This window comes from Massilia sp. YIM B02763, assembly GCF_030412015.1.
In the GTDB taxonomy this organism is placed as follows: Bacteria; Pseudomonadota; Gammaproteobacteria; order Burkholderiales; family Burkholderiaceae_D; genus Telluria.
The window spans coordinates 424,437-479,675 of record NZ_JASNRD010000002.1 but is presented as its reverse complement, the minus strand read 5'-3'; the positions used below and the strand labels follow the sequence as shown (position 1 = coordinate 479,675).

The following is a 55,239-nucleotide window of genomic DNA, read 5'->3' as shown; positions in this document are numbered from 1 at the left end:
CGCCGGCACCGGTCCCCGCGCCGGTCGTGCTGCCGCCGACGGCGGCCCGGCCAATGGCAGCCGCGCCGGCACCGGCCCCGGCCTCGGTACCGGCAGCGGTGCCGAAGCGCGACGTCAAGCCGCAGTCCAAGCCCGAGAACAAGCCCGAGACCAAGCCGGGAGCGCCCGCCGCCGCGAAGCCGCCGCGCCCCGTCCCCGCATTCAAGCTGCCGGCGGCCAGCCACGCCGAGGCCAGGCCGGCCGCCTGTTCGGCCCAGGCCGACGAAGCGAAGGCGTGCGCGGCGCTGGGCGCCAAGAACGACGAGTTGCGCGCCCAGCTCGGCAAGCTGGAGGAGAAGGTCAGGACGCTGCAGGCCAGGCTGGGCGTCGCGGCCGCGCCCGCGCACGACGCGGCGGAGAACAAGGAGGAGGCGCATCCTGCGCCGAAGGGCGAGAAGCCGGCGCACGCGGACAAGCCTGCCGCGCAAGCCGCGCAGCCGGCCGGAAAGCAGGAACAGCAGCACGAGGACAAGCAAGAGCAGAAGCAGGAGGAGAAGCACGAGCAGAAGCAGGACGCCGAAGCGCCTGCCGCGCCGCAGGAAGAAAGCAAGCCGGCCGTGCCCAAGCCGATCTCCGCGATCAAGCCGCTGGTGCCGCGCAAGCCCAAGGCCAAGGAAGCGCCGCCGGACGAGGGCGGGTTGCCGTGGGGCTGGATCGGCGGCGCGGCCGCCGTGCTGGCGCTGGCCGGCGGCGCCGGCGTGGCGCTGCTGCGGCGCCGGAACAAGGGACGGGATGCCGGCCTGCCGACACAGCCGGGCGCGCTCGACAGGCTGAAGGCGCGTTTTACCGCCCGCACCAAGCCGGCGCAGGCGGCAGCCGAGCCCCCCGCACAGCCGGAACGCGAGGCCGAACCCACCCTCGAATAATCTTATAAAGAAATTATCTATACAAGCGGCTTATTTCCGTTATACTAGTTCGCGTCGATCTACATGATCGCGTAACGGACCAGGATCCGGCGCAGCCACCACCGATAGCGTGGCGCGACCACCGGATGACCGCTGAGGAAGCGCCTGGTTCCGGAAGCGGTCCGCCTGCCAACAGCGTGCAGGTGGACGCCGGATGCAACCGGCACGAGGCGATGCCAGGGGATGCCTGGCACTCGCTCTCCCTATTCAGGCCCGTCGGCCCTGCCGACCGCCACCCGCAAACCCGCGCAGGCCGCACGCCGCGCGGGTTTTTTCTTGGATCGGTGCCTATCCGACGGGACGACCTTACGCCAATGCCCTGGCCACCGATGCCGCCAGCGGCGTGGTCGGCCGACCGATCAGCTTGCTCAACTGGCGTCCATCGTCGAACAGCCCGCCCTGTGCCGCGCCGGCGTCGGAACTGGACACCAGTTCGGCGAGCCCTTCCGGCAGGCCGATCTGCAGCAGCACACCCTTGTACTCCTGCTGCGGCAGGTCGCGGTAGGCGAGGGGCTGGCCGGACTGGCGCGCGATCTCGGCCGCCAGGTCTTCCAGCGTATAGGCGTCGTCACCGGCCAGCTCGTACACCTTGCCGGCCTGGTCGTCGCGCGCTGCCAGCACGGCGGCCGCCGCCGCGGCGTAGTCGGCGCGGGCGGCCGAGGCGATGCGTCCGCTGCCGGCGCTGCCCAGCAGGGCGCCATGCTGCAGCGCCGGCTCGATCGCGCCCAGGTAGTTTTCCGTGTACCAGCCGTTGCGCAGCAGGACGAAGGGAACGCCGGACGCGCGCAGCAGCGCTTCCGTCTCCTTGTGCTCGGCCGCGAGCGGCAGCGGCGACGTGTCCGCATGCAGCAGGCTCGTGTAGGCGATCAGCCGGGCGCCCGCACGCTTGGCGGCATCGATGACGGCGCGGTGCTGGGGTACGCGCTGGCCCACGGCATTGCCCGAGACGAGCAGCACCTTGTCCGCGCCGGCGAAGGCGGCGGCCAGCGTGTCCGGCCGGTCGTAGTCGGCCTGGCGGACCTGCACGCCGCGCGCGGCCAGGTCCTGGACCTTGGCCGGGTCGCGCACGGCGGCGACGATCTCGCCGGCCGGGACGCGGTCCAGCAGCGATGCGATGACGAGACGGCCGAGTTGGCCGGAAGCTCCGGTGACGACGAGCATTGCGCACTCCTTGTTCAAAATGGATGAAAATGCATCATAGGACATGCGCTTACTTTTGGTAAGTACGTACCTTTTGGTAAGTATTGGGAGATAATTCAATCAATCATCGAAGGGGAAGAAATGAGCGAATCGCTGACCGACCGCGTCCGCCGCGGCGACCTGTTTTCCGAATACTGTCCGTCGCGCGAAGTGCTGAAGCACGTCACCAGCCGCTGGGGCGTGCTGCTGCTGGTGGCGCTGATGGACGGTACCCAGCGCTTCAGCGAACTGCGGCGCAAGGTGGGCGGCATCAGCGAGAAGATGCTGGCGCAGACGCTGCAGTGGCTGGAACAGGACGGTTTCGTGCAGCGCATCGCCCACCCCGTGGTGCCGCCCCACGTCGAATACCGCCTGACGCCGCTCGGCCGGGAGATCGGACGCAAGGTCGGCGAGCTGGCCGACTGGATCGAGGGGAATATGGACGGCATCCAGGCCGCCCAGCGCAAGGTTGCTGCGAGCGAAGCGTCGGCCGCTCACTGAAGTGCAGGCAAGAAAAAGCCCCTCGGATCGCGGATCGGGAGGGGCTGTCGCTGCCGGCCGAGCCGGCGTGAGGGTGGCGTCAGTGGGCGGCGCTCATGGCGCGGTCCAGCTGGCCCATCCAGGGTTCGGTGACGTCGCGCACGGCGCGGTCGTTGGCCATGATCTGCTTGAGCAGGTCGATCTTGCGCTTGCGCTGGTCGCCTTCCAGCTTGGGCACGCCGTTGCGGGCGGCGGCGGACTGGATGGCGCACTGGGTTTCCAGGCGCGCCAGCGCTTCCATGTCACCCTCGATGGCGGCAGCCGCCATGCGACCCGTCAGGGCGGCGATATTTTCGTACATTGCGAGGACTTCGTTGGACGTCATGGCTGTTTCCAGTATCTGAAACTCCGGCCGGATTGCCGGTTCTCCGTTTGTTTACGGATGAGCTGCGAAGAACTTTAGGGTTTTTTTAAATATTTTTTGAAATTTTTTTCTGACAAGCGGATTGTGCCTGCCATCGCATTTAGATGGCGCACGCAATGCAATCGAAACTTCGCGGCGGACCGGCGGTCCAAATCCGCAGGCGGCCACATGGTGGGACCTGTCCAGGCATGGTTTGGTGCGTGGCAAGCGTTCTTGCGCCCCGTTACAATGGCGCGATCCCATTCATCACCGAAGGAAACCAATGAAGACCAGCTGGACGCCGATCAAGACCGCCATCGTCCTGGGCCTGTGTTCCGCCACGTTCGCCACGACGCCCGCGTTCGCCGGCGGGCAGGCGACGGCGCAGACCGCGCCGGCGGCGCAAGCCACCACCGCCGCGCCGGCCGCCCAGCCTGCCACGGCCGCGCCGCGCCCGGGCGACGATTTCTTTGCCTGGGCCAACGGCGAATGGCTGGCCAGGACGGAGATCCCGGCCGACCGCAGCAGCTGGGGCGAAATGGCGAGCCTGGCGGAGAATACCAACCAGCGCATCGTCAAGCTGATCGAGGACACGGGCGCCGACAAGCGCGCCAAGGGCGAGGCGCGCAAGGTCGCGGACTACTACGGCGCCTACATGGACGAGGCCGCCATCGAGAAGAAGGGCGCCGCGCCCCTCAAGCCGTTGCTGGACAAGATCGCCGCCATCAAGGACAAGACCGCGCTGGCCGGCGCGCTGGGCGCCTCGCTCCGCGCCGACGTCGACCCGCTCAACAATACCGATTTCGCCACCGAGAACCTGTTCGGCCTGTGGGTGTCGCCCGGCCTCCACGAGCCCGACCGTAATCGCCCCTACCTGCTGCAGGGCGGCCTGGGCATGCCCGACCGCGCCTATTACCTGGATGCCAGCGAACGCATGGCGGGCTTGCGCACCCAGTATCAAAAACACATCGCCGCCATGCTGAAGCTGGCCGGCTACGCCGATGCCGACGCCGAGGCGCGCGCTGCCAAGGTGTTCGCGCTCGAAGTGGACATCGCCAACGTCCACGCCACCCGCGCCGAGTCGGCCGACGTGCTCAAGGCCGACAACACCTGGAGCCGCAAGGACTTCCAGGCCAAGGCCCCGGGCATGGACTGGGATGCCTTCTTCAAGGCCACCCGCCTGTCGGACCAGGACAAGTTCATCGTCTGGCACCCTGGCGCCGTCACCGGCGAAGCGGCCCTCGTCGAGAAGATCGACCTGGCCACCTGGAAGGATTATCTCGCCTTCCATCGCATCAACCAGATGGCCGGCGTGCTGCCCAAGGCCTTCGTCGACCAGCGCTTCGAGTTCTACGGCAAGGCCCTGACGGGCACGCCGCAGCAGTCGCTGCGCTGGAAGCGCGCGCTGGGCGCCACCAACGAGGCGATGGACGAGGCGGTCGGCAAGCTGTACGTCGCCAAGTACTTCCCGGCCGAGAACAAGGCGCGCCTGCAGGCGATGGTGGCCAATATCGTCGCCGCCTTCGGCAAGCGCATCGAGAAACTGGACTGGATGGCGCCGGAAACCCGCGCCCAGGCCCAGCAGAAGCTCAAGACCCTGTACGTGGGCGTGGGCTACCCGGACAAATGGAAATCCTACGAGGGTCTGAAGGTGGTTGCCGGCGACGCCTTCGGCAACGCCGTGCGCTCCGAGGAATTCCACTACGCGGAAGAGATCGCCCAGCTGCACCGCAAGCCGGACCGCAAGGCCTGGTCGATGCCGCCGCAGCTCGTCAACGCCGTCAACTTGCCGCTGCAGAACGCGCTCAACTTCCCGGCCGCCATCCTGCAGCCGCCGTTCTTCGACCCGAAGGCGTCCGATGCGTCGAACTATGGCGCGATCGGCGCCATCATCGGCCACGAGATCAGCCACAGCTTCGACGACCAGGGCGCCCAGTTCGATGCCCAGGGCCGCCTGCGCGACTGGTGGACCAAGGCCGACCTGGAGCACTTCCAGGCCGCCTCGCAAAAGCTGGTCGCCCAGTACAACAGCTATAAACCGTTCCCGGACCTGGCCGTCAACGGCCAGCTGACGCTGTCGGAAAACCTGGCCGACCTGGCCGGCCTGTCGGCCGCCTACGATGCCTACAAGGACAATGGCGGCAAGGCCGGCGGCGAGGAGGGCGACCGCCAGTTCTTCACGGGCTTCGCCAACAGCTGGCGCAACAAGGCGCGCGAAGCGGCCGAACGCCGCGGCATCCTGACCGACGGCCACGCGCCGCCGCAGTACCGCGCCGCCACCGTGCGCAATATCGACGCCTGGTACAAGGCGTTCGACGTGCAGCCGGGCCAGAAGCTGTACCTGGCGCCGGAACAGCGCGTGCGCGTCTGGTAAGGGCGAGCGTCATATCCGCGCGGTAACGTGCGGCAAACGGGTGGGTGACGGGACTAGCATGGTTCCGTCATCCACTTTCATTTTGCGCACATGAACGAGGACTTCCACGACATCGCGCGGCGCACGCTGCACCACTACGACCGCGTCGCGCGCCGCTTCTTCTTCGGCACCATCGACCACGACGTCAGCCAGAACATCGATGCCTTGCTCGATGCGATCGAGGCCCCGGCGCCGTGCACCATCCTCGACTTCGGCTGCGGGCCGGGACGCGACCTGCGCACCTTTGCCGAGCTCGGCCACCACGCCATCGGCCTGGACGGCAGCGCCAGGTTCGTGGCCATGGCGCGGGACTACAGCCATTGCGAGGTCTGGCACCAGAACTTCCTGGAACTGCGGCTGCCCAGGGAAACGTTCGACGGCATCTATGCGAACGCCTCGCTGTTCCACGTGCCGCGCGCCCTGCTGCCGAAGGTGCTGGGCGAACTGCACGCGGCGCTGAAGCCGGGTGGCGTGCTGTTCAGTTCGAACCCGCGCGGCAACAACGAGGAGGGATGGAACGGCCCGCGCTGGGGCAGCTTCCACGACTATCCGGCCTGGGAGAGCCATCTCGTCGCAGCCGGCTTCCGGGCGCTGCACCACTACTACCGCCCCGAGGGATTGCCGCGCGAGCAGCAGCCCTGGCTGGCCAGCGTCTGGCGCAAGACCTAGACAATGTGGCTACCTTGTTACAAGGAAATGTGGCGGGTTTGTTAAGTTGCGTACAGAATGATAGTCGTCATTGTCCTAATATGAACCCATGCCGCTTCAACACGGAAGCAGCACTTCACTGACGAAAGAAAGGAGTTCATCATGAACGACGATCAAATCAAAGGTAAAGCAAAAGACATCGGCGGCAAGATCCAGGAAGAAGCCGGCAAGCTGGTCGGCAGCAGCGAGCAGCAAGCCAAGGGCCTGTCCAAGCAGGTCGAAGGCAAGACCCAGGAAAAGGTCGGCGACCTGAAGGACGCCATCGACAAGGGCAATCGCTGATCCCTGGTCATCACGGACGCTCCGGCGTCGCGTAGATCGAACGGCCGCTTCGTGCGGCCGTTTTCTATTTCCATGATGCGGGACCGGGCCCGGTAGGGTGGTCGGCTGGGCCGACCACGCGTTCAACCAGCGCAGGCATATCGCTATGCCGCTGCCGCGTGAACGCGTGGACGGCGGAGCCGTCCACCCTACGAATCCTCCTTCTGTCTGTCGCCGAGGATGTCTTCCACGTACAGCATGTTCACCAGCACCATCAGCACGGCCGTCAGCGGCGTCGCCAGCGCCACGCCGGCGAAGCCCAGCAGCATGCCGAAGACCAGCTGCATGACGATGGTCAGCGCCGGCGGGATCTCGACGGCCCGCGCCTCCACCAGCGGCTGCAGGATATAGCCTTCGAGCGTCTGCACGGCGAGGAACAGCAGGATCACGTACAGCGCCATGTCCGGCCCCATCGACAGGGCGATCAGCACGGCCGGCACGCCCGCGATGATGGGACCGACATAGGGAATGAAGTCGAGCAGGCCGGCGATGATGCCCAGGATCAGGCCCAGCGGCACGCCCAGCATCGTCAGCCCGGCCGCCGTGGCCACGCCCACGATGACCATCGAGATCGTCTTGCCGACCAGCCAGCGCGCCAGGTTGTCGCCCAGCGTGTCCAGCACCTGCGTCGCGCGCTCGCGTTTGGCGGGCGGCACGAGGCGGACAAAGCCCTTCTTGTAGACGCCGGGCGAGAACGCGAAATAGATGCCGACGAAGACGATGATGACGACGTTGCCGATCGCCCCCAGCACGCCGCCGAAGAACAGGCCCGCGTTCGGCACCATCTGGCTCATCTGCTGCGTCATCTGCTTGGGATCGGGCAGTTCGCTGGCGATTTTTCTCAGCAGCGGGTGGCGCTGCACTTCCTGCTGCAGGCGCTCGATCGAGGCCGGGATCTGCTTGGCCAGTTCCGAGGACTGTTCCGAGATCTGCGGCGCCATCGCCCACCCGCCCAGGCCGATGATGGCGGCAAGGGCCAGCACGACGGCCACCAGCGCCAGCTTGCGGTTCCAGCCGAAGCGGCGCTGCAGTATGGCGCTGAGCTTGTACAGCAGGATGGCGAACAGGATGCAGGCGAACAGGAGCATCAGCGCATCGGCGGCGATGACGACGGCGGCCGCCAGCGCGAGGAACAGCACGGCCATGCCGTCGATCAGGGCGTGGCGGCGCATGAGCCGCCGTTGCGACGGCGTCGGCTTGGCCTTGGGCGGCGAGGGCGGATAAGTGGATTTCTCGTCATGCATGGCGTGGCGCTCTCCTTGTTTTGGTGAAAAAATGTTATCAGCCAGGGCTGTACGCGGTCGCGCGGGTGAACTGTGTGCGTGCGCTAACTGAGCAGTATCGCGGCGCTGGATAAGATGGCATCCAGACATCGCCACACGGCGCATGCATTACACAAAGGAGAACACCATGAACAAGGACCAGATCAACGGCAAACTGCAAGACATCGGCGGCAAGATCCAGGAAGAGGCTGGCAAGCTGGTGGGCAGCGAAGAACAGCAGGCCAAGGGCCTGAAGAACCAGGTCGAAGGCAAGACCCAGGAAAAGCTGGGCGACCTGAAGGAAAAGATCCACGACGCGACCAAGTAACGCGGCAAGCCGCGTTACGGTAGGGTAGGCGGGTTCCCCGCCTACGCGTCCAGCCTCCGTTTGAACGACCTGACTGTTCGCATCGAGTTGAACGCGTGGACGGCGAAGCCGTCCACCCTACGAGAAAGGCCGCCGGTGCGGACACCGGCGGCCTTTTCATTGGCATCACCCGATCACTTCTGTTCCGGCATCAGGTTCTTCTTCATGAAGGCCTCGATCATGCCGTACACGTGGCGCTGGCCGGCACGCGAGGAAATGCCGTGCTTGGCGCCCGGATAGGTCATCAGCTCGAACTGGACGTTGCGGTTCACGAGCGCGTCGATCATGCGCGTGGTGTTGGTGAACAGCACGTTGTCGTCGGCCATGCCGTGTACCAGCAGCAGCTTGGACTTCAGGCCGTCCAGGTGGGCGAACACGCCGCTCTGCTGGTAGGCTTGCGGATTGCTCTTCGGCGTGGAACCCATGAACTGTTCCGTATAGTGGGTGTCGTACAGCGACCAGTCGGTCACCGGCGCCACCGACACGCCCGCCGCGATCTTGTCCGATGCCGCGGCCAGCAGGCGCAGCGTCATGAAGCCGCCGTAGCTCCAGCCGAACACGCCGATGCGCTTGCTGTCCACGAAGCTCTGCTTGGCCAGCCAGTCGATGCCCGTGACCTGGTCTTCGACTTCATGCTTGCCCAGTTCGCCGTAGATGACGTCGGTGAACTTGCGCTCGCGGCGCGAGGAGCCGCGGTTGTCCAGCGTGAACACCACGAAGCCCTGCTGCGCCATGTACTGCTTGAACATATTGCCCCAGCCGCGCGTGACCTGCTGCGAGTGCGGGCCGCCGTAGACGGTCAGGAACACGGGGTAGCGCTTGGCGGGGTTGAAGTCGGCCGGCTTGATCATCGCGTAGACCATGTCCTGGCCGTCCTTGGACTTGATCGTGCCGAACTCGGTCGGCAGCAGGTCCGGCATGTACTTCGCGAACGGGTGGTCGCCCTTGACTTCGTTCCGCTCGAGCCACTCGACCATGCTGCCGTCGGCGCGGCGGATCGATACCTGGGCCGGGGTCTTCGGATCGGAGAAGGTGTCGACGAAGATCTTGCCGTTCTTGGCGAAGGTGTCGTCGTGCCAGCCGTCGGTCCTGGTGATGCGCACCGGCTTGGCGGCATTGCTGCCGTCCAGGTTCAGCGCATAGGTCTGCTTGTCGGTCAGCGCATCCTTGTTCGAGGCGATATAGACCTTGCCCGCGTCCTCGTCGACGGCCAGCACGTTGTCCACGCCCCATTCGCCGCTCGAGATCGGATGCAGCAGCTTGCCGTTCAGGTCATACAGGTACAGGTGGTTGCGGCCGCTGCGCTCGGACGCCCAGATGAATGCCTTCTTCTTCGACAGGAAGCGCAGGTCGTCGTGGATGGCGACCCAGGTGGTCGAGGTTTCCGTCAGCAGCGGGCGCTGGGCCAGCGTGGCGGCGTCGACGGCGACGAGGTCCAGGCGCTTCTGGTCGCGCGACTGGCGCTGGTACACGAGGGTCTTGCTGTCCGCGCTCCAGTCGGCGCGCACCAGGTAGATGTCCTTCTCGCTGCCCAGGTCGACCTTCTTCTGCGCGCCCGTGGCCGGGTTCACGACCATCAGGTCGATGATCACGTTCGGGTCGCCGGCGGCCGGGTAGCGCTGGTCGATGACCTCGGTGCGGTCGGCAAAGATCTCGAAGCGGCGCGCCACCGGCACCGGCGCTTCGTCATAGCGGCGGTAGGCGATGGCGGAATCGTCCGGCGCCCAGTAGTAGCCGGTCTTCTGGTCCATCTCTTCCTGCGCGACGAACTCGGCCTCGCCGTTGTGGATGGTGTCCTTGCCGTCCGTCGTCAGCTGGCGTTCCTGGCCCGTCGACAGGTCGATCACGTAGAGGTTCTGGTCGCGCACGAAGGAGACGTAGCGGCCCTTCGGCGAGATCTTCGGATCGATGACGTTGCCCGAGGCCACCTTGCGCGCCGCCTCCGGATGCGCCGCGTCGACCAGGTACAGGTCGCCCGCGATCGGCACCAGCAGCTGCTTGCCGTCCGGCGACCAGCTGTAGCTCAGGATGCCCGACAGGCTGGCCGTGCGCATGCGCTCGCGGCGCGCCTTCTCTTCCAGCGACAGGTTTTCGTTGGGAACGAGCTTCTTGGAGTCGACCAGGCGGTGCGTGGTCTTGTCCTTCATATTGTATTCCCACAGGTCCAGCTGGAACTGGTTGTCGGGACGGCCGCGCAGGAAGGTCACGCGCTCGCCGTCGGGCGACACGCGCAGGGCACGCACGCCAGGACCGGACAACGCCGGGTCGGCGTGGATGCGGTCCAGCGTCAGGCGCTCCGCGGATGCGGGAGCGGCCGCGAGAAAGGCGGCGAGGAGGCAGAAGAGAAGGCGCATTGGATGGTCTCGGGTGATAAATTAATTATGTGCAACGGGCGAGACGATACCAGACTCATCCGGGAAAAGCTGTAAATACGAGGCGCCGGCGCGGCACGCGCGCGACGTGACAGTACGCGGGCACGAACCGTGAAACTGTGACATCATTCCGGCCCCATCGTCGACTTGCGCACCCATGCCCCCCGATTCCCCGTTCCCGCCCGCCAACCCAGCAAGCAGCGCCGGCCCGGAGAAGCGTTTCAGCGAACTCTTCGAGCAGGCGCCGTTCAGCATCCAGATCCTGGCTCCCGACGGGCGCACGCTGCGCGTCAACAAGGCCTGGGAAAAGCTGTGGCAGATCCATGAAGGCTCGGCGCTGAAGGCCCACGTCTTCAGCGCGCACTACAACGTCCTGCGCGATCCCCAGCTCATCGCGAACGGCATCGCGGCTTACCTGGAGCGCCCCTGCGCCGGGGAGTCCGTCGAGATTCCGGCGATGCGCTACGACGTGGCCGCGCTGGGCGGGCAGGGACCGGCGCGCTGGGTGACGGCGCGCGCCCATGCGCTCAAGGATGGCGCTGGCAACATCCTCGAAGTGATGCTCATGCACGAGGACATCACCGAACGCATGGAAGCCGAAGCCGCCCTGCGCCTGCGCGAAGAGCGCTTCCGCTCGCTCGTGATGGCGACGTCGAAGATGGTGTGGACGACGGCCGCCGACGGCCGCGTGCTCGAGGATTCGCCGTCCTGGCGCGCCTACACGGGGCAGACGTTCGAACAGTACCGGGACCATGGCTGGATCGATGCCCTGCACCCGGAAGACCGCGAACGGACCCACGCCACCTGGCTGGCCCGCGTGGCGGACCGCGCCACGTTCGAGACCAGCTACCGCATCCGCCGTCCGGACGGCAGCTGGCGCTGGGTCGCCGTCAAGGGCGTGCCGATCGTCGATGCCGACGGCGCCGTGCGCGAATGGATCGGCGCCAATACCGATATCCACGAGACCGTGATGGAGCAGGCCGGCCTGGCCCGGCGGCTGGACCGCGAGCGGCGCAATGCGGCGCTGCTGGCCAAGGTCGCGCAGGCGTCGCGCACCCTGCATACGGCCTTGTCGAGCAAGGAGATCGCCGAGGCGCTAGTCGAGGAGGTCCGCGACATCCTCGACGTGCACCAGGCCGTCGTGTCGCTGACGTCGGACGACAATTGGACCCAGGCGATCAATGCCGTGTCGCTGTCGGACAAGTATGCGGCATTCCGCCGCTACGATGCGGGTACCGACGGCAGCGGCATCTATGCAGAGGTATGCCGCACCAACCAGCCGCTGCGCCTGACCCAGGCCGAGCTGGAGGCGCATCCCGCCTGGCGGGGCTTCGGCAAGCATGCGCATGGCCACCCGCCGATGCGCGGCTGGCTCGCCGTGCCGCTGATCGACCGGAAGGGCAGGAATATCGGCCTGATCCAGGCGTCGGACAAGCGCGCCGGCGAGTTCACGGAAGAGGACGAAGCCATCCTCATGCAACTGGCCTCGATCGCGGCCAACGGCTTCGAGAACGCGCGCCTGTACGGCTCGCTGCAGGAGCAGGACCGGCGCAAGGACGAGTTCCTGGCGATGCTGGCGCACGAACTGCGCAACCCGCTGGCGCCGATCGCGGCGGCGGCGGACATGCTCAGGCTCGGCACCGCTGGCGAGGAACGGGTACGCCGTGCGAGCGAAGTCATCGGTCGCCAGGTGCGGCACATGACCTCGCTCGTCGACGACTTGCTGGACGTGTCGCGCGTCACGCGCGGCCTGATCCAGCTCGACAGCACGGTGCTCGACCCGATGACGATCGTCGCCGGCGCCGTCGAGCAGGCCAGGCCGCTGGTCGAGGCCCGCCGGCACCTGTTGTCCGTCGACGGCGATGCCGGCGGCGCCAGGATCGTCGGCGACGCCAACCGCCTGGTGCAGGCGCTCGTCAATCTGTTGAACAATGCCGCCAAATACACGCCGCCCGGCGGCAGCATCGACCTGTCGGTCGCGCGCCAGGGGACGACGCTGTCGATCCGCGTGCGCGACAATGGCCTGGGCATCGATGCGGCCTTGCTGCCCCATGTGTTCGACCTGTTCACCCAGGCGGAGCGCTCGCCGGACCGGGCCCAGGGCGGGCTGGGTATCGGCCTGGCGCTGGTGAAGACCATCGTCACGCTGCATGGCGGACAGGTCGGCGCCCGCAGCGACGGCCCCGGGGCCGGCAGCGCGTTCACCGTCACGCTCGATTGCGTTGCGGACTGAGTTGCGGACCGAGCGGCGTGCGCCGTGCGCGCGACGCAGGGCGGGTTATTCGGCCATCGCTTACTTGGTCATCAGCCAGCAGGCGATGCACAGCATGCACATCCCCGCGGCCTTGGCCGGCGATACGGCCTCGCCAAGGAACTGCATGCCGAACACCGCCACCGTCACGATGGTGAATGCCGTCATGATGGGGTAGGCGAGGGTCATTTCCAGGCGGCTGAGCGCCTGGCCGTAGCAGAAGAAGCCCAGCACGTAGCTGCCGGCGGCGCCGGCCAGCCAGCCGAGCTTGGCGATCTCGGCGAAGCTGGCGTAGCCGGACGATTTCTTGAGCAGGAAGGTCGCGGTGGCGCTGAACAGCGAAGCGACGGCGCACCAGAGGTAGCCGTAGAGGGCGGGGCTGGCTTTCATAATCGAAAGAAACATAATTTTGCGATTATGGCATCTTTACGGCAACGATGTCGATCGCCGCCGCCCCGGGGCGCCCTGACGGTGCGCTCACACGGCCTGTGCCTCGCGTACCCGCAGCTTCGACAGATTGTGCAGCGACCACGACAGCAACAGCGCCGCCACCGTCAGTCCCAGCACGAGACCGATCCAGAATCCCGTCGCCGCCATCGGCTGGGCCAGCGACCACGGGAACCAGCCCGGCGCCAGGCCGAGGATCCAGCCGACCGGCAGCGCCACGCCCCAGAACGCGATCATCTGGATGATCATCGGCGCGCGCGTCACCTGGTAGCCGCGCATGGCGGAGGCGGCCGCCACCTGCGTCGAGTCCGAGAGCTGGAACAGCGCGGCGAACAGCAGCAGCATCGCGCAGGTGGCCTGCACGCCGGGGTCGGACGTGTACATGGCGACGATCTGCCAGCGGAACACGAGGATGAACAGGGCGGACAGCACGCCGAAGGCGATGCACATGCCGGTGCCGGTCCAGGCGACGAAGCGGGCGCGCACCGGATTGCCTTCGCCCATCGCCTGGCCCACGCGGGTCAGGGCGCCGATGCCGAAGCTGAGCGGCACCATGAACACGAGCGAGACGAAGTTCAGCGCGATCTGGTGCGCCGACACTTCCACCACGCCGAACCTCGCCACCAGCAGGCTGACGATGCCGAAGGCGCTGACCTCGGCGAAATGGGTGACGCCGATCGGCAGGCCCAGGCGCAGCATGGCGCCGATCTCGGCCCAGTTCGGGCCTTCCCAGTGCGTGAACGGATAGGTCATGCGGTAGGCGGCCGACACCTTGATCCAGGCGACCATTGCCGCCAGCATCAGCCACACGCCGCTGGCCGTCGAGACGGCGCAGCCGAGCGCGCCCAGTTGCGGGAAGCCGAACTTGCCGAACACGAGCAGCCAGTTCATGAGTACGTTGTACAGCAGGCCGAGGATGGCGATGACCATGATCGGCTTGGTCTGGTTGATGCTGGTCGTGTAGCCGTACAGCGCGCGGTAGCAGGCGAAGGCCGGCATGCCGAGGCTGATGATGTGCAGAAAAGTCTTGGCGCGGTCGGCGACGTCCGGCGCCAGGCCGATGTGGTCGAACAGCAGGGCGCAGGCATTCGCCGCCAGGCAGCCGGCGATGCCGACGATGGCGCCCATCCACAGCGATTCGCGCACGGCGTGCGAGATGCGGTCGAAGCGGCCGGCGCCCATCTCGTGCGCCACCACCGAGTTCACGGCCATCATGACGCCCATCACGGTGACAAGGACGATCGACCACACCGAGGTGCCGAGCGACACGGCGGCCAGCTCGGCGGCGCTGACGTGGCCCGTCATGGCGACGTCCGCCACGCCCATGCCGACGGTGGCGAGCTGGCCGACCAGCATCGGCCACGACAGGCGCCACAGGGTAGCGATCTCGGCGCGGACGGGGTGGACTTGATGCTGGGCGGATACAGTGGACGTCATGGTGCGGGCGGTAGGCGAAACCCGTGATTTTACTGATTGTTGGACAAGTCCGGTAAGCCGATGCGCCTGCCGCCATCCGATCCGGGTAATTGTGTCGTAGCTGATTGAAATGTTAATTACCGGCCATACATGATAGGCAGGCGGCCTGCAGGCGTGCGCATGCACGGCTGGGGCAGGCATTACCATTCACTCAATCGCAACAATCGCAATCCAGGAGCAAGCTCGTGGAATACAAGGATTACTACCAAGTACTCGGTGTCGACAAGACCGCGTCCTCGGCCGACATCAAGAAGGCGTACCGCAAGCTGGTGCGCCAGTACCACCCCGACGTCAGCACGCACAAGGACGCGGACGCGAAGACCAAGGAAATCAACGAGGCCTACGACGTGCTGGGCGACACCGAGAAGCGCGCCGCCTACGACGAGCTGGGCAACATGCCGCGAGGCGGGCCGGGCGGGCAGGGCGGGTTCCAGCCGCCGCCGGACTGGGGCACGCAGTTCGACTTCAACGGCGCCGGCGCCGACGATTTCTTCAACGACCTGTTCGCCCATGTGGGCCGGCGTTCGCGCGCCGGCGGGGGCGGGGGCGGAGCCGGCGGCTTCGGCGGCGGCTCGTTCCGCATGCCGGGCGAGGACATCCACGCATCGATCGCCATCGACCTGCGCGACGCCTATCAGGGCGCGACGCGCACGATCGGCCTGCGCGTGCCCCAGCACGACGAGCAGGGCCACACGACGATGCAGGAAAAGACCCTCAGCGTGAACATCCCGAAAGGCGTCACGCCGGGCCAGCAGCTGCGCCTGTCCGGCCAGGGCCATCCGGGCTTCGGCGGCGGTGCCAACGGCGACCTGTACCTGGAGATCCAGCTCAACCCGGACGCGCGCTACCGCGTCGAGGGCACCCACGTGTACCAGAACGTGCCGGTGACGCCCTGGGAAGCGGCGCTGGGCGCGTCGGTCCCGGTGCCGACGCCGTCGGGCACGGTCGAGGTGACGGTGCCGAAGGGATCGCAGTCGGGCCGCAAGCTGCGCCTGAAGGGGCGCGGCATCCCGGCGGCCACGCCGGGCGACCTGTACCTGATCCTGGACGTCGTGCTGCCGCCCGCGGACAGCGACAAGGCGCGCGCCCTGTACGAGCAGATGGCGCGCGAGATGGCCTTCAATCCCCGTGAACGAGTAGGAGCGTAAACGATGCAAGCGAACATGAGCCTTTCCGGCGTGCTGCTGGACGACGCGGCGCTGACCCTCGACGAGCTGGCGCGGGCCTGCAACGTGGAGCCGGACTGGGTGGTGCGGCACGTGCAGGCCGGCGTGCTGGGCAGCGGCGAAGCCTTCGTCAGCACGGTGCAGGTGACGGGCTGGCGCTTTCGCAGCGGCGACCTGGCCAGGGCCCGGCGCCTGCTGCGCGTGGAGCGCGATTTCGATGCCAACGAAGACCTGGCGGCCCTGGTGGTCGACATGGGGGACGAGATCCGGCGCTTGCGGGCGCGTTTGCACGTGCTGGGCGGTTGAACGCGTGGACGGGGAACCCGTCCACCCTACGGTAGGGTGGACGGCTCGGCCGTCCACGCGTCCGACGGCGTTTCCTGCCGCGTTACCCACCTTTCTGGCGGCAAACGAACCGGGGCTTTGCGATAGAATCGATTCATCTAGCGCAGAGTCTCCATGTTCAAGTTACCCACCACCGCCACCGCCCCGTTCTGTCCATCCGAAGTGTCCGGCACCGTCACCGTCCCCGAGCACTACCCTTTCTGGAAGAAGGTCGTCCGCTATGCGGGTCCCGGCCTGCTCGTGTCGGTCGGCTACATGGACCCGGGCAACTGGGCCACGGCCATCCAGGGCGGCTCCCAGTTCGGCTACAACCTGCTGTTCGTCGTCGTGCTGTCCAGCCTGGCGGCCATCGTCCTGCAATGCCTGTGCGCGCGCCTGGGCATCGTCACTGGCAAGGATCTCGCCGTGCACTGCCGCGAACAGTATTCGCCGGCGGCGGCGAAGGGCTTGTGGGTGTTCGCGGAACTGTCGATCATCGCCTGCGACCTGGCCGAGGTGCTGGGCTGCGCGCTCGCCTTCCACTTGCTGCTGGGCGTGTCGCTGCCCGTCGGGGTGGCGCTGACGGCGCTCGACACGCTGATCGTGCTCGGTTTGAAGGGCAAGGGCTTCCGCCAGCTGGAGGCGATCGTGCTGGGCCTCATCGCCACCATCGGCGTCTGCCTGTTCGCCGAGCTGGTGCTGGTGGAGCCGGACGTGCACGCCGTCATGGCGGGCCTGGTGCCCTCGCTGCAGAAGCTGGCCGACCGCGATGCGCTGTACCTCGCCATCGGCATCCTGGGCGCCACCGTGATGCCGCATAACCTGTACCTGCATTCCTCCGTCGTGCAGACGCGCGTGGTGCGCCTGGGCGCCGTCGGCGGCCAGGCCATGCGCCTGAAGGAAGCGATCGGCATGTCGCGCATCGACACCATCGTCTCGCTGGGCATCGCCCTGTTCATCAACGGCGCGATCCTCGTGCTGGCCGCGGCCGCGTTCTACAAGCCGGGCGGCGGCAACGTGATGGAGATCGACCAGGCCTACGAACTGCTGGCCCCGGTGGCCGGCACGGCGCTGGCCGCCTTCCTGTTCGGCCTGGCGCTGCTGGCTTCCGGCCAGAGCTCGACGTTTACGGGCACCATCGCCGGCCAGGTGATCATGGAAGGTTTTCTCAAGCTCAAGATCCCGTGCTGGCAGCGGCGCCTGATCACGCGCGGCCTGGCGCTGGCCCCGGCCATGGTCGGTGTGCTGACGCTGGGCGACCATGCGATCGGCAAGATGCTGGTCGCCAGCCAGGTCGTGCTGAGCATGCAGCTGCCGTTCGCCATGTACCCGCTGATCCGCCTGACGGGACGGCGCGACCTGATGGGCCAGTTCGTCAACGCCTGGTGGACGTCGGCGCTGGCCTGGTTCTTGTTCGTCGTCATTTCCTCCGCTAACGTCTGGATGGTGTGGCAAGCGTTTTCAGCCTGATCGTGGGCTGATTTACTGCCGAGTTCTCGCGAGGCGTGGAACGTGCATATGCGTTCCGCGCGCCGCGCATGCCGTTCAAAAACTAGAATCTCCTTTCCATCTAGCTCATTCACCAACGCTAAAAGGAGCATTCCATGGCAAACACCAACACCCAGGCCCTGAAGGGCAAGCGCGTCGCCATCCTCATGACCGACGGGGTCGAACAGGTCGAATACACGGGCCCGCGCAGCTTCCTCGAACAGCAGGGCGCGCAAGTCACGCTGGTCTCGCCGAAACCCACCGGCGACGAGATCCAGGGCTTCGACCACCTGACCCCGGACCAGAAATTCAAGGTCGAACTGGACGTGCGCGACGCCCGTCCGGCCGACTTCGACGCCCTCGTGCTGCCGGGCGGCGTGGCCAACCCGGACCAGCTGCGCCTGTCGATGGAGGCCATCACCTTCATCCGCGAATTCGGCCGCGAGGACAAGCCCATCGCCGCCATCTGCCACGGTCCGTGGACGCTGATCGACGCCGACCTGGTCGACGGCAAGCGGGTCACCAGCTGGCCGACGCTGCAGCTCGACCTGCAGAACGCCGGCGCCCAGTGGACCGACGAGCAGGTCGTCGTCGACGGCAAGCTCGTCACCAGCCGCAAGCCGGACGACATTCCCGCCTTCAACCAGGCCATCCTGTCCGAGCTCCAGTCGCAGACCAGGCATTGAGCTCCGGGTTCCCCGCTGCGTCGCGCCGTGCGACGCATCGGCCGCCCCGTGCCTAGAATGAACCCATTCGCGATCAATCGACGGTAGGAGGCGGTATGGAGCAGCAACAAACTGGCAGGCCCCTTCAGGGCAAGCGCATCGCCATGCTGATGGCGGACGGCGTGGAACAGATCGAGTACACGAGCCCGCGCTCCTTCCTGGAAGGGCAGGGCGCGACGGTCGTGCTGGTGGCGCCCAAGGCCGCCGGCGAGGACATCCAGGGCGTCGACCACGACCAGCCGGGCGAACGCTTCCGCGTCGAACTGGATGTGGGCGGCGCCAATCCCGACGACTTCGACGCGCTGGTGCTGCCGGGCGGCGCGGAGAATCCGCGCCACCTGCGCGCCAGCCCCGCGGCCATCGACTTCATCCGCGGCTTCGACATCGACGCCAAGATGGTGGCCGCGATCTGCCACGGCCCGCTGTCCCTGATCGACGCGGGCATCGCATCGGCCAAGCACGTCACCAGCGCACCCGACGCCAAGGAGGAATTGCAGGCCGCCGGGGCCGAGTGGACGGACGACCCGGTCGTCATCGACGCGCGGCTCGTCACCAGCCGCACGCCGGACGACCTGGCGGCGTTCAACGATTCCATGCTGAAGGAACTGATGGTGGCGGAGGGGACGGATCCGGGACCGACCTCTTGAACGCGTTACACCCAAACACAACTGGTTCGCTCAAGCGATTGGTTGATCGGCATCAAGCATTCAAAAAGTAATTGCCGACTTGGCCCGGCTATCATGGATCCCTACATCCATCCGGACCAGGAGGCACCATGGTTGGCGTGCTGCTCGCCGAGCCGAACAGCCTGTTGCGGCTCGGGTTCCGGTCCGTGCTGGCGAACGACGCCGCCGTCACCATCGCCGCCGAGGCCGTCGACGAGCTGCAACTGTTCCGTGCGTTCACGGCCATCCCGCACGAGGTGGTCCTGACCCCGCTCGGGCTGTTGCAGAGCATCGGATTGCGCACCTTGAACCAGTTGCGCCAAACACGGCCGGCGAGCCGGCTGCTGGTCCACAGCTACGATTCGCACGTGGAGTTCGCGGCCGAGGCGCTGCGCTTCGGTGCGTCCGGATTCCTCTCGAACGGGGCGGACGTCGAGGAACTGGGCGTCGCGATCGCCACGGTGGCGCGGGGACAAGCGTATATCGGCGCATCGATGGGCGAGGAACTGGCGATCCACATGTGTCTTCGTGCGCGGGATGTCGAACAGGCCGCCTTGAGCAAGACGGAATCGCACGTCGCGAAGATGCTGGCGGTCGGCCTCGACATGCGCAGCATCGCGGCACAGCTGAACATGTGTCCGGCCGGCGTGGCCGTCCACCGGGCCCGCATCCTGCGCAAGATGCGCCGGCCCGGGATGAACGAACTCCTGCGCTGCGCCATCGCCAAGAGCCTGTGATTGCCGTCCAGGGCGCGGTTCCCGCGTTCCGTCACAAAATCGTGTTCGTCAAGGAATTCATTCTCTACAATGAATCCAACTTAACGAACAGGAAACGCCATGTCCCGGATCGCCCTTGCTCTCGCCATGTCCTTTGCTTGCTTCGCCAGCGCCCATGCCGCCGACCAGCCCCGCAACGTGCCGCCGTTCACGTCGATCAGCGTGCAGGGCCCGTTCAATGTCATCGTGGAAGGCGGCAAGGGCCAGTCGCTGCTGGTGCGCGGCAGCGACAAGTTCGTGAAGGACGTCGTGACCGAGGTCGTCAACGGCCAGCTGGTCGTGCGCATGCGCGACAAGAACTACGGCACGCTGCGCGGCGACCAGCATATCGTCGTCACCGTGCCGCAGCTGCGCGCGTTCAGTTCCGAAGGCGCGGGCGAGATCCGGCTGAATCACATGCAGGGCGAGCGTCTCGAGGTCAACTTCCGCGGGGCGGGCGAGCTGCGTGTCGGTGGAGAAGTGAAGACCTTCAAGATCCAGGCGGAGGGGGCGGGCGAGGTCGATACGAAAGACCTGGTCGCCAACGACGTCGACCTCGTGCTGCGCGGTGTGGGAAATGCGCGCGTGACGGCCCGCAACCGGCTCGACGTGCAGGGGCAGGGAATGGGGAGCGTGACGTATTTCGGCAGGCCGAAGACCGTCAACAAATCGATGGAGGGGTTGGGGGCGGTGAGGCAGGGGGATCGGTGATGGGCGGCATGTGCTGATCCTGGGAGACGCATTGTCGCAGGATCAGCGCGATAGTAAGCAGCCTGGACGCGATGTCACAGATGGTTGTACCAATGCTCTTCGGAGACGATATGGATGCCGCAGCCATCGTTGTTGTATTCGATCGCCTTTTCGATCTTGCGTCCGTGTGTGGAATGCGCCCAATTCTCGTTGCCGATATCACCGATCACCAGGTAGTTAAGCTTCTTCGTGATCGTATTGGCCGCTACGCCGCCGCGTTGTTCGATCTGCTCGGAACACCATGCGCGCGTGCCGGCATGGAAGGCGCCCGTGAAACAGAAGACGCGACCTTCGAATGTGATCGGATGCGCCGGCTGAGTAAGCGGTAGTGCGGTGCTGTTATTGTGCAGGCCGTTTTGCGGGGCGGTATTGCCGCCGACCGTTTTCATGAGCATGTCGAGAAGCTCGCCTTCTTCGGCCAAGCTCATCGAGCCTTTTGCTGCGATCTCGGCTAGGCGTGGATAAAGTGCCTTCGCCGGCCATAGGTTGGCGGCATGGCGGTTGGCGTTCATCCACGACACCAAAAAATTGACCTCGTCTTGCGTCACGATGCCATCGGCCATGACGCCTTTGACGATCCCGATCAGCTCGTCGATCTGGCGGTCGGCTACTGCGCTGCTACGGAACAAATAAACGAGCGGGTCTTCGGTCGATCCCATTTTTGCCTCGGACAAGAGCGGCATCTCGGCGTGCCGTTTCGCCCGAAAATCATATCGTGCGAAATTGGCGGAAGACTCTCCAATTTTCACACGCTCAGAAATAGGTGTGACAGAAAGGCTATGCGCAATTGCGTACTTGCCTCGCTAACTGAGCGGCCAGAACCATACTTCTCGCGAGGACCAGTAACAGCCGCTTTCGGTTCCGTCGAGTTCGTTCCCGCAGCGCAGGTACTGTCCCCACCGATCCCGAGACACGATGGCAATGTGACCCTGCCGTTCGGCACCGCCGTATATGCTGAAGAACGACACGATGCCGCGGCGCTCGCCGATCGCGCGTTCCGCATCCAGGCCGCGCTGGAACTTTTCCGGTTGGCCAATATTGCGCGTCAGCCAGGCGCTGAGGCGGCGCTGCTGCGTTTCGATGCTGCGGCCCTTGTACTTGCCGGCCTTGATCGGCCAGTTGCCCGGGTTCGGATAGCCGGCGCCCAGCAGGGCCAGGCTCATGCGGATCGCGCACGTATTGTAGAAGTTTGGATCGCTAATGTTCTCCGGATACCCGATCCAATGGTAGAGCTCATCGCGGCTCACGTTGACCGTATCCGGAAAGTGCATCCTGATGCTGGCGTAGGGGACTTTCATCCTGTTCTCCGTGCGCCCGTCGGGCAGGGCCAGGTTGCCCGCCAGGTCTCCGTGATGAGCTCTGCGGCGCTGCGCTTGAGCTGTGCGGCCGGCAGCCGCTGCAGTGCACTGCGGGCGTCTGCAGCCATCTCATGTGGCAGCGGCCGGACCTGTGCGCTTGGGCACCACGCTTTCCCCTCAGTCGCGTCGTGCACGCCCTGGATGAAGCCGCGAACGAACTCGCCGTTCGACATGTCGAGGTATTCAGCCGCGATCGCGCGAGTGCGGAAAGGACTGGCCGGCGACCAGGAGACGGTTGCGGGATCCACATTGCCCATGAGCTTGACCAAGGCCTCGCCGGTAATCTGCGGTACCAGTGCGGGCGACTGTGCGGCGCACGGAGCTGCCAGCGCAAGCCCGAGCAGAAGCGGCGCGCGCATCACGCTATCCTGTTCGTTGCCAGGTCCCAACCTCCAGTCGTGTTACCGCTGGCGCCGCCGCCGACCTTCTGCTGGGTGTACTTCCACTTGATTTTGGAAAACTTCAGACCCAGGCCTTCGCCGGCCACGTCCCCGCCCGCGAAAGCGGGGGCGATATGTGCGATCAGCACGTTCTCAAGTTCGACCTCGAAATACTTGATCGGCTCACCATTGCCGTCGGCGCGCATCATTTCCAGCCTGGCCTTCGGGATCGTCTTGCCGCATGCGCAGGTCTGCGCTAGAACGGGCGATGCGAGGTCGACCAGCTTGCTGACGGTGATTTCACTGAGTTCAGCGCGCTCCGCGGTGTGACCGCCGCCGGTTGATGCCGTGGCGCTCTTGGGCTGGGTGATGGACCAGTAACCGACGTGCACTCGATCCAGCCTTGGTGTTTCGCATCGGCTGATTCGCCCTTGATGCCGTCCAGTTGCAGGTAGAAATCTGCTGCCATGGTGCCTCCATTGTTGACGAGTAGGCATCGTGGCAGGGATGGGCTTTATGCAGCTTGGGAGCTATCAATTGTTTGGCGGTGTAGGCGCAAGATGGAACGGGAAGGCGAGGCGAACGGCAAAAAATCGCTACGCGATTTTCCTTGAAGTGGCAAATTGAAGAGCCTTTGCGCTTGCCAGCGCAAAGTCGCTCCGCCGGCCCGGCGCATGCGTCAGAATTCTCGACTCGCCGCTCGTTTGTGCTGTCCGAGGATTCAATTTCCTCCGCCCGAAAAGCAATATTCAAAAATAAAGCCTCAAACTCGTGCCTGGGGCTTTGTTTTTGAATCTTGGTGGAGGCAGATGCACCTAAACGACTGCGATTAACGGGTTTTCCGTCGAAGATAGGTTCACCTTTATTCCTCCAACTCCAATTTCACCGTCCGCCGTCTCCGCCCGAACCCTAAGGATGCCACTTTTTGAAACTACAAATGGCTGAATAGAGAAAATGATGCCAGCGGTAGCGTATTGACTGGTATCGTCGCTCTTTAATGATGCGAGTTGATCTGAGGAAAAGTCTTCTTCTGCCAATATGGTTTCATCCAGAAGGACCTTGATATGGAGCTTTTCGAGTGGGGATGTGGCTGGAGTGCGGGCTTCGACAACAGCACAGATCTTTGGTATCACAACAGGGAACGCAGCTGCCGAAATCTGCAATGAGCCTTGATAAATACCCATTAAACTCAACTTACCACCAATTTCTGTTCTAACATCATCGCAAAAAATAGCGTGAATATAAGGAGAATTGAGTTTAATCATTCAATGCGCTCCTTTGTTTTTAGCATATTTTCCATTGCCCTGAAGACGACATCCGTTGATTCCCCTAGCGCACTAGCCAAGCCCGTTACGGTCGAGATTTTCACATCTTCGCCCCGCTCAATGCGGGCTATATATGGCTGCTTGACGCCCATAGCATTGGCTAGTTGTTGCTGCGACATCCCTTTAGATAGGCGCAGGCTGGCAATAGAGCTACCTTCATTAGCAATCATTCCCGAAATTTTTCTGCGGGCTCGAGCGAGCGCCGCTGCTTTACGAGGGTCTTTTTCACGCTCGGCTATCAAATCTGAAATTGCAATCCCATGAATCGTCTCAACAATTTGAGGTGCCGGCATGTCAACTGTGACAAACGTATATACGCAAGCAGTCATCGTCGAAGAGCTAGCACTAATAGGTATGTAGCCCCAAGGCGTCATATTGACGAATGACTCTAAGAACGGTTGGGTGTTTTGTATCGTATGCATAATTTCTCTCCACTACAGCAAGTACATAGTAGATATCGGTGCGGGGAGCATAGGCATAAAGGACACGATGTGAAACAACACTTCCTTGCCAGTCCCAAAACTTCAACCTCAGTAGGTTTAGACCTCGCTTCCAGAGTTCTTCAAATACATCAACATCGAACTCGGGGGTACCAATAGACTTAAATTTCTTCTCGGTAAGACGCTCTAGTAGTAAGGGGTCATGTGCTATTTCGTCAAGTGCCGTTTCGATCTCTGCCGCAGCGTCTTCGTCAACGTCGTAAAGGCGATCCAAATCGTCCTTCGCTGCGTCTGTAATCACGATCTTCAGCATTGTATTATAACTTTGAAGTTATGATGAGGGTTGAAGTGTAACAAACTTCCCACAGCATGTCGCGCTGTAGATTGCAACTTCCGTGCGGCTTCCACTTCGTAGTACGTTTCCCTGTAGATCCGGCGCATAGCCATGAGATGACGCCGCCATGCTGTGAACACGTTCCTTTGCGATGCTGACTGGCGCTATACCTGCCACCCCGACATTTCCCACTGGCGCCGGCCGGCATTTTGTCCTGCGTTGACTTAGCCGGCGAGTGAACCTCTCGCCCATCCTTCGCTTTGTAGTGTTGATGCGACGTCAGTTCCGCTTCATTTGGCTGGCCGGCGATGCGCTGCATACCCCCGCGTCTGGGAACCTCACGCGCTGTGACAGGTCGACCGGCAATCCGCGCCATGTCCTCCGGTCGTGGTGCCACGGTCGGCGCCGCGACCTCGCGCTGCAGGAGCGGAGCGGAATCTGGTGCGTGGTGGGCCTGAGCCGAGAGGGCGGAAAAACATGCTACGAGGGAAAAGCGAGTTTCATGGCCGGACTCAGCCGCCAAAGCTCATGCTTGCCGCGACCTTGGAGCCCGCGTTCATAACGTCATAGACGCAGAACATCGTGACGAGGATGGTAAGGACACCGAACAATTTGACGGCCGGTTTCTTGTCGACACCGGCCAGCAGGTCAAGCATGCGCGTGATGATGTACGCGCCAATCATAAGGCCAATAGCAGGGATCATTTCACTCTTTCAGGGCAGCATCTGGACGAGCTGTTTCAAAAAGGGATCATACTGTGCCAGATTAGCAAAAGACTCTCCAAAACTCACTACTCGATGTTATTGCTGACTTTGTGGAGTCATCTTTTCTTGGGGGGCAACGCCAGTTCCTAGGCAAATCCACAACGCCCATTTCGTACTGGTTGCCCCCTTGATTGCCTTCGGTGAGCAATCGGACAGAGGTTTTCGTCGGAAGGAGTGACAGGCTTGTGCAGTGCTTAGCGCGCTGGATAAGTTGACGTAGTCATTCGCTTCGCATACCTCTCCCGCGACACCAATTCGAAGCTACTGGCAGCTTGAATCTGCCGTGCCGCATCGTCTTCATGGCTTTCTTGCTATGGTTCAAGTCGATGCCGTCGGTCAGTCGCCTGCGGTGTCCAAGCGAGCGCGCGCATCCTTCAAGCTCACGTCAGGATACCAATTAAAGCAGCTTCTCCTTGCCGTCGTGCCGATATTTTCAGGCACCACAACTTACCCTGGAGCCGGGTAACAAGCAGAAAGAGACCGCGTTTGTTAAACAGTTTGGTCTGCTTGTCGTCGGACTTGGCATTGCGTAGGGCGATGTCGGTGAAGGACATATTGGGGTACGTCCTTTGGGCGATCTGGAGTACTCCGTAGGGTTACGCCAGAGGTTGTGGAGGCGAAAGGCAAAAAATCGCTGCGCGATTTTCCTTGAAGTGGCGAATTGAAGAGCCTTTGCGCTTGCCAGCGCAAAGTCGCTCCGCCGGCCCGTCGCGGTGCGACGGGAAACCCCGGCTCCGCCCCTCGTCCGTACCGGACGAGGCTCCAATTCCCTCCGTCCAAAACGCAATATTCAAAAACAAAGCCCCTTGGCTTTCGCCAAGGGGCTTTGTTTTTGAATATTGGTGGAGGCGGAGGGAATTGAACCCTCGTCCGCAAGCACTCTACAGACAGTTCTACATACTTAGCACTATCATTTAATTTAACCGGTACAACGGGGATGTGCACCCTGTGTACAAGCGAGTTACCTTAAGTTTCGGAATCGACCCGGTAACCCAGTTGGTTCCTAGCCTCTGTAAATGACTCTACTTGCCTTGCGGCCCACCCCAGAGGCGAGGTAGTGTAGAGCTAGCAGCGATTAAGCTGCGAGTGCGTACGAGTTATCGTTTGCAGTTATTGATTTCTGGATGTATTTACGAGGTAACCAGTCCTCGGTATGCCCTGCGCTGCTTTGCAACCCACGTCGAAACCAGGTCGCCCCCAGCTGAGGAAACACCATTGTACTCCATAGCGGGCGCAAGTCCAGTCCTGAGGGCGTTCGAGATGTAACCAATCGTGATGATTGCGAACGCCCGAGGCTGGAAGCGCGCCGCTCAGCGGTTCTGGTTGGCGATCTGGTTGCCCAGCATGCCGCCGCCGATGACGCCGGCGATCGTCGCCAGCTTGCGGCCGTTGCCGCTGCCGACCTGGTTGCCCAGCAGGCCGCCGACCACGGCGCCGGTACCGATGGCCACGTAGTTCGGCTGGGCGGCAGGGCGGGGTGCGGGTTCGGCGTAGACCGGCGCGTCGTTGCGCACGTAGGTCGGCTGGTGGTAGACCGGGCGCGGCTTCGGTGCCGTCTTGACGGGCACTTCCTTGATCACGGTTTCCTTGATGATGACCGGGGCCGGTGCGGGCTGGGCGCTGGCCATCGCAGGCTGGACATAGGCTGCCGGCTGCATCCCTGCGGCCGACTGCATCCCTGCTACCGGCTGCATTGCCTGCGGTGCCACGCCGGCGGCCGCAAGCGGCAGGGCAGGGGCCATCTGCGCGGCGGCGACCGGCGTCTCGTTGGCGCCGCGCGAAGTCGGCAGCAGGCCCGTGATCGCTGCCGTGCCGGCCAGGCTGACGACGATGACGGAGACGGCGGCGGCGGCCATCAGCGGGTGGATACGGGCGGTGGTCTTGATCGCTTCCATGTTCTGCTCCAGTTGCGGTGGTGTTGTCGTGTGCAGCCAGATTAATGGCGGCGAGCGTGAAGAGCTAGACGATGGGCTGTATCAATCGTAAAGATGTGTAAGCTGGTTCGAAGATTGGCATGGGGACGGCTGCGCGGTCGAGGTCACTCCGGCTCAACCAATGCTAAAGTTTGCAACTAACCGACGCGCAAGCGAAGCACAACGAAAAACGCGCCCAGGGTGGGGCGCGCGTCGTCCATCAGCACAGGAGGAGATAGAACGCGTCAGGCCGCCGCTTACGCCGCCCGCACCGCCTGCGCCACTTCGCGCAGCGTCGCGAGCAAATGCTGCGGCGTATCGAGCTGGTAGTCCGCGCCCCAGGTCGCGGGATCGATCGACCCGCAATAGCCCCAGTTGCACGCCACCGTCACCATGCCGGCCGCGCGGCCCGCTTCGATGTCGCGCAGGTCGTCGCCCACGTACCAGCATTGCGCCGGCTCAAGGCCCAGGCGACGTGCGCCTTCCAGCAGCGGGGCCGGGTGGGGCTTCGGATGCGGCGTGGTGTCGCCCGAGACGACGCAGCCGGCGTGCGCCAGGCCGATCTGCGGCACCAGCGGATTGGTGAAGCGTTCCGGCTTGTTGGTGACGATGCCCCATGCCATGCCGGCGGCGGCGATGCCGTCCAGCAGTTCGGCGATGCCGTCGAACAGCGTGCTGTGCACGGCCATCGCCGACTGGTAGCGGTCGAACCACGCCAGGCGCAGTTCTTCATAGCCCTCGTCCCCGGGAGCCAGGCCGAAGGCGGCGCCGATCATGCCGCGTGCGCCGGCCGAGGCGGTCGGGCGCAGGATCTCGTAGGGCGTCGGGTCCAGGCCGCGCTCGGTGCGCAGCCAGTTGACGGCGGCCGCGAGGTCGGGCGCGGTGTCGGCCAACGTGCCGTCCAGGTCGAACAGGACGGCGCGCGGCGCCGGAAAGCGGGAAGGGAAGGTCATGAAGAAACGAAGTCAGAGCGGCTTGGAGCAGGCCACCATGTAGTTCACGTCGGTGTCCTGGTTGAGCGAGTAAATCTTGGTCAGCGGATTGTAGGTCAGGCCCTTCAAGCCGTCCACCAGCAGTCCCGCATCGCGCACGAAGCCGGACAACTCGGCCGGCGTGATGAACTTGGCGTAGTCGTGGGTCCCGCGCGGCAGCATGCGCAGCACGTATTCGGCGCCGATGACGGCGAACAGGTAGGACTTCGGATTGCGGTTCAGCGTCGAGAAGAACACCTTGCCGCCCGGCTTGGCCAGCGTGGCGGCGGCGCGCACGATCGCGGCCGGATCCGGCACGTGTTCCAGCATTTCCATGCAGGTGACGACGTCGTACTGGCCCGCTTCCTCGGCCGCCATCTCCTCGGCGGCGATCAGCTTGTAGCGCACCTCCACGCCCGACTCCAGGCTGTGCAGGTCGGCGACCTTCAGCGCCTTCTTCGACAGGTCGATGCCCGTGACCTTGGCGCCCTTGCGCGCCATCGATTCGGCCAGGATGCCGCCGCCGCAACCGATGTCGATCACGTTCTTGCCCGCCAGCGGCGCGCGCGCGTTGATCCATTCGAGGCGCAGGGGGTTGATGTCGTGCAGCGGACGGAACTCGGACGTCGGGTCCCACCAGCGGTGGGCCAGTTCGCTGAATTTCTGGATCTCTAAAGGATCGGCGTTGGTAGTCGTAGTCATAGGTCAAATAATAGCGGAATTGCTGCGGATGACGGGGCAAATTGCGGAAAAGTCATCCACCGTCGTTCCCGCGCAGGCGGGAACCCATGCTGAGCGACCGTGGTCTGCGGCGTATGGGTTCCTGCCTACGCAGGAACGACGTTGCTTCGGTGTTGGGAATCACCATAAAAAAAACCCCGCCGCAGCGGGGTTTCGTTCGGCGAAGCCGGAATTACTGCTGGGTGCTGCGGGTACCCACGACTTCGATTTCCACGCGGCGGTTCTTGGCGCGGCCTTCGGCGGTCTTGTTGTCGGCGACCGGCTGGCTTTCGCCCTTGCCTTCGGTGTAGATGCGGCTCGATTCCACGCCCTTGCCCTGCAGGTAGGCCTTGACGGCTTCGGCGCGGCGCACCGACAGCTTCTGGTTGTAGGCATCGGTGCCCACCGAGTCGGTGTGGCCGACGGCGATGATGACTTCCAGGTTGATGTCCTTCAGCTTGCTCACCAGGTCGTCCAGCGATGCCTGGCCGGCCGGCTTCAGGACGGCCTTGTCGAAGTCGAAGAAGGCGTCAGCCGAGTAGCTCACTTTTTCCGAGGTCGGGACCGGAGCCGGGGCAGTGACCGGAGCCGGGGCTTGCGGAGCCGGTGCTGCCGGCGGCGGCGGGGCAACGCACTTGCCGTTTTCCAGGCGTTCCGGCTCGACGCACAGCGGCGCGTCGCAGCCCGGGACCGCGTCGGCCGGGGTCCAGTAGCCGGTGCGCACGCACAGACCGAAAGGAGTGCGGACGATCACGCCGCGGGCGTCTTGCACGTAGGCGCTGTACGGCTTGTTGGCCTGGATGTCGGTGGTCAGCGGCGCGTACGGCGGGGCGCTCTGCGCGTGGACGGTGCCGGCCATCGCTGCCGTGGCTGCGAGCACGAGGGTTGCCAATTTATTCATATTTTTTCTTCCTTTCGGTAAAATCTTCGCGATGCGAAACCACACGTCAGTATTTGTCGATCATGTCGACGCCATCACGCGAGCGCATTATGTGAGCAGAATATTAACATCTGCTGCGGCCGGTTTGTTTCGCATTGTGAAACAAGCAATTAACTTCTCGGCCATTTTGCCACACACACACCATCCATACGACCAACGCCTGCTCAATTACGGTGCATGCGTTTGGCCTCGTTGTTTCTGCGCAACAACGTGTTGTGAACAGCGTGCAAGCTTGACGAAGGTTTATGACAAGCATGTGTCAAACCGTTAATTGTGCGCATTCGTTATCGGGCGGGGCTTGCCTGGAAAATGTGCTGCTGGTATAGCGCGCGTGGTAAAATCATGGGCTTGAAATCCACAATCACAGCCTGAAAGCAGTCGACCCGCCAATGGATCAATTCGCAAAAGAAACAGTTCCAATTTCCCTGGAAGAAGAGATGCGCAAGAGCTACCTCGATTACGCGATGAGCGTGATCGTGGGCCGTGCTCTGCCGGACGTGCGCGACGGCCTGAAGCCCGTGCATCGCCGCGTGCTCTACGCCATGCACGAGATGAACAACGTGTGGAATCGTCCCTACCTGAAGTGCGCGCGCGTGGTCGGCGACACGATGGGTAAGTACCACCCGCACGGCGACGCGTCGATCTATGACACCCTGGTGCGCATGGCCCAGGACTTTTCGCTGCGCTACACCCTGGTCGACGGGCAGGGCAACTTCGGTTCGATCGACGGCGACTCCGCCGCGGCGATGCGTTACACCGAGTGCCGCCTCGACAAGATCTCCAATGAACTGCTGGCCGACATCGACAAGGACACCGTCGACTTCCAGCCGAACTACGACGGCAAGGAAAAGGAACCGACGGTCCTGCCGACCAAGATCCCGAACCTCCTGATCAACGGCTCGTCCGGCATCGCGGTGGGCATGGCCACCAATATCCCGCCGCACAACCTGTCCGAAGTGATCGCCGGCGCGCTGCACGTGCTCGCGAACCCGGATTGCACCATCGACGAGCTGATCGAACTGATCCCGGCGCCGGACTTCCCGACGGCCGGCATCATCTATGGCGTCTCGGGCGTGCGCGACGGTTATCGCACCGGCCGCGGCCGCGTGGTGATGCGCGCCAAGACCCACTTCGAGGAGTACGGCAAGGATGGCGGCCGCATCGCGATCATCGTCGACGAGCTGCCGTACCAGGTCAACAAGAAATCGCTGCTCGAGCGCATCGCCGAGAACGTACGCGACAAGAAGCTCGAAGGCATTTCCGACATCCGCGACGAGTCGGATAAATCGGGCATGCGCGTCGTCATCGAACTGAAGCGCGGCGAAGTGCCGGAAGTGGTGCTGAACAACCTGTACAAGCAGACCCAGCTGCAGGACACCTTCGGCATGAACATGGTCGCGCTCGTGAACGGCCAGCCCAAGCTGCTGAACCTGAAGCAGATGCTGGAAGCGTTCCTGTCGCACCGCCGCGAAGTGGTCACGCGCCGCACCGTGTTCGAACTGCGCAAGGCGCGCGAACGCGGCCACATGCTGGAAGGCCTGGCCGTCGCGCTGGCGAACATCGACGACTTCATCGCCATCATCAAGGCCGCGCCGACCCCGCCGGTCGCCAAGACGGAACTGATGCAGCGCGCCTGGGATTCGTCCCTGGTGCGCGAGATGCTGACCCGTACCGAGATGGGCGCTTCCGGCGGCATCGAGGCTTTCCGTCCGGAGCACCTGCCGAAGCACTACGGCATGCAGGCCGACGGCCTGTACAAGCTGTCGGACGAGCAGGCCCAGGAAATCCTGCAGATGCGCCTGCAGCGCCTGACCGGCCTGGAGCAGGACAAGATCGTCAACGAGTACAAGGAAGTGATGGCCCACATCGCCGACCTGCTCGACATCCTGGCCCGCCCGGAACGCGTCACCAGCATCATCAGCGACGAAATGGCCCAGATCAAGGCCGACTACACCGAGAACGGCAAGGACGGGCGCCGCTCGGCCATCGAGCACAATGCGTCCGACCTCGATACGGAAGACCTGATCACGCCGCAGGACATGGTGGTCACGCTGTCGCACACGGGCTACATGAAGTCGCAGCCGATTTCCGAATACCGTGCCCAGAAGCGCGGCGGCCGCGGCAAGCAGGCCATGGCGACCAAGGACGAGGACTGGATCGACCAGCTGTTCATCGCCAACACGCACGACTACATGCTGTGCTTCTCCAACCGTGGCCGCATGTACTGGCTGAAGGTGTGGGAAGTGCCGCAGGGTTCGCGCAACTCGCGCGGCAAGCCGATCGTGAACATGTTCCCGCTGCAGGACGGCGAGAAGATCACCGTGATCCTGCCGCTGTCGGGCGAGAACTCGAGCTTCCCGGAAGATCACTACGTGTTCATGTCGACGAGCCTGGGCACCGTCAAGAAGACCCCGCTGAAGGACTTCAGCAACCCGCGCAAGGCCGGCATCATCGCCGTCGACCTGGACGAGGGCGACTTCCTGATCGGCGCCGCGCTTACCGACGGCAAGCACGACGTGATGCTGTTCTCCGACGCCGGCAAGGCCGTGCGCTTCGACGAGAACGACGTGCGTCCGATGGGCCGCACCGCGCGCGGCGTGCGCGGCATGAACCTGGACGAAGGCCAGAACGTGATCGCGCTGCTGGTCGCCGAGAACGAGAAGCAGTCGGTGCTCACCGCCACCGAGAACGGCTTCGGCAAGCGCACCCCGATCGCCGAGTACACCCGCCACGGCCGCGGCACCAAGGGCATGATCGCGATCCAGACCACGGAGCGCAACGGTAAAGTCGTCGCCGCGACGTTGGTCGAGGAAACCGACGAGATCATGCTGATCACGACCGGCGGCGTGCTGATCCGCACCCGCGTGGCCGAGATCCGCGAGATGGGCCGCGCCACCCAGGGCGTGACGCTGATCGCGGTCGAGGACGGCACCAAGCTGTCCGGCCTGCAGCGCGTGGTCGAGACCGACCTCGAGGAAACCGAGCTGGAGCCGGCACCGGAATAAACGCCGTTGTCCTTCCTGCCAAAGCCGCGGAGCGCATCAGCGCCCGCGGCTTTTTTTCGTTTTCGGGACATGCGTTTATTCGGCCCGCATGGAGGCTGGCTGGTGAAAAACGCACCAGGAAGAGGATTTTTTGCAAGTTTCGTGCGAAAATCGGAGTTCCCCGCACCACCACCTCCAAGGACATCCGTGAAAAACGCCGTCGTCGCCATCGCTTCCGCCATCCTCGTCACCTGCGCTCCCGCCTTTGCGCAGAGCAGCGCGCCGCTGCCTTCCGCCGATCCGCAGGTGGTCGAGGCGACCAAGAAGATGCTGGAGACGATGCGCGTGCGCGAGACGATGGCCACCGCCTTCCAGCAGGTCGAGCAGCGCATGCCGGCGCAGATGGCGCAATCGGTCGCCGCCGCCGTCAAGAACAATCCCAAGCTGGACGAGAAGCAGAAGGCCGAGGCGCTCAAGAAGTTCCAGCAGGACGCGCCGAAGATGCAGGCGCGCCTGCACGCCGTGTTCGCCGACCCGACCCTGATCAACGACATGGTGAACGAGATGGTGCCCGTGTACGCGGAGACCTATACGCTCGACGAGATCCGCCAGCTGACCGCCTTCTACGCCTCGCCGCTGGGCCAGAAGATGCTGGCCAAGATGCCCCAGCTGATGGGCCGCAGCATGGAGATCGGTAATCGCGTCATGGCGCCGCGCATGGAGAAATTCATGGCCGAGAGCATGCAAGACGTCACCGGCAAGTAAGGAAGCAGCCTTGACGAACCAGGTATTCAATTTTTCCGCCGGCCCCGCCGTCCTGCCCAAGGAAGTGCTGCGGCAGGCCGCCAGCGAGATGCTCGACTGGCACGGCAGCGGCATGTCCGTGATGGAGATGAGCCACCGCGGCCCCGAATTCATCGCCATCCACCGCCAGGCCGAAGCCGACCTGCGCGAACTGCTCGCCATCCCGTCCAACTACAAGGTGCTGTTCCTGCAGGGCGGGGGACTGGGCCAGAATTCCTTCGTGCCCCTGAACCTGCTGGGCAGGAAGCCCCAGCCCGCGACGATCGACTTCGTCCACACGGGCTCGTGGTCGGGCAAGTCCATCCAGGAAGCGCGGCGCTACGCCAACGTCAACGTGGCCGCGTCGGGCGAGGCGAACGGCTTCACGGCCGTGCCGGCGCAGGACGAATGGAAGTTGACGCCCGACGCCGCCTACCTGCACGTGTGCACCAACGAGACCATCGACGGCGTCGAGTTCGACTTCGTGCCGACCGCGCAGGGGGACGTGCCGCTGGTGGCCGACATGTCCTCGCACATCCTGTCGCGCGCCATCGACGTGTCGAAGTACGGCGTGATCTTCGCCGGCGCCCAGAAGAACATCGGCCCGGCGGGCCTGACGCTGGCCATCGTGCGCGACGACCTGCTCGACAGCGCGCTGCCGATCTGCCCGGGCGTGTTCAACTGGCGCGCCGTGGCCGACGCCGACTCCATGCTCAATACGCCGCCGACCTACGCGATCTATATCGCCGGCCTCGTGTTCGCGCACCTGAAAAAACTGGGCGGCGTGGCCGAGATGGAGCGCCGCAACATCGAGAAGGCGCGCCTGCTGTACGCGGCGCTGGACGCCGACGATTTCTACGAGAACCGCGTGGCGCCGGCCAACCGTTCGCGCATGAACGTGCCGTTCTACCTGCGCGACGAATCCCTGAACGACCAATTCCTGGCCGGCGCCAAGGCGCGCGGGCTGCTGCAACTGAAGGGCCACAAGTCCGTCGGCGGTATGCGGGCATCGATCTACAACGCGATGCCGATCGAGGGCGTGCACGCCCTGGTCGATTATTTGAACGAATTCGCCGGGCGCTAGCCCGTCGTCCCCGCGCAGGCGGGGACCCAATGTGAGCATCCGCAGCCGTGACGCCGGCATGATGGCGCCATCGAACGAAATTGGGACCCCGCCTGCGCGGGGACGACGTGGAAGCGAAGAACCGCACCACACGAGCACACCATGACAGACAAACTGAAACCCCTGCGCGACCGGATCGATGCGATCGACGCGCAAATCCTCGACCTCCTTTCCCAGCGCGGCAAGGTCGCGCAGGAAGTCGGCCACGTCAAGGCCGAGACGAAGGCGCCCGTGTTCCGCCCCGAACGCGAAGCCCAGGTGCTGCGCGGCGTCGCCGAGCGCAATCCGGGCCCGCTGCACGACCGCGACGTGCAGACCATCTTCCGCGAGATCATGTCGTCCTGCCGCGCGCTGGAAAAGCGCGTCACGGTCGCCTACCTCGGCCCCACCGGCACCTTCAGCGAGCAGGCCGTGTTCCAGCAGTTCGGCAGCGCCGTCGAAGGCTTGCCGTGCATCTCGATCGACGAGGTGTTCCGCGCCACCGAGGCCGGCACCGCGGATTATGGCGTCGTGCCCGTCGAGAACTCCTCGGAAGGCGCCATCAACCGCACGCTCGACCTGATGCTGGCCACCACCAGCATCATCAGCGGCGAAGTATCGATCCCCGTCCACCACAGCCTCATGACGAAGACGGGCGCCATGGAAGGCGTGACCGTCGTGTGCGCCCATTCGCAGGCGCTGGCCCAGTGCCAGGTATGGCTGAACCAGCACTATCCGCACCTCGAGCGCCGCGCCGTGGCGTCGAATGCCGAGGCGGCCGTGCTGGCGAGCCAGGACCCGACCGTCGCCGCGATCGCCAGCGAGATGGCGGGCGAGCAGTACAAGCTGGGCGTCGTCCAGGCCCATATCCAGGACGACCCGCACAACCGCACCCGCTTCGTCGTGATCGGGCGCCAGGCCACGGGCCGCTCGGGCCAGGACCGTACCTCGATCGTGCTGGCCGTGCCGAACAAGGCGGGCGCCGTGTACAACCTGCTGGCGCCGCTGGCCAAGCACGGCGTGTCGATGACGCGCTTCGAATCGCGCCCTGCGCGCGTCGGTACGTGGGAGTACTACTTCTACGTCGACATCGAAGGCCACCTCGACGACGCACCGGTCGGCCTCGCGCTGGGCGAGCTGAAAGCGAATGCCGCCTTCTTCAAAGTACTCGGCTCCTATCCGGTCGGCCTGTAAGCTTCACGAACCATTTTCAGAAAACGCTAGAGAGCATCCCATGTCGCAATTCGGTCCAGACTATATCCGTGCCATCGCCCCCTACCAGGCAGGCAAGCCCATTTCCGAAACCGCCCGCGAATACGGGCTCGAGGAAGCCAGCATCGTCAAGCTGGCGTCCAACGAGAATCCGTTCGGCATGCCGGAATCGGCCAAGGCCGCGATGATCGCGGCGGCCGCGGAGCTCGGCCGCTATCCGGACGCCAACGGCTTCGAGCTGAAGGCCGCGCTGGCCAAGCGCTACGACGTGCCGGCCGAGTGGATCACCCTCGGCAACGGCTCCAACGACATCCTCGAGATCGCCGCTCACGCGTTCGTGCGCACGGGCGAATCGGTCGTGTTCTCGCAGTACGCGTTCGCGATCTACGCGCTGGCCGCGCAGGGCGTCGGCGCGCGCGGCATCGCCGCCCCGGCCAAGGGCTTCGGCCATGACCTGGACGCCATGCTGGCCGCGGTCGAGGCGGACACGCGCCTCGTCTACGTCGCCAACCCGAACAACCCGACCGGCACCTTCATTCCGGCCGCCGAGATCGAAGCCTTCCTGGACAAGGTGCCGGCGCACGTCGTGGTCGTGCTGGACGAGGCCTACAACGAATACCTGGAAGCGAAGGACCAGTTCGAGTCGACCCAGTGGGTGCGCAAGTACCCGAACCTGATCGTCTCGCGCACCTTCTCCAAGGCCTACGGCCTGGCCGGCCTGCGCGTGGGCTTCGCCATCGCCCAGCCGGGCGTGACCGACCTGATGAACCGCGTGCGCCAGCCGTTCAACGTCAACTCGCTGGCCCAGGCGGCCGCCATCGCCGCGCTGAACGACAAGGCCTTCCTGCAGAAGGGCTTCGAGAACAACCGCGCCGGCTATGCGCAGCTGGTCGCCGCGTTCGAAGAGCTCAAGCTGGAGTACGTGCCGTCCTACGGCAACTTCGTGCTCGTGAAGGTGGGCGACGACGATGCGGCCGGCAGCCGCGTCAACGTGGCGCTGCTCAAGCAGGGCGTCATCGTGCGCCCGGTCGGCGCCTACGGCCTGCCGCAATGGCTGCGCATCTCGATCGGCCTGCCGGAAGAGAACGCGGCGCTGATTGCGGCACTGAAGAAGGCGCTGGCCTGAATGTTCGATAAAGTCGTCATCGTCGGCGCCGGCCTGATCGGCGGGTCGTTCGCGCTGGGCCTGAAGGCGGCCGGCGCCGTGCGCACCGTCGTCGGCCTGGAGCGCTCGCCGCAGGCGCTGGCACGTGCCCTGGAGCTCGGCATCGTCGACGAGGCCGCGACCGATCCCGGCGCCGCGCTGGCGGGCGCCGACCTGGTGCTGGTGGCGGCGCCGGTGGCGCAGACGGCGGCCATCCTGGCATCCCTGCTGCCGCATCTCGATGCCCACACCATCGTCACCGACGCCGGCAGCACCAAGTCGGACGTGGTCGCGGCCGCGCGCGCCGTGCTGGGCGAACGCATCGGCCAGTTCGTGCCGGGCCACCCGATCGCCGGGCGCGAGTCGAACGGGCCGGACGCCGCGATCCCCGACCTCTACCGCGGCAAGAAGGTGGTCTTGAGCGCGCTGCCCGAGAACGACGGGGCCGTCGTGGCGCGCGTGGCCGAGGCCTGGCGCCGCTGCGGGGCGATCATCCACATGCTGTCGGCCAAGGAACACGACCGCGTGTTCGCCGCCGTCAGCCACCTGCCGCACCTGCTCGCCTATGCGCTGGTGGACGACATCGCGAAGAAGCCCCACGCCGAGCTGCTGTTCCAGTATGCGGCGAGCGGCTTTCGCGACTTCACCCGTATCGCCGGCTCATCGCCCGAGATGTGGCGCGACATCAGCCTCGCCAACCGCGATGCGCTGCTGGGGGAACTCGATGCCTACGTGGCCCAACTAAGCAATTTGCGCACCCATCTCGCCGCCGGCGACGGCCCGGCGCTGGAAGCCGTGTACGCCAATGCCCAGCGTGCCCGCTGCGCGTGGATCGAAGCGATCGAAGCGGCGGAGCCTCCGCCGAACGCGGACCAAGAATCAGGAAAATGAGCAGGAAATGACACAGACCAAGCACTATCCCCAGCATATCGACCTCGAACCCGTCATGCGCGTGGCCGGCACGGTGCGCCTGCCGGGTTCGAAGAGCATCTCCAACCGCACGCTGCTGCTGGCGGCGCTGTGCGAAGGCACGACCACGATCCACGACCTGCTGGCCTCGGACGACACCCTCGTCATGCTGCAAGCGCTGCACGCGCTCGGCATCCGCTGGGAACAGCTGGACGAGCGCACCCACGTCGTGCACGGCGCCGGCGGCAAGTTGCCCGTGCACGAGGCCGACCTCTTCATGGGCAATGCCGGCACCGCGATCCGCCCGCTGACGGCGGCGCTGGCCGTGATCGGCGGCGACTACACGCTGCATGGCGTCGAGCGCATGCACGAGCGCCCGATCGGCGACCTGGTCGATGCGCTGAACGAGGTCGGCGCCCAGATCGAGTACACGGGCAACCCGGGCTATCCGCCGCTGCGCATCCGCCGCGGCCACATTGCAGCCAACCGCATGGCCGTGCGCGGCAACGTGTCGAGCCAGTTCCTGACGGCCCTGCTGATGGCGGCGCCGCTGATGGCCAGGGACCACGCGATCACCATCGACGTGGTCGGCGAACTGATCTCCAAGCCGTACATCGAGATCACGCTGAACCTGATGCGCCGTTTCGGCGTGACGGTCGACCAGGACGGCTGGTCCTCGTTCACCGTGCAGCCCGGCCAGCAGTACAAGAGTCCGGGCAGCATCCACGTCGAGGGCGACGCCTCGTCGGCTTCCTACTTCCTGGCCGCGGGCGCCATCGCCGGCGGCCCCGTGCGCGTGGAAGGCGTGGGCAAGGATTCCATCCAGGGCGACGTGCGCTTCGCCGACGCGCTCGAGCGCATGGGCGCTGTGATCACCCGTGGCGATAATTGGATAGAAGCAAGTGCCAACGGCGTCCTGAAAGCCATCGACGCCGACTTCAACCACATCCCGGACGCCGCCATGACGATCGCCGTGGCCGCGCTATACGCCGACGGCACCAGCACGCTGCGCAACATCGCCAGCTGGCGCGTGAAGGAAACGGACCGCCTGGCCGCGATGGCGACGGAGCTGCGCAAGGTCGGCGCGACGGTGGAGGAGGGCCTGGACTACATCAGCGTGACACCGCCGGAAGAGCTGCTGCCGGCCACCATCGACACCTACGACGACCACCGCATGGCGATGTGCTTCTCGCTGGCCTCGCTGGACGGCAAGGCGCGGCGCGGCAACGCGATGCGCATCAACGACCCGAAATGCGTGGCCAAGACGTTCCCGGACTACTTCGAAACGTTTGCCGGGATCGCCAAGGACGAATTATTCTGACGGGGGTGATCGATGCCGGGGGCATCGATCACAATGCCGCCACCGTATCCGTATGACCAAATCGGTCAATCAACCATAAACACATGCCGAATTCGAACATTCCCGTCATTACCATCGACGGCCCGACCGCCTCGGGCAAGGGCACGGTGGCCCACAAGGTCGCCGACCACCTGGGCTTCCACCTGCTGGATTCCGGCGCCCTGTACCGCCTGACGGCCCTGTCCGCCATCCGGCGCGGCACCGACCTTACCGACGAGCACGCCGTCTCGAAGGTGGCCGAACACCTGCAGGTGCGCTTCAACGGCACCCACATCTACCTGGGCACGGAAGACGTCGCCCACGCCATCCGCGCCGAGGAAGTCGGCAATACGGCCTCGAGGATCGCGGCGCTGCCCGCCGTGCGCCAGGCGCTGTACGGCCTGCAACTGAGCTTCCGCCAGACGCCGGGCCTGGTGGCCGACGGGCGCGACATGGGGACCGTGATCTTCCCCGGTGCCCAATTGAAAGTGTTCCTGACGGCAAGTGTTGAGGCACGTGCGCAACGCCGGTATAAGCAATTGATTGACAAAGGATTTTCTGCTAATATGGACGATCTGCTGGAAGATTTGCAGTCCCGCGATGCGCGCGATACCCAGCGCGCCGTGGCACCGCTGGTCCCGGCGGAAGGGGCGCACATCCTCGATACCTCGGCCATGACGGCCGACGCGGCGGTCGAACAGGTCCTGGCCTGGTACCGCGCGCTCGGGGGCTGACGCCCCGCAGATGGTGCCCCGGAACGGTTTCCGGGGCGTGTTTCAACCTGACCCAGTTCAGATCGCGTTTAGTCGGTCTGCTGGCTAACCTTTCAAAATCTCATGGCTACTGCAGCAAATCAAGATACCGGCATGGAAAGCTTTGCAGCACTCTTCGAAGAGTCGCTGTCGCGTCAAGACATGCGTTCGGGCGAAGTCATCTCCGCCGAAGTCGTACGTCTGGATCACAACTTCGTGATCGTGAACGCCGGCCTGAAATCGGAAGCCTTCATCCCCATCGAAGAATTCAAGAATGACCAGGGCGAACTGGAAGTCAACGTTGGTGACTTCGTTTCCGTGGCCATCGAATCGCTGGAAAACGGTTTCGGCGATACCATCCTGTCGCGCGACAAGGCCAAGCGTCTGGCATCGTGGCTGGCTCTGGAAAAAGCAATGGAATCGGGCGAAATCGTCACCGGTACCGTCAACGGCAAGGTCAAGGGCGGCCTGACCGTTCTGACCAACGGCATCCGCGCGTTCCTGCCGGGTTCGCTGGTCGACACCCGTCCGGTCAAGGACACCACCCCGTTCGAGGGCAAGACCCTGGAATTCAAGGTCATCAAGCTGGACCGCAAGCGTAACAACGTCGTGCTGTCGCGTCGCGCCGTCATCGAAGCATCGATGGGCGAAGAGCGTGCGAAGCTGATGGAAACGCTGAAGGAAGGCACCGTCGTCACTGGCGTCGTCAAGAACATCACCGACTACGGTGCGTTCGTCGACCTGGGCGGCATCGACGGCCTGCTGCACATCACCGACCTGGCATGGCGCCGTGTGCGTCACCCGTCGGAAGTGCTGACCGTCGGCCAGGAAATCACCGCCAAGGTCCTGAAGTACGACCAGGAAAAGAACCGCGTCTCGCTGGGCGTCAAGCAACTGGGCGACGATCCGTGGACCGGCCTGTCGCGTCGCTACCCGCAAGGCACCCGCCTGTTCGGCAAGGTCACCAACCTGACCGACTACGGTGCGTTCGTGGAAGTCGAGCAGGGCATCGAAGGCCTGGTGCACGTCTCGGAAATGGACTGGACCAACAAGAACGTGGCTCCGAACAAGGTTGTCCAGCTGGGCGACGAAGTCGAAGTCATGGTCCTGGAAATCGACGAAGAGCGTCGTCGTATCTCGCTGGGCATGAAGCAGTGCAAGGCGAATCCGTGGGACGACTTCGGCATGACCCACAAGAAGGGCGACAAGGTCAAGGGCCTGATCAAGTCGATCACCGACTTCGGCGTGTTCATCGGCCTGCCGGGCAACATCGACGGCCTGGTGCACCTGTCTGACCTGTCCTGGACCGAAGCTGGCGAAGAAGCCGTGCGCAAGTTCAAGAAGGGCGACGAGCTGGAAGCCGTCGTGCTGGCCATCGACGTCGAGCGCGAGCGTGTTTCGCTGGGCGTGAAGCAGCTGGAAGGCGACCCGTTCAACAACTTCGCTTCGCTGAACGACAAGGGCACCCTGGTCACCGGCACCGTGAAGTCGGTCGAGCCGAAAGGCGCCGTGATCGCGCTGAACGACGAAGTCGAAGGCTACCTGCGCGCTTCGGAAATCTCGCGCGACCGCGTGGAAGATGCCGGCACCCACCTGAAAGTGGGCGACAAGGTCGAAGCCCTGGTCATCAACATCGACCGCAAGGCACGCAGCATCCAGCTGTCGATCAAGGCCAAGGACAACGCCGACACCCAGGAAGCCATGCAGAAGCTGGCTTCGGACAACAGCGCTGCCACCGGCACCACCTCGCTGGGCGCACTGCTGAAGGCCAAGTTCGACAAGCAATAAGCTAACCCGAGTGTGAGCAGATGACCAAGTCCGAGCTGATCAACCGACTGGCTGAGCGTTATTCCCAGCTGGTGGCAAAAGATGCCGAGTTTGCCGTGAAAACGATACTCGACGCGATGACCGGCGCCCTGGCGAGCGGCCAGCGCATCGAGATCCGCGGTTTCGGCAGCTTTGCCCTGAACAGCCGGCCGCCCCGCATCGGACGCAATCCGAAGTCCGGCGACAAGGTGATGGTGCCCGAAAAACGGGTACCCCACTTCAAGCCGGGCAAGCAGTTGCGCGAACGGGTCGACGCGATGGTCGGGCAACCGATCATCGAAGACTGAAGTCGTCTGCCTCGTGCGGACCGAAACGGCGTCCCCTTGGGGATGCCGTTTTTTTTCGTGTTTGAAAAACAGCTACGTCGCCCCTGCGAAGGCAGGGGCCCAAGCTGACTTGTCGAAGTTGTTACATCAGGAAACTTCTGCCTTATGATGGGCCTGCGGCGAAACGCTTATAATCTTGCTCGGCGAAATTGGGCCCCTGCCTTCGCAGGGGCGACGGTCTTTTGAATAATCGTTTCGAATATGCGACACTGCGCCTTTAGTCTCCCTGACAGGATTTGCCGATGAAACTCGTTTCTACCATCGTTGGATGCATCCTGTTCGTCCTGTTCTTCGGCTTCGCCCTCAAGAACACCCACCAAGTGGACCTGAATTTCTTCCTCGGCTACGAGCTGCGCGGTCCGCTGGTGCTGATGCTGCTGGCCTTCTTCGTGGCCGGCGCCTTCCTCGGCATCCTGGCCGTGACGCCGACCGTGTTCCGCCACCGCCGCGAAAGCTCGCAGCACAAGGACACGATCCAGGCCCTGCAGAATGCCGCGGGCACCGCGGCCAGCGCACCGCCGCCGGACGGCGTGGCGCCACGCGGCTAATACGAACACACTAATAACAATACAAGCACATGGAATTTGAAATCTGGTGGCTGCTCGGCATCCCCGTCTTCTTCGCGCTCGGATGGGTCGCCGCCCGGGTCGACATCAAGCAACTCGTCTCCGAATCGCGCAGCCTGCCGCGCGGCTACTTCAAGGGCCTGAACTTCCTGCTCAACGAGCAGCCGGACAAGGCGATCGACGCCTTCATCGAGATCGTCACGCTGGATCCGGAAACGGCCGACATGCACTTTGCGCTGGGTAACCTGTTCCGCCGCCGCGGCGAGACCGAGCGCGCCATCCGCGTCCACCAGAACCTGCTGTCGCGTCCCGACCTGCCGATCGAGCAGCAAGTGCACGCCCAGTACGAGCTGGGCATGGACTACCTGAAGGCGGGCTTGCTGGACCGCGCCGAGGAAACCTTCAACCTGCTGGTCGACACCCAGTACGGCGTGCAGGCGCGCCGTGCGCTGCTGGAGATTTTCCAGCGCGAAAAGGAATGGCGCCGCGCCATCGCCGCCGCCGAAGGCCTGCAGGAATCCGGCGCCGGCGCCATGAACCGCGAGATCGCCCAGTTCTATTGCGAACTGGCCCAGGACGCGCTGGTCCAGCTGCATCCGGACGAGGCCAAGGCGCTGCTCGACAAGGCGCTGCAGGCCGACCGCAAGAGCGTGCGCGCGACCATGCTGTACGGCGACGCCCAGATCGCCCAGGACGACATCGAAGGGGCGCTCAAGACGTGGCGCCGCGTCGAGCAGCAGAGCGTGCCGCACGTGGCCTTGGTCGCCACCCGCCTGATGGACGGCTACCGCAAGGTCGGCCGGCCGCAGGAAGGCGTGAACCTGCTGCGCTCCTACCTGGAGGAAGCGTCGTCCATTGATCTGATCGAAGTCGTGTTCAAGGCCGTCATCGAACTCGATGGCGTGGAAGCGGCCAAACAGCTGGTGGTGGAAGAGCTGCGCCGCAATCCGACGCTGCTGGGCCTGGACAAGCTGCTGGAAGCGCGCATGATGGATGCGCCGGCCGACGTGTGGGAAGAGCTGTCGATGGTGAAGAACCTCGTGCACGGCTATACGCAGAAGCTGGCGCGCTACCAGTGCAGCCACTGCGGCTTCAAGGCGCGCCAGTACTACTGGCATTGCCCGGGCTGCAACAAGTGGGAAACCTACCCGCCGCGCCGCACGGAAGAACTGAATGTCATGAACTGAGCCGAAGATGAGCAATAACGCATCCAATCACGCATCCAACATCGTTCCCAGCCGCCTCCTGCCGGCCGACAGCTACCGCCAGACCGAAGCGCCGCACCTCGAGGGCGTGCGCATGCTCGTCGTCGGCGACGTCATGCTCGACCGCTACTGGTTCGGCGACGTCTCGCGCATCTCGCCGGAAGCACCGGTGCCCGTCGTGCGCATCGAGCGCCGCGAGGAGCGCCTGGGCGGCGCCGCCAACGTGGCGCGCAACGCCGCCGCGCTCGGCGCCCGCTGCGGCCTGCTGGGCGTCGTCGGCGACGACGAGGCGGGCGACTCGGTCGAGCAGATCCTGCGCGAGTCGAGCATCGACAGCTACCTCAAGCGCGACTCGGCGATTTCCACCATCATCAAGCTGCGCGTCATCGGCCGCCAGCAGCAGATGGTGCGCATCGACTTCGAGGATGCGCCGACCGAGACCGTGCTGCGCGACAAGCTGACCCAGTTCAAGGCGCTGCTGCCGGACTACGACGTGATCATCCTGTCCGACTACAACAAGGGCAGCCTCGTGAACGTGGCCGAGATGATCGCCGCCGCGCGCGCGGCCGGCAAGGTCGTCATGGTCGACCCGAAGGGCGACGACTTCACGCCCTACCGCGGCGCCACCATGCTGACCCCGAACAAGTCCGAACTGAAACGCATCGTCGGCAACTGGAAGAGCGAGGAACAGCTTACCGAGAAGGCACAGCAGATGCGCGAGGAACTGGGCCTGCAGGCGCTGCTGCTGACGCGCTCGGAAGAGGGCATGAGCCTGTATACGGCCGACGAGGTGCTGCACGTGCACGCCGACGCGCGCGAGGTGTTCGACGTCTCCGGCGCGGGCGACACCGTGATCGCCACCATGGCCGCCATGCTGGGCGCCGGCGCCCCGCTGGACGAGGCGCTGGCCACCGCCAACCGCGCCGGCGGCATCGTCGTCGGCAAGCTGGGCACGGCGACCGTCACCCGCGACGAGCTGTTCGCGCAGCGCCGCCGCAGCAACGACGGCAATTCCTGATCCATCACGTCATCCCCGCGCAGGCGGGGCCCCGATTTTGCACGCGCCGTCGCCGTCCTTGAAACTTGGATCCCCGCCTGCGCGGGGATGACCATTGTCGCGAGCCGCATCAAGGCCCCATTCTCCATTGGCGTTATCGTTGCTGGCGGCATTTTTTGCCGTCTTTTCAACGCCAATGGAGAAAACTACATGATCAAGAAACTGATGCTTGCCGTCGCCGCGTTCGCGGCATCGACGGGGTTCGCGTTCGCCCAGGTGGACGTCAACAAGGCCGACGCCGCCGCCCTGGACGGCATCAAGGGAATCGGCCCGAGCATGTCCAAGACGATCCTCGAGGAGCGCAGCAAGTCCGGTCCGTTCAAGGACTGGGGCGACTTCCAGAAACGCATCAAGGGCATGGGCGACAAGCGCGCCGCCAAGCTGTCCGAGGCCGGCCTGCAGGTCAACGGCGTGGGCAAGGAAGGCGCCGGCATGCAGGCCGACGCGGCGAAGACCAACGACAAGGCGGCCAAGCCGAAGACGGCGGCCAAGCCGGAAGCGGCCAAGTCCGCGACCTGAGCCGCGCCCGCGGCACCTGACGACGACCCCGCTCCGGCGGGGTTTTTTGTTGGTGATTCGTGTCCGTATTTGTGCCCGTAAATACTGCATGTCGTCCATCATGCATGAGAAGATGGCAAGCCTCCCCCGGAGCCTCATGACAACGACAACGAGCCCAAGGAAACCATGACGCAGCATCTTTCCCCCTCCCGCCTGGCCTTCATCCTGTCTTGCGCATTCGCGGCGCAGGTGGCGGTGGCGCAGACCGCTCAGCCCGAACCTGCACGATCCCAGCCGGATACCGCGCGCCGCCAGCCCGACGTCGACAAGATCGTGTCCGAGATCTCGCCGCAGCGCATCGAGGGATACATCCGCAAGCTGGTGAGCTTCCAGACCCGCCACACGATGTCCGACACGACCTCCGACAAGACCGGCATCGGCGCCGCGCGCCGCTGGATCAAGTCCGAGCTGGAACGCTGCGGCGCCGGCACCCGCATGACGGTCGCCTTCGACAGCCACGTGGCGCCCGTGTCGGCACGCATCTCGCGCCCGACCGAGATCGTCAACGTGGTGGCGACGCTGCCCGGCAAGCAGGCGGCCTCGAAGGACCGCATGTACGTGGTCAGCGGCCACTACGACACCCGCGTCAACGACGTGATGGACACGACGACGTTCCAGCCGGGCGCCAACGACGACGCCTCGGGCACGGCCGCCGTGATGGAAATGGCTTGCGTGATGGCGAAGCACGATTTCGACGCGACGCTGGTGTTCATGACCGTGGCGGCGGAAGAGCAGGGCCTGCTGGGCGCCGCCCACTTCGCCAGGACGGCGAAGGAAAAGAACATGAACATCGCCGGCATGTTCACCAACGACATCATCGGCAGCTCGCGCAGCGACGACGGCCGCGTCGACGACACCCAGGTGCGCCTGTTCGCCGAAGGCATTCCGTCGGCCAGGGAGCTGAGCGAAGCCAACCGCGCGCTGGTGCGCACGGGCGGCGAGAACGATTCGCTGTCGCGCCAGCTGGCGCGCCACGTGAAGGAGCAGGGCGAGCGCTACGTGCCGAACTTCAAGGTGTCCGTGATCCAGCGCGCCGACCGCTACCTGCGCGGCGGCGACCACATGCCCTTCCTGGAGCAGGGCTTCGCGGCGCTGCGCTTCACCGAGCCGAACGAGGACTTCGACCACCAGCACCAGGTCGTGCGCAAGGAAGGCGCCAAGCAGATCGGCGACCTGCCGGAATTCGTCGACTTCAAGTACACGGCCCAGGTGGCGCGCGTGAACGCGGCCGCGCTGGCGACGCTGGCGCTGGGTCCGGCGGCCCCGCAGCAGGTCAAGATGATGACGACCAGGCTGGAGAACGATTCGACCATGCGCTGGGCGCCGAACCCGGAACCGGATGTCGTCGGCTACCGCATCGTCTGGCGCGACACCACCGCGGCCCAGTGGCAGGGTTCGCAATGGGTCGGCAACGTGACGGAGGCGACGGTGAAACTGTCGAAGGACAATGTTTTCTTCGGCGTGCAGGCTGTCGACAAGGACGGCAACGTCAGCGTCGCGTCGTACCCGTCGCCCCAGCGGTAAGACGTCGCACGGTGGGAGCGGTCAGAGTCCGGTGTTGACGGTTGGACTCTGACCCCGGTGTTCAGCCATCGGCCCATACGCCCGATCCCGTCCCGGTTTAGAATGGCGCTTTACGCATACGCAAAGAGCAAGCAATGGCATACAAGACCATCGAAGACACGATCGGCAATACCCCGCTGGTGCAGCTGGTGCGCATCCCGGGAGCGGACGCCGCGGCCCGCAACAACATCATCCTCGGCAAGCTCGAAGGGAACAATCCGGCCGGCTCCGTGAAGGACCGCGCGGCCATGTCGATGCTGCGCGGCGCCGAGGCGCGCGGGCAGATCAAGCCGGGCGACACGCTGATCGAGGCGACCAGCGGCAACACCGGCATCGCGCTGGCGATGGCGGCCGCGATCCGCGGCTACAAGATGGTGCTGATCATGCCGGACAACCTGTCGATCGAGCGCCGCCAGAGCATGGCCGCCTACGGCGCCCAGATCATCCTGACGCCCAAGACGGGCGGCATGGAATACGCGCGCGACCTGGCCGAGCAGATGCAGAAGGATGGCCAGGGCATCATCCTCGACCAGTTCGCCAACCAGGACAATCCGCGCGCCCACTACGAGAGCACGGGCCCGGAGATCTGGCGCGACACCGAGGGGCGCATCACCCACTTCGTCAGCGCCATGGGGACCACCGGCACCATCATGGGCGTGTCGCACTACCTGAAGGAGCAGAACCCGGCGATCCAGATCGTCGGCGCCCAGCCGGAGGAAGGCTCGTCGATCCCGGGTATCCGCAAGTGGCCCGAAGCCTACCTGCCGAAGATCTTCGACAAGGCGCGCGTGGACCAGGTGGAAAGCGTGACCCAGGCCGCGGCCGAGCAGATGGCGCGCCGCCTGGCCGCCGAGGAGGGGATCTTCTGCGGCATTTCCGCCGCCGGCGCCTGCGAGATCGCGCTGCGCGTTTCGCAGACGGTGGAGAATGCGACGATCGTGTTCATCGTCTGCGACCGCGGCGACCGTTACCTGTCGACGGGCGTGTTCCCGGCCTGATGCAATGGAGGAGGAAGTCCCGGCGCGAGGTTCGGGCGCTGGGATGCTCGTCGCGGGGCAGTGGCCCCCGAGCTTGAAGCCGGTCATGCGCGACATGGATCGCGATGGCGGCGAAGTGGACGTTACCGAGGAACGTCACGACATTGACGCGATGTTACTGCTGGACGGTGCGGCGGCGCGATGCCGCCGTCCGGTCCGGTGCCACGATTACTGCTCGGCGCCGGCGCCGCCGTTGTCCTTGTCCTTCGGCTTGAACTGCTTGTCGCTGATGCGGAACTTGGCACGGCGGTCGCCCATCAGGTAACGCAGGTCGCGGATCGACAGGTCCGACACTTCGTGCATGCGGATCAGCAGCGATGCGCCGACCGGCAGGCGGTGGTGGCGGATCTTGGAGATCACCGGCGGCGCCACTTCCAGCGCGCGCGACAGGGCTGCGTCGTTCTTCAGGCGCAGGTTCTCGATCAGGGTGTCGAGCAGGCGGTTCGGGTTGTATTGCAGCAGTTCGTCGTTTTCCGAATCGCTGTTCATGTCAATACCCACTTGATTGGTCATGATTCACTATTCCTAAGTTGGTTGTCGGAGCTCAAGCGACTTTCGAATCAGGAAAGATTTCGAAAATTTCTACTAAATTATACAAGTGTTTTCTAATTTAGTACCTAAGAGCAATAAGATACTGCGCGATCGTTTGTGGTCGTTGTCTGACTGCAACAATAGCTACAGTGCAATTCTCTCACAAAGTCACTGAAAAAATAATTGTTTTTTATTTAAACTTAATTCTAAAGCAATTAGAAATGCAGCGCCGCACATTAAGGAATTGGGTGTAGGAATGACAATTTGCAAGGGGGTATTGGGGTGTTTACTCTATTTCCTAGAAGAACTGACTAAACAGAAATAGGTATACACCCGGGGGGTATAACGTTGTCACCACTGCATCAAAGCGCGGATTTCTGTGGCAAACGAGTTACAAACTGATACAAAGTTTCTGGCGAAACAAGGTCAAGTGCCGCGTGCCTGCTTCACCGCATGGCCCAGTTCAACCACTGACATGGCATAGAAGTAACTCCGATTGTATTGGGTGATAGCAAAGAAGTTACTGTTTGCTACCCAATACTCGGTCGGGTCCGCACCGTTCTGCAGGTCCACGAGGCCATACAGGCGTTCTTCCGGCAGGGGCGTACGGGCGGCGACGCCCGCGCCGGCCAGCTCGGCCGGACGGTAGCGTGCCGACAGGCCGCCCAGCAGCGGCTGCCACGCCATGCTCGGCGCGACGTCGGCGGCGAACACGGCCGGTCCCTTGTTGTCCGGCTCCCAGCCGTGCTCGACCAGGAAGCGGGCCACGCTGCCGATCGCGTCCTGGGCGGAATTGCGCAGGTCGACGATGCCGTCGCCGTCGAAGTCCACCCCATATTTCAGGATATTGCCTGGCATGAATTGCGGCATGCCGACGGCGCCGGCGAAGGAGCCGAGCAGCGAGAACGGGTCGATGCCTTCCTTGCGCGCCAGCAGCAGGGTGTTTTCCAGCTCGCCGCGGAAGAAGGCCATGCGGTCCGCGCGGTTCGGCGCTTCCGGATAGGCGAAGGCGAGGGTGGTCAGCACGTCGACGACGCGGAAGCGTCCCGTGTCGCGGCCATAGATGGTTTCCACGCCGATGATGCCGACGATGATCTCGGCGGGCACGCCATAGGTCGCCTCGGCGCGCGCCAGCGTGTCGGCGTTCTCGTTCCAGAAGCGCACGCCGGCATTGATGCGGATCGGCTCGATGAAGCGGCTGCTGTAGGCCTGCCAGTTCTTCGGCTTGCCCGGCGGCGCCGGCTTCACCAGCTGGACGGCGGAATCGATGAAGCGGGCCTGCCTGACGATGTCCTGCAGGGCGCCGCGCTCGAAGCCGTTGCGCTCCACCATCTCGTCCTCGAAGTCGCGCACGGCCTGCCATTCGCTGAAATTGACCTGTTCGCCGTCGTAGTCGATGCGCGGCCTTGCCGCCGCCGCGGCGGCGAGCGCCGCGGCCTTGGCCGCACGGGTCTTGGCCGCCTTCGTGCTCTTGGCAGGCTTGGCGCCGGCCTTGGCGTTCTTGGAGGAGGCGGTGGCGGCGGTCGTGTGCGGCGAGGAAGCGGCAAGCGCATCGGCTGCCGGCCCGGCACCGATGGCCAGGGCGAGCAACAGCGGGAAGGAGGATTTCATCGAACTCGTGACAGCAACTCTTTCAGGATCGGAACAAGTGCGGTGCCCGGCGCCACCGTGCTCCCCGCGGCGTAGCGGTAAGCGCTGTAGCGTTGCAGGAATTCGCCGGCGGCCTGCCGCACCCCGGGCGCCAGCGGCGCGGCCGCGATGCGCGCGCCATAGGCGGTCGGTCCTTCGTCCGGCGCGCGGGGCAGGCCGAGCTGGCCCAGGCGCCTGCACAGGGCCGAGTATAGCCCATCGACCGGGTCGGACCGCCTCCTGGCCGAGAATTTTCCGACTAGTAACAACACAAGAGAAAGAATGACGATGGCGGCAAGGGCTTGCCATCGGAACAAGTCATTCCGCAGCCGCGACACCAGGTCCTGCTGGCGCCGCGGCGTGTAGTTCAGCACCCACTGGTTCCAGCCATTGTTGGCGGCGGCGATCGCGTAGCGCATGCGGCCCAGCAGCGAATCCGGGTCGGGCTGCAGGAAGCGGCCCAGGCCCGTCAGGCCGAACGGCGCCGGCGGCGGCAGCGCGCGCGCCAGGCTGCGCTGGACGCGTTCCGGCGCCACCATCGCCGTCGGGTCGACGCGCACCCAGCCGCGTCCCGCCAGCCAGACCTCGGCCCAGGCATGGGCATCGGACTGGCGCACCGTGAGCCAGCCGTCGAGCGGATTCATGTCGCCGCCCTGGTAGCCCGTCACCACGCGCGCCGGCACGCCGGCCGCGCGCATCAGGAACACGAAGGCGCCCGCGTAGTGCTCGCAGAACCCGGCGCGGCTGCCGTAGAGGAAATCGTCGATGGAATGGGGGCCGGGCAGCAGCGGCGGCTGCAGCGTGTAGACATAGCCGCCTGTCGAGAACGTTTCCAGCACGGCGCGCACGCGGCCGGCCGGGTCGAGCCGTTCGCGCAGGCGCCGGCCCTCGGCCAGCGCGCGCGGATTGCGCCCCCAGGGCAGCAGCAGCCAGCGCGCGCTGCCGGGCAGGCTGTCGCCGCCCTGCAGCTGGTAGCGCACGTAGGAAGCCAGGTCGTAGCGCACGCGCTCGGTGATGGGAGCGGCCGCCTGGATCTCCAGTTCGCCGCTGACGCCGACCGGGCGGTCCGCCAGCTGCGGCAGCGCGCGCGGCACTTCCAGCGCGAACAGCCAGCGCGCGTTCGACGGCTCCTGCGTGACCTGGTAGCGCAGCGGCGCGCCGGCCACCGAGATCGCCAGCGGCTGGGCGCGTTCGCGGGCCGGCAGCGGATGGACGCGCGTCCAGGTCCTGCCGTCGTAGCTGCCCAGCACGGGGCCGCGCCAGTAGAGCTGGGGCTGGGGCGGCGGCGGGCCGTCGAACTTGACGCGGAACGCCACGTCCTCGGATTGCGCGAGGTCGGCCATCTGGCCCGGCGCCATCGTGTCGGACAGGCCCGTCTTGCCGCTGCGCGCGTCGTCCGGCAAGCCCCACAGTGGTCCCTCCACGCGCGGGAACAGCACGAAGGCCCCCGCCGCCAGCGGTAACGCGAACGCCAGTATGCGCGCGCTCCTCGCCAGGCGCAGGGACAGCGGCGGCACCTTGCCCGTGAGCTGGAACGACATCTGCGTGGCCAGCAGGAACACGATCGAGACCAGCATCAGGATGGCCGTGCCGAAGCTCTGCGAATAGAAGAAATTGGTCAGCACGAGGAAAAAGCACAGGAACACGACCACGAACAGGTCGCGCCGCGCATGCATTTCCAGCATCTTGAAGGCGACCAGCAGCACCAGCATGGCCACGCCGGCATCGCGTCCCAGCACCGTGCTGTAGCTTTGCTGCACACCGGCCATCGCCACGGCGGCGAGCGGCACCAGCACCAGGTTGCGCGGCAGGCGCCGGCCCAGCACCGTCAGCGCGGCGCGCCAGGCGAGAATCGCGCCGCACAGCAGGCTGACCCACAGCGGCAGGTGCAGCGCGTGCGGGGCCAGCACCAGCAGGCTGCTGGCGATCAGCAGGAGGGTATCGCGCTTGTCGCGCGACAGCGTGGCGAACTGTGAGCCGAAGGCGGCCTTCATGGCGCCTCGGCCCTGCCGTACAGGGCGAGCGCGCGCAGGCAGGCGGCCTGGTGCGCGGCGCCGAGGGCGGGCTCGACCTCGGCACGGCCGACGCGCAGCGCGTAGGGCAGGGCGCGGCCTTCCGCCTCCAGCACCCAGCGCGCCACGCGCGACAGGCGCAGCTCCAGGTCCAGGCGGGCCGGCAAGGCATCGAAGTCGAGCAGCAGTTCGGCCAGCCAGCCGCGGGTCGTTGTGGGGGCTCCCAGCACGACGGCCGCGCTGCCCCCCGCATCGACGTCGACCGCATGGCGCGGCGTGGCCGCGTGTTCGAAGTCGATCCAGACGGCGTAGCGGTCCAGGCGCGACCCGTTCAGCACGTGCAGCTCGAACGGCGCTTCCTCGCCGGCGAACACGTCGGGGGCGCGGCCGGGGCGCAGCGTGAGGCCGGCCAGGTTGCGCCAGGTGGCCAGCATGTCGGCCACGGCGCAGCCCGCGGCGACGAAGGTCAGGCCGAAGCCCAGCCCGAGGTTGTAGTTGACGGAGCCGATCAGCAGGACCAGCAGCAGCACGCCGAAGCCCAGCCCCGCGCGGGTGGGCAGGATGTACACGCGGCGCTGGCCCAGCAGCACGTCGCCGCGGTCGCGCGCCGTGGCCCTGGCGCGCCAGGCGCTGCGGCGGCGCCCGAGGTGGCGTCCGAGCCAGCCGGTTCCGGTGTCGGCAGCGGCGTCGGCCATCGCTAGACGGGGACCGATTTCTGCAGCTGCAGCACGAGGTCGCGGCTGGCGATCGCCGTGCCGTGCACGGATTTCAGCGGCCGCAGGCGGTGCGCGCAGACGGGCACCAGCAGGGCCTGGATGTCTTCCGGGATCACGTGGTCGCGGCCTTCCAGCGCGGCCCAGGCCCTTGCCGCCTGCAGCAGCGCCAGCGTGGCGCGCGGCGACAGGCCTTCCGCGAACAGCTTGCCCGAGCGCGAGGCCTGCGCCAGCGCCTGCAGGTAGTCGACGAGGGCGCCGGACGCGTGGATCGCGCGCAGCGCCTGCCGGGCCTCCATCAATTGGCCCGGCTGCATGACGGGCTGCAGCGTCTTGAGCATCGCACGCCGGTCTTCTCCCATCAATAGCGCGCGTTCGGCGGCGGCGTCCGGGTAGCCCAGCGACAGGCACATCAGGAAGCGGTCGAGCTGCGACTCGGGCAGGGGGAAAGTGCCGACCTGGTGCGCCGGGTTCTGGGTGGCGATCACGAAGAACGGCTCCGGCAGCGGCCGGGTGACGCCGTCGGCCGTGACCTGGCGCTCCTCCATCGCTTCCAGCAGGCCCGACTGGGTCTTGGGCGTGGCCCGGTTGATCTCGTCGGCCAGCAGCACCTGGGTAAAGATGGGGCCGGGGTGGAAGGAAAAGCCGTTCTTTTCGCGCTCGTAGACGGAGATGCCGGCCACGTCGGCGGGCAGCAGGTCGCTGGTGAATTGCACGCGGTTGAACTTCAGGCCCAGCGTGAGGGCCAGCGCATGCGCCAGCGTGGTCTTGCCGACCCCGGGGACGTCGTCGATGAGGAGGTGGCCGCCGGCCAGCAGGCAGGTCAGCGCCAGGCGCACCTGCTGGTCCTTGCCGACCACGACCTGGCTCACCTGGCGCGCTGCGGCATGCAATTGCTTGAACATGGAAAGCTTCCTGTCTGGTTCGGCGCCCCCATGTGCGCAGAGCGGGTGCACATGGTAGATTAGCGCCATCGGTAATCTTTATTCGAATACCATGCGTCTGCGCGATTCTAAGCGAGAACGGCATGGCTGGGGACACCAAGGATGAGCGCAGGACGGAACGAAAAAGCATGAGCACAGCGATCTACAGCCACCCTGACTGTTCGCTGCACGAGATGGGCGACTGGCATCCCGAATCGCCCGCGCGCCTGCGCGCCATCGAGGACCAGCTGATCTCGGCCCGCCTGGACGGCCTCGTCGAGCACATCAGCGCTCCGCTGGCCGACGAAGCGGACATCCTGCGCATCCACAGCCAGGGCGCCATCGACCTGGTGCGCGACAACCTGCCTGCCGCCGCCGGCGAACACTATCCGCTCGACGGCGACACGCTGCTGTGCAAGGACAGCTACCGGGCCGCCCTGCGCGCCGCCGGTGCCGCCGTGGCCGCCACCGACGCCGTCATCGCGGGCAGCATCGACAACGCCTTCTGTTCCGTGCGTCCGCCCGGCCACCATGCCCGCCCGAACGAGCCGATGGGCTTCTGCCTGTTCAACAACGTCGCCATCGCGGCGCGCCATGCGCTCGACGTGCACGGTCTGGAACGGGTCGCCATCATCGACTTCGACGTCCACCACGGCAACGGCACGGCGGAATCCTTCCGCGACGACCCGCGCGTGCTGATGGCCAGCTTCTTCCGCCACCCGTTCTATCCGTACTGCGAGCCGGAACCCGTCACCGCCACCAGCGTCAACATCCCCGTGCCGGCCTACAGCGGCGGCGACGTGGTGAGGAAGCTGGTCGACGAGCAGTGGATGCCGGCGCTGCACGCCTTCCGCCCGCAGATGGTGTTCATCTCGGCCGGCTTCGACGCCCACAAGGAAGACGACATGGGAGGCATGGCCCTGGTCGAGGCGGACTACGTGTGGATGACGCACAAGGCGATCGAGATCGCGAAGCAGTACGCGCAAGGCCGCATCGTCAGCGTGCTGGAGGGCGGCTACGCCTTGTCGGCGCTGGGCCGCAGCGTCGTGGCCCACGTGAAGGCGCTGGCGGAACTCGACTAGCCGCTGCGCGCGGCCATGCATGAAGGGACGGCCGGGGCGTCCGCGCCGCGATCCGCACGGGGCGAGCGGCCGGTCCCGCAAGCGAAGCGGTCGTCATTACCGCCGCGCCAGCGTAAAATACGCGGTTTGACGCAAAAAACACGAGATCAAGCATGTCGATTCAATGGTTCCCGGGCCACATGGCCGCCGCCCGCAAGCAGGCCGCGGAGCAGATGGAAAACACCGATGTGGTCATCGAGGTACTGGATGCGCGCCTGCCGCAGGCGAGCAGCAACCCGATGGTCGAGGAACTGCGCAAGTTCCGCAACAAGCCCTGCCTGAAGGTATTGAACAAGACCGACCTG

General features: G+C 65.0%; 56 protein-coding genes, 1 other RNA gene and 1 pseudogene (2 of these 58 running past the window's edge). 32 read left to right on the top strand and 26 right to left on the bottom strand.

The window, feature by feature from the left end; genetic code table 11:
• A protein-coding gene (locus QPK32_RS05630; protein WP_290411784.1) for a hypothetical protein crosses the window boundary here: on the top strand, nt 1-905 show its 3' portion. 421 nt of this gene lie to the left of the window's left edge; the window shows 905 of its 1,326 coding nt (coding positions 422-1,326); its start codon lies beyond the left edge, outside the window; its stop codon occupies nt 903-905.
• A 345-nt stretch (nt 906-1,250) separates the two neighbouring features.
• Here the strand turns inward: QPK32_RS05630 and QPK32_RS05625 are convergent, their stop codons facing one another.
• Nucleotides 1,251-2,105: an SDR family oxidoreductase gene (locus QPK32_RS05625; protein WP_290411783.1), complete on the bottom strand. Its 855-nt coding sequence runs from the start codon at nt 2,103-2,105 to the stop codon at nt 1,251-1,253.
• Between the two features lie 120 nt (nt 2,106-2,225).
• On the opposite strand from QPK32_RS05625, the gene QPK32_RS05620 reads away from it, so the two are divergent.
• Nucleotides 2,226-2,624 carry a helix-turn-helix domain-containing protein gene (locus tag QPK32_RS05620; protein WP_290411782.1) on the top strand — a complete coding sequence of 133 codons (399 nt, stop codon included), beginning with the start codon at nt 2,226-2,228 and terminating at the stop codon, nt 2,622-2,624.
• 79 nt (nt 2,625-2,703) lie between these two features.
• Here QPK32_RS05620 and QPK32_RS05615 read toward each other — a convergent pair whose 3' ends face one another.
• Complete coding sequence (locus QPK32_RS05615; RefSeq protein WP_290411781.1) at nt 2,704-2,988, bottom strand: flagellar protein FliT; 285 nt, start codon at nt 2,986-2,988, stop codon at nt 2,704-2,706.
• A 301-nt stretch (nt 2,989-3,289) separates the two neighbouring features.
• Between QPK32_RS05615 and QPK32_RS05610 the strand changes: the two genes are divergently transcribed.
• The 3 genes from QPK32_RS05610 (at nt 3,290) to QPK32_RS05600 (ending at nt 6,409) form a co-directional block, all read left to right on the top strand.
• Complete coding sequence (locus tag QPK32_RS05610; protein ID WP_290411780.1) at nt 3,290-5,380, top strand: M13 family metallopeptidase; 2,091 nt, start codon at nt 3,290-3,292, stop codon at nt 5,378-5,380.
• A gap of 90 nt (nt 5,381-5,470) precedes the next feature.
• Nucleotides 5,471-6,088 carry a bifunctional 2-polyprenyl-6-hydroxyphenol methylase/3-demethylubiquinol 3-O-methyltransferase UbiG gene (locus QPK32_RS05605; protein ID WP_290411779.1) on the top strand — a complete coding sequence of 206 codons (618 nt, stop codon included), beginning with the start codon at nt 5,471-5,473 and terminating at the stop codon, nt 6,086-6,088.
• 141 nt (nt 6,089-6,229) lie between these two features.
• On the top strand, nt 6,230-6,409 hold the full coding sequence (locus tag QPK32_RS05600; RefSeq protein ID WP_290411778.1) for a CsbD family protein: 180 nt from the start codon (nt 6,230-6,232) through the stop codon (nt 6,407-6,409).
• Between the two features lie 188 nt (nt 6,410-6,597).
• Here the strand turns inward: QPK32_RS05600 and QPK32_RS05595 are convergent, their stop codons facing one another.
• Nucleotides 6,598-7,692, bottom strand: a complete 1,095-nt coding sequence (locus tag QPK32_RS05595) for an AI-2E family transporter (protein ID WP_290411777.1) — start codon at nt 7,690-7,692, stop codon at nt 6,598-6,600.
• Nucleotides 7,693-7,858: 166 nt separating this feature from the next.
• Here QPK32_RS05595 and QPK32_RS05590 point away from each other — a divergent pair, with 166 nt between their 5' ends.
• The gene (locus QPK32_RS05590; RefSeq protein WP_290411776.1) at nt 7,859-8,038 is read left to right on the top strand and encodes a CsbD family protein; all 180 of its coding nucleotides are present in this window, start codon (nt 7,859-7,861) and stop codon (nt 8,036-8,038) included.
• A 173-nt stretch (nt 8,039-8,211) separates the two neighbouring features.
• Here QPK32_RS05590 and QPK32_RS05585 read toward each other — a convergent pair whose 3' ends face one another.
• On the bottom strand, nt 8,212-10,431 hold the full coding sequence (locus QPK32_RS05585; RefSeq protein WP_290411775.1) for a S9 family peptidase: 2,220 nt from the start codon (nt 10,429-10,431) through the stop codon (nt 8,212-8,214).
• Nucleotides 10,432-10,606: 175 nt separating this feature from the next.
• Here QPK32_RS05585 and QPK32_RS05580 point away from each other — a divergent pair, with 175 nt between their 5' ends.
• A complete protein-coding gene (locus QPK32_RS05580) occupies nt 10,607-12,682 on the top strand; it encodes a PAS domain S-box protein (RefSeq protein WP_290411774.1) in 2,076 nt (691 codons plus the stop codon).
• A gap of 60 nt (nt 12,683-12,742) precedes the next feature.
• Here the strand turns inward: QPK32_RS05580 and QPK32_RS05575 are convergent, their stop codons facing one another.
• Both QPK32_RS05575 and QPK32_RS05570 read right to left on the bottom strand, forming a co-directional pair.
• The gene (locus QPK32_RS05575) at nt 12,743-13,105 is read right to left on the bottom strand and encodes a multidrug efflux SMR transporter (protein ID WP_290411773.1); all 363 of its coding nucleotides are present in this window, start codon (nt 13,103-13,105) and stop codon (nt 12,743-12,745) included.
• Between the two features lie 72 nt (nt 13,106-13,177).
• On the bottom strand, nt 13,178-14,584 hold the full coding sequence (locus QPK32_RS05570) for an MATE family efflux transporter (protein WP_290411772.1): 1,407 nt from the start codon (nt 14,582-14,584) through the stop codon (nt 13,178-13,180).
• Nucleotides 14,585-14,808: 224 nt separating this feature from the next.
• On the opposite strand from QPK32_RS05570, the gene QPK32_RS05565 reads away from it, so the two are divergent.
• The 7 genes from QPK32_RS05565 (at nt 14,809) to QPK32_RS05535 (ending at nt 20,457) form a co-directional block, all read left to right on the top strand.
• Nucleotides 14,809-15,771 carry a DnaJ C-terminal domain-containing protein gene (locus QPK32_RS05565; RefSeq protein ID WP_290411771.1) on the top strand — a complete coding sequence of 321 codons (963 nt, stop codon included), beginning with the start codon at nt 14,809-14,811 and terminating at the stop codon, nt 15,769-15,771.
• Between the two features lie 3 nt (nt 15,772-15,774).
• Nucleotides 15,775-16,095: a chaperone modulator CbpM gene (locus QPK32_RS05560; RefSeq protein ID WP_290411770.1), complete on the top strand. Its 321-nt coding sequence runs from the start codon at nt 15,775-15,777 to the stop codon at nt 16,093-16,095.
• A 153-nt stretch (nt 16,096-16,248) separates the two neighbouring features.
• Entirely contained in the window at nt 16,249-17,583 is a 1,335-nt protein-coding gene (locus tag QPK32_RS05555; RefSeq protein ID WP_290411769.1) for an Nramp family divalent metal transporter, read from the top strand.
• Between the two features lie 134 nt (nt 17,584-17,717).
• The gene (locus QPK32_RS05550) at nt 17,718-18,287 is read left to right on the top strand and encodes a type 1 glutamine amidotransferase domain-containing protein (protein WP_290411768.1); all 570 of its coding nucleotides are present in this window, start codon (nt 17,718-17,720) and stop codon (nt 18,285-18,287) included.
• A 95-nt stretch (nt 18,288-18,382) separates the two neighbouring features.
• Nucleotides 18,383-18,973, top strand: coding sequence for a DJ-1/PfpI/YhbO family deglycase/protease (locus tag QPK32_RS05545; protein WP_290411767.1), 591 nt, complete (start codon nt 18,383-18,385; stop codon nt 18,971-18,973).
• A 128-nt stretch (nt 18,974-19,101) separates the two neighbouring features.
• The gene (locus tag QPK32_RS05540; protein ID WP_290411766.1) at nt 19,102-19,728 is read left to right on the top strand and encodes a response regulator transcription factor; all 627 of its coding nucleotides are present in this window, start codon (nt 19,102-19,104) and stop codon (nt 19,726-19,728) included.
• A 99-nt stretch (nt 19,729-19,827) separates the two neighbouring features.
• Nucleotides 19,828-20,457 carry a head GIN domain-containing protein gene (locus QPK32_RS05535; RefSeq protein ID WP_290411765.1) on the top strand — a complete coding sequence of 210 codons (630 nt, stop codon included), beginning with the start codon at nt 19,828-19,830 and terminating at the stop codon, nt 20,455-20,457.
• A gap of 74 nt (nt 20,458-20,531) precedes the next feature.
• On the opposite strand, the gene QPK32_RS05530 is transcribed toward QPK32_RS05535, so the two are convergent.
• The 15 genes and pseudogenes from QPK32_RS05530 to ompA all read right to left on the bottom strand — a co-directional run bounded on the left by QPK32_RS05530 (nt 20,532) and on the right by ompA (nt 29,602).
• Entirely contained in the window at nt 20,532-21,155 is a 624-nt protein-coding gene (locus QPK32_RS05530) for a BRCT domain-containing protein (RefSeq protein WP_290411764.1), read from the bottom strand.
• 144 nt (nt 21,156-21,299) lie between these two features.
• Complete coding sequence (locus tag QPK32_RS05525) at nt 21,300-21,794, bottom strand: T6SS effector amidase Tae4 family protein (protein WP_290411763.1); 495 nt, start codon at nt 21,792-21,794, stop codon at nt 21,300-21,302.
• Complete coding sequence (locus tag QPK32_RS05520; RefSeq protein ID WP_290411762.1) at nt 21,791-22,213, bottom strand: Rap1a/Tai family immunity protein; 423 nt, start codon at nt 22,211-22,213, stop codon at nt 21,791-21,793. Before QPK32_RS05520 ends, QPK32_RS05525 begins: the two co-directional genes overlap by 4 nt.
• Nucleotides 22,213-22,703 (bottom strand): annotated as a pseudogene (locus QPK32_RS05515) (Hcp family type VI secretion system effector). The gene QPK32_RS05520 and the pseudogene QPK32_RS05515 overlap by 1 nt, the downstream one beginning before the upstream one ends.
• Nucleotides 22,704-23,049: 346 nt before the next feature.
• Entirely contained in the window at nt 23,050-23,499 is a 450-nt protein-coding gene (locus tag QPK32_RS05510) for a hypothetical protein (protein WP_290411761.1), read from the bottom strand.
• Nucleotides 23,496-23,852: a helix-turn-helix domain-containing protein gene (locus QPK32_RS05505; protein WP_290411760.1), complete on the bottom strand. Its 357-nt coding sequence runs from the start codon at nt 23,850-23,852 to the stop codon at nt 23,496-23,498. Before QPK32_RS05505 ends, QPK32_RS05510 begins: the two co-directional genes overlap by 4 nt.
• 52 nt (nt 23,853-23,904) lie before the next feature.
• Complete coding sequence (locus QPK32_RS05500; protein ID WP_290411759.1) at nt 23,905-24,312, bottom strand: type II toxin-antitoxin system RelE/ParE family toxin; 408 nt, start codon at nt 24,310-24,312, stop codon at nt 23,905-23,907.
• A gap of 4 nt (nt 24,313-24,316) precedes the next feature.
• Complete coding sequence (locus tag QPK32_RS26640) at nt 24,317-24,652, bottom strand: DUF3761 domain-containing protein (protein WP_374046700.1); 336 nt, start codon at nt 24,650-24,652, stop codon at nt 24,317-24,319.
• A 193-nt stretch (nt 24,653-24,845) separates the two neighbouring features.
• Nucleotides 24,846-25,037, bottom strand: coding sequence for a hypothetical protein (locus tag QPK32_RS05495; protein WP_290411758.1), 192 nt, complete (start codon nt 25,035-25,037; stop codon nt 24,846-24,848).
• Nucleotides 25,038-25,477: 440 nt separating this feature from the next.
• Nucleotides 25,478-25,651: a hypothetical protein gene (locus tag QPK32_RS05490; RefSeq protein ID WP_290411757.1), complete on the bottom strand. Its 174-nt coding sequence runs from the start codon at nt 25,649-25,651 to the stop codon at nt 25,478-25,480.
• A gap of 286 nt (nt 25,652-25,937) precedes the next feature.
• Nucleotides 25,938-26,296: a transfer-messenger RNA gene (gene ssrA / locus QPK32_RS05485) on the bottom strand.
• Nucleotides 26,297-26,407: 111 nt separating this feature from the next.
• Nucleotides 26,408-26,992 carry a glycine zipper 2TM domain-containing protein gene (locus tag QPK32_RS05480; RefSeq protein WP_290411756.1) on the bottom strand — a complete coding sequence of 195 codons (585 nt, stop codon included), beginning with the start codon at nt 26,990-26,992 and terminating at the stop codon, nt 26,408-26,410.
• Between the two features lie 275 nt (nt 26,993-27,267).
• Nucleotides 27,268-27,963, bottom strand: a complete 696-nt coding sequence (locus QPK32_RS05475; RefSeq protein WP_290411755.1) for an HAD family hydrolase — start codon at nt 27,961-27,963, stop codon at nt 27,268-27,270.
• Nucleotides 27,964-27,975: 12 nt separating this feature from the next.
• Nucleotides 27,976-28,683, bottom strand: coding sequence for a bifunctional 2-polyprenyl-6-hydroxyphenol methylase/3-demethylubiquinol 3-O-methyltransferase UbiG (ubiG, locus tag QPK32_RS05470; protein WP_290411754.1), 708 nt, complete (start codon nt 28,681-28,683; stop codon nt 27,976-27,978).
• A gap of 211 nt (nt 28,684-28,894) precedes the next feature.
• Nucleotides 28,895-29,602, bottom strand: coding sequence for an outer membrane protein OmpA (ompA, locus tag QPK32_RS05465; protein ID WP_290411753.1), 708 nt, complete (start codon nt 29,600-29,602; stop codon nt 28,895-28,897).
• 428 nt (nt 29,603-30,030) lie between these two features.
• Between ompA and gyrA the strand changes: the two genes are divergently transcribed.
• The 16 genes from gyrA (at nt 30,031) to cysM (ending at nt 47,966) form a co-directional block, all read left to right on the top strand.
• On the top strand, nt 30,031-32,646 hold the full coding sequence (gene gyrA / locus QPK32_RS05460; RefSeq protein WP_290411752.1) for a DNA gyrase subunit A: 2,616 nt from the start codon (nt 30,031-30,033) through the stop codon (nt 32,644-32,646).
• A 186-nt stretch (nt 32,647-32,832) separates the two neighbouring features.
• Nucleotides 32,833-33,390 (top strand): DUF2059 domain-containing protein, encoded by a 558-nt coding sequence (locus tag QPK32_RS05455; protein WP_290411751.1) that lies wholly within the window; start codon nt 32,833-32,835, stop codon nt 33,388-33,390.
• Between the two features lie 10 nt (nt 33,391-33,400).
• A complete protein-coding gene (gene serC / locus QPK32_RS05450; RefSeq protein WP_290411750.1) occupies nt 33,401-34,492 on the top strand; it encodes a 3-phosphoserine/phosphohydroxythreonine transaminase in 1,092 nt (363 codons plus the stop codon).
• A 141-nt stretch (nt 34,493-34,633) separates the two neighbouring features.
• Nucleotides 34,634-35,704, top strand: coding sequence for a prephenate dehydratase (gene pheA / locus QPK32_RS05445; protein WP_290411749.1), 1,071 nt, complete (start codon nt 34,634-34,636; stop codon nt 35,702-35,704).
• Between the two features lie 40 nt (nt 35,705-35,744).
• Nucleotides 35,745-36,848, top strand: a complete 1,104-nt coding sequence (gene hisC / locus QPK32_RS05440) for a histidinol-phosphate transaminase (RefSeq protein ID WP_290411748.1) — start codon at nt 35,745-35,747, stop codon at nt 36,846-36,848.
• The gene (locus QPK32_RS05435) at nt 36,849-37,757 is read left to right on the top strand and encodes a prephenate dehydrogenase/arogenate dehydrogenase family protein (protein WP_290411747.1); all 909 of its coding nucleotides are present in this window, start codon (nt 36,849-36,851) and stop codon (nt 37,755-37,757) included.
• Between the two features lie 7 nt (nt 37,758-37,764).
• A complete protein-coding gene (aroA, locus tag QPK32_RS05430) occupies nt 37,765-39,096 on the top strand; it encodes a 3-phosphoshikimate 1-carboxyvinyltransferase (protein ID WP_290411746.1) in 1,332 nt (443 codons plus the stop codon).
• A gap of 83 nt (nt 39,097-39,179) precedes the next feature.
• A complete protein-coding gene (gene cmk / locus QPK32_RS05425; RefSeq protein ID WP_290411745.1) occupies nt 39,180-39,848 on the top strand; it encodes a (d)CMP kinase in 669 nt (222 codons plus the stop codon).
• 102 nt (nt 39,849-39,950) lie between these two features.
• Nucleotides 39,951-41,654 carry a 30S ribosomal protein S1 gene (gene rpsA / locus QPK32_RS05420; protein ID WP_290411744.1) on the top strand — a complete coding sequence of 568 codons (1,704 nt, stop codon included), beginning with the start codon at nt 39,951-39,953 and terminating at the stop codon, nt 41,652-41,654.
• Nucleotides 41,655-41,674: 20 nt separating this feature from the next.
• Nucleotides 41,675-41,980, top strand: coding sequence for an integration host factor subunit beta (locus QPK32_RS05415; protein WP_056450593.1), 306 nt, complete (start codon nt 41,675-41,677; stop codon nt 41,978-41,980).
• A 281-nt stretch (nt 41,981-42,261) separates the two neighbouring features.
• The gene (locus QPK32_RS05410; RefSeq protein WP_290411743.1) at nt 42,262-42,567 is read left to right on the top strand and encodes a lipopolysaccharide assembly LapA domain-containing protein; all 306 of its coding nucleotides are present in this window, start codon (nt 42,262-42,264) and stop codon (nt 42,565-42,567) included.
• Nucleotides 42,568-42,596: 29 nt separating this feature from the next.
• Nucleotides 42,597-43,772 (top strand): lipopolysaccharide assembly protein LapB, encoded by a 1,176-nt coding sequence (gene lapB / locus QPK32_RS05405; protein WP_290411742.1) that lies wholly within the window; start codon nt 42,597-42,599, stop codon nt 43,770-43,772.
• A 7-nt stretch (nt 43,773-43,779) separates the two neighbouring features.
• Nucleotides 43,780-44,808, top strand: a complete 1,029-nt coding sequence (gene rfaE1, locus QPK32_RS05400) for a D-glycero-beta-D-manno-heptose-7-phosphate kinase (protein ID WP_290411741.1) — start codon at nt 43,780-43,782, stop codon at nt 44,806-44,808.
• A 189-nt stretch (nt 44,809-44,997) separates the two neighbouring features.
• Nucleotides 44,998-45,366 (top strand): helix-hairpin-helix domain-containing protein, encoded by a 369-nt coding sequence (locus QPK32_RS05395; RefSeq protein WP_290411740.1) that lies wholly within the window; start codon nt 44,998-45,000, stop codon nt 45,364-45,366.
• Between the two features lie 165 nt (nt 45,367-45,531).
• On the top strand, nt 45,532-46,929 hold the full coding sequence (locus QPK32_RS05390) for a M28 family peptidase (protein ID WP_290411739.1): 1,398 nt from the start codon (nt 45,532-45,534) through the stop codon (nt 46,927-46,929).
• A gap of 134 nt (nt 46,930-47,063) precedes the next feature.
• A complete protein-coding gene (gene cysM, locus QPK32_RS05385; protein WP_290411738.1) occupies nt 47,064-47,966 on the top strand; it encodes a cysteine synthase CysM in 903 nt (300 codons plus the stop codon).
• Between the two features lie 207 nt (nt 47,967-48,173).
• On the opposite strand, the gene QPK32_RS05380 is transcribed toward cysM, so the two are convergent.
• The 5 genes from QPK32_RS05380 to QPK32_RS05360 all read right to left on the bottom strand — a co-directional run bounded on the left by QPK32_RS05380 (nt 48,174) and on the right by QPK32_RS05360 (nt 53,795).
• Nucleotides 48,174-48,518, bottom strand: a complete 345-nt coding sequence (locus tag QPK32_RS05380; protein WP_290411737.1) for a hypothetical protein — start codon at nt 48,516-48,518, stop codon at nt 48,174-48,176.
• A 444-nt stretch (nt 48,519-48,962) separates the two neighbouring features.
• Nucleotides 48,963-50,147 (bottom strand): lytic murein transglycosylase B, encoded by a 1,185-nt coding sequence (mltB, locus tag QPK32_RS05375; protein WP_290411736.1) that lies wholly within the window; start codon nt 50,145-50,147, stop codon nt 48,963-48,965.
• Nucleotides 50,144-52,159 (bottom strand): DUF3488 and transglutaminase-like domain-containing protein, encoded by a 2,016-nt coding sequence (locus QPK32_RS05370; RefSeq protein WP_290411735.1) that lies wholly within the window; start codon nt 52,157-52,159, stop codon nt 50,144-50,146. Before QPK32_RS05370 ends, mltB begins: the two co-directional genes overlap by 4 nt.
• Nucleotides 52,156-52,872, bottom strand: coding sequence for a hypothetical protein (locus QPK32_RS05365; RefSeq protein ID WP_290411734.1), 717 nt, complete (start codon nt 52,870-52,872; stop codon nt 52,156-52,158). The genes QPK32_RS05370 and QPK32_RS05365 overlap by 4 nt, the downstream gene beginning before the upstream one ends.
• A 2-nt stretch (nt 52,873-52,874) precedes the next feature.
• Entirely contained in the window at nt 52,875-53,795 is a 921-nt protein-coding gene (locus QPK32_RS05360; protein WP_290411733.1) for a MoxR family ATPase, read from the bottom strand.
• Nucleotides 53,796-53,962: 167 nt separating this feature from the next.
• On the opposite strand from QPK32_RS05360, the gene QPK32_RS05355 reads away from it, so the two are divergent.
• A complete protein-coding gene (locus tag QPK32_RS05355; RefSeq protein WP_290411732.1) occupies nt 53,963-54,895 on the top strand; it encodes a histone deacetylase family protein in 933 nt (310 codons plus the stop codon).
• Between the two features lie 152 nt (nt 54,896-55,047).
• A protein-coding gene (gene ylqF, locus QPK32_RS05350; RefSeq protein ID WP_290411731.1) for a ribosome biogenesis GTPase YlqF crosses the window boundary here: on the top strand, nt 55,048-55,239 show its beginning. It continues 756 nt past the right edge of the window; only the first 192 of its 948 coding nucleotides appear in the window; the start codon lies at nt 55,048-55,050; its stop codon lies off the right edge, out of view.

What these genes read in the sequence shown, in the direction of transcription:
- QPK32_RS05625 (WP_290411783.1), bottom strand. Translation starts at nt 2,105, where the DNA reads ATGCTCGTCGTCACCGGAGCTTCCGGCCAACTCGGCCGTCTCGTCATC.
- QPK32_RS05620 (WP_290411782.1), top strand. Translation starts at nt 2,226, where the DNA reads ATGAGCGAATCGCTGACCGACCGCGTCCGCCGCGGCGACCTGTTTTCC.
- QPK32_RS05615 (WP_290411781.1), bottom strand. Translation starts at nt 2,988, where the DNA reads ATGACGTCCAACGAAGTCCTCGCAATGTACGAAAATATCGCCGCCCTG.
- QPK32_RS05610 (WP_290411780.1), top strand. Translation starts at nt 3,290, where the DNA reads ATGAAGACCAGCTGGACGCCGATCAAGACCGCCATCGTCCTGGGCCTG.
- QPK32_RS05605 (WP_290411779.1), top strand. Translation starts at nt 5,471, where the DNA reads ATGAACGAGGACTTCCACGACATCGCGCGGCGCACGCTGCACCACTAC.
- QPK32_RS05600 (WP_290411778.1), top strand. Translation starts at nt 6,230, where the DNA reads ATGAACGACGATCAAATCAAAGGTAAAGCAAAAGACATCGGCGGCAAG.
- QPK32_RS05595 (WP_290411777.1), bottom strand. Translation starts at nt 7,692, where the DNA reads ATGCATGACGAGAAATCCACTTATCCGCCCTCGCCGCCCAAGGCCAAG.
- QPK32_RS05590 (WP_290411776.1), top strand. Translation starts at nt 7,859, where the DNA reads ATGAACAAGGACCAGATCAACGGCAAACTGCAAGACATCGGCGGCAAG.
- QPK32_RS05585 (WP_290411775.1), bottom strand. Translation starts at nt 10,431, where the DNA reads ATGCGCCTTCTCTTCTGCCTCCTCGCCGCCTTTCTCGCGGCCGCTCCC.
- QPK32_RS05580 (WP_290411774.1), top strand. Translation starts at nt 10,607, where the DNA reads ATGCCCCCCGATTCCCCGTTCCCGCCCGCCAACCCAGCAAGCAGCGCC.
- QPK32_RS05575 (WP_290411773.1), bottom strand. Translation starts at nt 13,105, where the DNA reads ATGTTTCTTTCGATTATGAAAGCCAGCCCCGCCCTCTACGGCTACCTC.
- QPK32_RS05570 (WP_290411772.1), bottom strand. Translation starts at nt 14,584, where the DNA reads ATGACGTCCACTGTATCCGCCCAGCATCAAGTCCACCCCGTCCGCGCC.
- QPK32_RS05560 (WP_290411770.1), top strand. Translation starts at nt 15,775, where the DNA reads ATGCAAGCGAACATGAGCCTTTCCGGCGTGCTGCTGGACGACGCGGCG.
- QPK32_RS05555 (WP_290411769.1), top strand. Translation starts at nt 16,249, where the DNA reads ATGTTCAAGTTACCCACCACCGCCACCGCCCCGTTCTGTCCATCCGAA.
- QPK32_RS05550 (WP_290411768.1), top strand. Translation starts at nt 17,718, where the DNA reads ATGGCAAACACCAACACCCAGGCCCTGAAGGGCAAGCGCGTCGCCATC.
- QPK32_RS05545 (WP_290411767.1), top strand. Translation starts at nt 18,383, where the DNA reads ATGGAGCAGCAACAAACTGGCAGGCCCCTTCAGGGCAAGCGCATCGCC.
- QPK32_RS05540 (WP_290411766.1), top strand. Translation starts at nt 19,102, where the DNA reads ATGGTTGGCGTGCTGCTCGCCGAGCCGAACAGCCTGTTGCGGCTCGGG.
- QPK32_RS05535 (WP_290411765.1), top strand. Translation starts at nt 19,828, where the DNA reads ATGTCCCGGATCGCCCTTGCTCTCGCCATGTCCTTTGCTTGCTTCGCC.
- QPK32_RS05530 (WP_290411764.1), bottom strand. Translation starts at nt 21,155, where the DNA reads ATGGGATCGACCGAAGACCCGCTCGTTTATTTGTTCCGTAGCAGCGCA.
- QPK32_RS05525 (WP_290411763.1), bottom strand. Translation starts at nt 21,794, where the DNA reads ATGAAAGTCCCCTACGCCAGCATCAGGATGCACTTTCCGGATACGGTC.
- QPK32_RS05520 (WP_290411762.1), bottom strand. Translation starts at nt 22,213, where the DNA reads ATGCGCGCGCCGCTTCTGCTCGGGCTTGCGCTGGCAGCTCCGTGCGCC.
- QPK32_RS05510 (WP_290411761.1), bottom strand. Translation starts at nt 23,499, where the DNA reads ATGATTAAACTCAATTCTCCTTATATTCACGCTATTTTTTGCGATGAT.
- QPK32_RS05505 (WP_290411760.1), bottom strand. Translation starts at nt 23,852, where the DNA reads ATGCCGGCACCTCAAATTGTTGAGACGATTCATGGGATTGCAATTTCA.
- QPK32_RS05500 (WP_290411759.1), bottom strand. Translation starts at nt 24,312, where the DNA reads ATGCTGAAGATCGTGATTACAGACGCAGCGAAGGACGATTTGGATCGC.
- QPK32_RS26640 (WP_374046700.1), bottom strand. Translation starts at nt 24,652, where the DNA reads ATGCAGCGCATCGCCGGCCAGCCAAATGAAGCGGAACTGACGTCGCAT.
- QPK32_RS05495 (WP_290411758.1), bottom strand. Translation starts at nt 25,037, where the DNA reads ATGATCCCTGCTATTGGCCTTATGATTGGCGCGTACATCATCACGCGC.
- QPK32_RS05490 (WP_290411757.1), bottom strand. Translation starts at nt 25,651, where the DNA reads ATGTCCTTCACCGACATCGCCCTACGCAATGCCAAGTCCGACGACAAG.
- QPK32_RS05480 (WP_290411756.1), bottom strand. Translation starts at nt 26,992, where the DNA reads ATGGAAGCGATCAAGACCACCGCCCGTATCCACCCGCTGATGGCCGCC.
- QPK32_RS05475 (WP_290411755.1), bottom strand. Translation starts at nt 27,963, where the DNA reads ATGACCTTCCCTTCCCGCTTTCCGGCGCCGCGCGCCGTCCTGTTCGAC.
- ubiG (WP_290411754.1), bottom strand. Translation starts at nt 28,683, where the DNA reads ATGACTACGACTACCAACGCCGATCCTTTAGAGATCCAGAAATTCAGC.
- ompA (WP_290411753.1), bottom strand. Translation starts at nt 29,602, where the DNA reads ATGAATAAATTGGCAACCCTCGTGCTCGCAGCCACGGCAGCGATGGCC.
- gyrA (WP_290411752.1), top strand. Translation starts at nt 30,031, where the DNA reads ATGGATCAATTCGCAAAAGAAACAGTTCCAATTTCCCTGGAAGAAGAG.
- pheA (WP_290411749.1), top strand. Translation starts at nt 34,634, where the DNA reads ATGACAGACAAACTGAAACCCCTGCGCGACCGGATCGATGCGATCGAC.
- hisC (WP_290411748.1), top strand. Translation starts at nt 35,745, where the DNA reads ATGTCGCAATTCGGTCCAGACTATATCCGTGCCATCGCCCCCTACCAG.
- QPK32_RS05435 (WP_290411747.1), top strand. Translation starts at nt 36,849, where the DNA reads ATGTTCGATAAAGTCGTCATCGTCGGCGCCGGCCTGATCGGCGGGTCG.
- aroA (WP_290411746.1), top strand. Translation starts at nt 37,765, where the DNA reads ATGACACAGACCAAGCACTATCCCCAGCATATCGACCTCGAACCCGTC.
- cmk (WP_290411745.1), top strand. Translation starts at nt 39,180, where the DNA reads ATGCCGAATTCGAACATTCCCGTCATTACCATCGACGGCCCGACCGCC.
- rpsA (WP_290411744.1), top strand. Translation starts at nt 39,951, where the DNA reads ATGGCTACTGCAGCAAATCAAGATACCGGCATGGAAAGCTTTGCAGCA.
- QPK32_RS05415 (WP_056450593.1), top strand. Translation starts at nt 41,675, where the DNA reads ATGACCAAGTCCGAGCTGATCAACCGACTGGCTGAGCGTTATTCCCAG.
- QPK32_RS05410 (WP_290411743.1), top strand. Translation starts at nt 42,262, where the DNA reads ATGAAACTCGTTTCTACCATCGTTGGATGCATCCTGTTCGTCCTGTTC.
- lapB (WP_290411742.1), top strand. Translation starts at nt 42,597, where the DNA reads ATGGAATTTGAAATCTGGTGGCTGCTCGGCATCCCCGTCTTCTTCGCG.
- rfaE1 (WP_290411741.1), top strand. Translation starts at nt 43,780, where the DNA reads ATGAGCAATAACGCATCCAATCACGCATCCAACATCGTTCCCAGCCGC.
- QPK32_RS05395 (WP_290411740.1), top strand. Translation starts at nt 44,998, where the DNA reads ATGATCAAGAAACTGATGCTTGCCGTCGCCGCGTTCGCGGCATCGACG.
- QPK32_RS05390 (WP_290411739.1), top strand. Translation starts at nt 45,532, where the DNA reads ATGACGCAGCATCTTTCCCCCTCCCGCCTGGCCTTCATCCTGTCTTGC.
- cysM (WP_290411738.1), top strand. Translation starts at nt 47,064, where the DNA reads ATGGCATACAAGACCATCGAAGACACGATCGGCAATACCCCGCTGGTG.
- QPK32_RS05380 (WP_290411737.1), bottom strand. Translation starts at nt 48,518, where the DNA reads ATGACCAATCAAGTGGGTATTGACATGAACAGCGATTCGGAAAACGAC.
- mltB (WP_290411736.1), bottom strand. Translation starts at nt 50,147, where the DNA reads ATGAAATCCTCCTTCCCGCTGTTGCTCGCCCTGGCCATCGGTGCCGGG.
- QPK32_RS05370 (WP_290411735.1), bottom strand. Translation starts at nt 52,159, where the DNA reads ATGAAGGCCGCCTTCGGCTCACAGTTCGCCACGCTGTCGCGCGACAAG.
- QPK32_RS05365 (WP_290411734.1), bottom strand. Translation starts at nt 52,872, where the DNA reads ATGGCCGACGCCGCTGCCGACACCGGAACCGGCTGGCTCGGACGCCAC.
- QPK32_RS05360 (WP_290411733.1), bottom strand. Translation starts at nt 53,795, where the DNA reads ATGTTCAAGCAATTGCATGCCGCAGCGCGCCAGGTGAGCCAGGTCGTG.
- QPK32_RS05355 (WP_290411732.1), top strand. Translation starts at nt 53,963, where the DNA reads ATGAGCACAGCGATCTACAGCCACCCTGACTGTTCGCTGCACGAGATG.